This is a genomic window from Roseburia sp. OM03-7AC (genome assembly GCF_003462625.1).
Taxonomy (GTDB): Bacteria; Bacillota; Clostridia; order Lachnospirales; family Lachnospiraceae; genus Roseburia_C; species Roseburia_C amylophila.
This window is the reverse complement of the sequence record NZ_QTZJ01000002.1, coordinates 230,686-279,402: the sequence shown is the minus strand read 5'-3', so window position 1 is coordinate 279,402 and position 48,717 is coordinate 230,686. Positions and strand designations below refer to the sequence as shown.

At 41.9% G+C, this 48,717-nt stretch carries 42 protein-coding genes (1 of these 42 only partly in view); 10 read left to right on the top strand and 32 right to left on the bottom strand.

What is annotated here, in order from left to right:
• The coding region (locus tag DXB39_RS14920) for a hypothetical protein (protein ID WP_199535125.1) at nucleotides 1-1,168 on the bottom strand (1,168 nt) is incomplete at its 3' end.
• A 10-nt stretch (nucleotides 1,169-1,178) separates the two neighbouring features.
• Entirely contained in the window at nucleotides 1,179-2,954 is a 1,776-nt protein-coding gene (locus tag DXB39_RS07615) for a hypothetical protein (RefSeq protein ID WP_117901603.1), read from the bottom strand.
• Nucleotides 2,955-3,383: 429 nt separating this feature from the next.
• Here DXB39_RS07615 and DXB39_RS07610 point away from each other — a divergent pair, with 429 nt between their 5' ends.
• On the top strand, nucleotides 3,384-4,151 hold the full coding sequence (locus tag DXB39_RS07610) for a MerR family transcriptional regulator (protein WP_117841316.1): 768 nt from the start codon (nucleotides 3,384-3,386) through the stop codon (nucleotides 4,149-4,151).
• Here the strand turns inward: DXB39_RS07610 and DXB39_RS07605 are convergent.
• From DXB39_RS07605 to DXB39_RS07565, 9 genes are all read right to left on the bottom strand, one after another.
• The gene (locus DXB39_RS07605) at nucleotides 4,144-5,520 is read right to left on the bottom strand and encodes an MATE family efflux transporter (protein ID WP_242986219.1); all 1,377 of its coding nucleotides are present in this window, start codon (nucleotides 5,518-5,520) and stop codon (nucleotides 4,144-4,146) included. The two genes, DXB39_RS07610 and DXB39_RS07605, sit on opposite strands and share 8 nt — an antisense overlap.
• Before the next feature lie 15 nt (nucleotides 5,521-5,535).
• Nucleotides 5,536-5,943 carry a hypothetical protein gene (locus DXB39_RS07600; RefSeq protein WP_117841317.1) on the bottom strand — a complete coding sequence of 136 codons (408 nt, stop codon included), beginning with the start codon at nucleotides 5,941-5,943 and terminating at the stop codon, nucleotides 5,536-5,538.
• A 62-nt stretch (nucleotides 5,944-6,005) separates the two neighbouring features.
• The gene (locus tag DXB39_RS07595) at nucleotides 6,006-8,411 is read right to left on the bottom strand and encodes an alpha-galactosidase (RefSeq protein WP_117841318.1); all 2,406 of its coding nucleotides are present in this window, start codon (nucleotides 8,409-8,411) and stop codon (nucleotides 6,006-6,008) included.
• A complete protein-coding gene (locus tag DXB39_RS07590; protein WP_117841319.1) occupies nucleotides 8,408-9,790 on the bottom strand; it encodes a glycoside-pentoside-hexuronide (GPH):cation symporter in 1,383 nt (460 codons plus the stop codon). Before DXB39_RS07590 ends, DXB39_RS07595 begins: the two co-directional genes overlap by 4 nt.
• Nucleotides 9,787-11,271, bottom strand: a complete 1,485-nt coding sequence (locus tag DXB39_RS07585) for a DUF6937 domain-containing protein (protein WP_117841320.1) — start codon at nucleotides 11,269-11,271, stop codon at nucleotides 9,787-9,789. The genes DXB39_RS07590 and DXB39_RS07585 overlap by 4 nt, the downstream gene beginning before the upstream one ends.
• Before the next feature lie 27 nt (nucleotides 11,272-11,298).
• A complete protein-coding gene (locus DXB39_RS07580) occupies nucleotides 11,299-13,776 on the bottom strand; it encodes a glycoside hydrolase family 2 protein (RefSeq protein WP_117841321.1) in 2,478 nt (825 codons plus the stop codon).
• 60 nt (nucleotides 13,777-13,836) lie between these two features.
• A complete protein-coding gene (locus tag DXB39_RS07575) occupies nucleotides 13,837-14,400 on the bottom strand; it encodes a TetR/AcrR family transcriptional regulator (RefSeq protein WP_117841322.1) in 564 nt (187 codons plus the stop codon).
• Nucleotides 14,401-14,706: 306 nt separating this feature from the next.
• Nucleotides 14,707-16,065: an NCS2 family permease gene (locus DXB39_RS07570; RefSeq protein WP_117841323.1), complete on the bottom strand. Its 1,359-nt coding sequence runs from the start codon at nucleotides 16,063-16,065 to the stop codon at nucleotides 14,707-14,709.
• A 79-nt stretch (nucleotides 16,066-16,144) separates the two neighbouring features.
• On the bottom strand, nucleotides 16,145-16,669 hold the full coding sequence (locus tag DXB39_RS07565) for an adenine phosphoribosyltransferase (protein WP_117841324.1): 525 nt from the start codon (nucleotides 16,667-16,669) through the stop codon (nucleotides 16,145-16,147).
• 199 nt (nucleotides 16,670-16,868) lie between these two features.
• Here DXB39_RS07565 and DXB39_RS07560 point away from each other — a divergent pair, with 199 nt between their 5' ends.
• Together DXB39_RS07560 and DXB39_RS07555 are read left to right on the top strand one after the other, a co-directional pair.
• On the top strand, nucleotides 16,869-17,984 hold the full coding sequence (locus tag DXB39_RS07560) for an MGDG synthase family glycosyltransferase (RefSeq protein WP_117841325.1): 1,116 nt from the start codon (nucleotides 16,869-16,871) through the stop codon (nucleotides 17,982-17,984).
• A gap of 569 nt (nucleotides 17,985-18,553) precedes the next feature.
• The gene (locus tag DXB39_RS07555) at nucleotides 18,554-19,186 is read left to right on the top strand and encodes a glycerol-3-phosphate acyltransferase (protein WP_117841326.1); all 633 of its coding nucleotides are present in this window, start codon (nucleotides 18,554-18,556) and stop codon (nucleotides 19,184-19,186) included.
• Between the two features lie 16 nt (nucleotides 19,187-19,202).
• Here the strand turns inward: DXB39_RS07555 and DXB39_RS07550 are convergent, their stop codons facing one another.
• The 7 genes from DXB39_RS07550 to DXB39_RS07520 all read right to left on the bottom strand — a co-directional run bounded on the left by DXB39_RS07550 (nucleotide 19,203) and on the right by DXB39_RS07520 (nucleotide 24,996).
• Nucleotides 19,203-20,078 carry a methionyl aminopeptidase gene (locus DXB39_RS07550; RefSeq protein ID WP_022244192.1) on the bottom strand — a complete coding sequence of 292 codons (876 nt, stop codon included), beginning with the start codon at nucleotides 20,076-20,078 and terminating at the stop codon, nucleotides 19,203-19,205.
• A gap of 17 nt (nucleotides 20,079-20,095) precedes the next feature.
• A complete protein-coding gene (locus DXB39_RS07545) occupies nucleotides 20,096-20,761 on the bottom strand; it encodes a hypothetical protein (protein ID WP_117841327.1) in 666 nt (221 codons plus the stop codon).
• An 8-nt stretch (nucleotides 20,762-20,769) separates the two neighbouring features.
• Complete coding sequence (locus DXB39_RS07540; RefSeq protein ID WP_022244194.1) at nucleotides 20,770-21,207, bottom strand: GatB/YqeY domain-containing protein; 438 nt, start codon at nucleotides 21,205-21,207, stop codon at nucleotides 20,770-20,772.
• A 134-nt stretch (nucleotides 21,208-21,341) separates the two neighbouring features.
• Entirely contained in the window at nucleotides 21,342-22,559 is a 1,218-nt protein-coding gene (locus DXB39_RS07535; protein ID WP_117841328.1) for a C40 family peptidase, read from the bottom strand.
• Between the two features lie 49 nt (nucleotides 22,560-22,608).
• Nucleotides 22,609-24,168, bottom strand: a complete 1,560-nt coding sequence (locus DXB39_RS07530) for a DUF3794 and LysM peptidoglycan-binding domain-containing protein (protein ID WP_117841329.1) — start codon at nucleotides 24,166-24,168, stop codon at nucleotides 22,609-22,611.
• A 61-nt stretch (nucleotides 24,169-24,229) separates the two neighbouring features.
• The gene (locus DXB39_RS07525; RefSeq protein ID WP_022244197.1) at nucleotides 24,230-24,472 is read right to left on the bottom strand and encodes a Veg family protein; all 243 of its coding nucleotides are present in this window, start codon (nucleotides 24,470-24,472) and stop codon (nucleotides 24,230-24,232) included.
• Nucleotides 24,473-24,555: 83 nt separating this feature from the next.
• Complete coding sequence (locus tag DXB39_RS07520) at nucleotides 24,556-24,996, bottom strand: protease complex subunit PrcB family protein (RefSeq protein ID WP_243006002.1); 441 nt, start codon at nucleotides 24,994-24,996, stop codon at nucleotides 24,556-24,558.
• Nucleotides 24,997-25,139: 143 nt separating this feature from the next.
• Here DXB39_RS07520 and DXB39_RS07515 point away from each other — a divergent pair, with 143 nt between their 5' ends.
• Nucleotides 25,140-25,874 (top strand): lysophospholipid acyltransferase family protein, encoded by a 735-nt coding sequence (locus DXB39_RS07515; RefSeq protein WP_117841330.1) that lies wholly within the window; start codon nucleotides 25,140-25,142, stop codon nucleotides 25,872-25,874.
• A gap of 128 nt (nucleotides 25,875-26,002) precedes the next feature.
• Here DXB39_RS07515 and DXB39_RS07510 read toward each other — a convergent pair whose 3' ends face one another.
• The 4 genes from DXB39_RS07510 to hpf all read right to left on the bottom strand — a co-directional run bounded on the left by DXB39_RS07510 (nucleotide 26,003) and on the right by hpf (nucleotide 30,179).
• Entirely contained in the window at nucleotides 26,003-27,379 is a 1,377-nt protein-coding gene (locus DXB39_RS07510) for a UDP-N-acetylmuramoyl-tripeptide--D-alanyl-D-alanine ligase (protein ID WP_117841331.1), read from the bottom strand.
• A gap of 21 nt (nucleotides 27,380-27,400) precedes the next feature.
• On the bottom strand, nucleotides 27,401-28,456 hold the full coding sequence (locus tag DXB39_RS07505; RefSeq protein WP_117841332.1) for a D-alanine--D-alanine ligase family protein: 1,056 nt from the start codon (nucleotides 28,454-28,456) through the stop codon (nucleotides 27,401-27,403).
• Nucleotides 28,457-28,556: 100 nt separating this feature from the next.
• Nucleotides 28,557-29,444 (bottom strand): helix-turn-helix domain-containing protein, encoded by an 888-nt coding sequence (locus tag DXB39_RS07500; RefSeq protein ID WP_117841333.1) that lies wholly within the window; start codon nucleotides 29,442-29,444, stop codon nucleotides 28,557-28,559.
• A 207-nt stretch (nucleotides 29,445-29,651) separates the two neighbouring features.
• Entirely contained in the window at nucleotides 29,652-30,179 is a 528-nt protein-coding gene (hpf, locus tag DXB39_RS07495) for a ribosome hibernation-promoting factor, HPF/YfiA family (RefSeq protein ID WP_117698857.1), read from the bottom strand.
• Between the two features lie 275 nt (nucleotides 30,180-30,454).
• On the opposite strand from hpf, the gene ymfI reads away from it, so the two are divergent.
• Nucleotides 30,455-31,183, top strand: coding sequence for an elongation factor P 5-aminopentanone reductase (gene ymfI / locus DXB39_RS07490; protein WP_117841334.1), 729 nt, complete (start codon nucleotides 30,455-30,457; stop codon nucleotides 31,181-31,183).
• A gap of 119 nt (nucleotides 31,184-31,302) precedes the next feature.
• The gene (locus DXB39_RS07485; RefSeq protein WP_022244205.1) at nucleotides 31,303-31,656 is read left to right on the top strand and encodes a helix-turn-helix domain-containing protein; all 354 of its coding nucleotides are present in this window, start codon (nucleotides 31,303-31,305) and stop codon (nucleotides 31,654-31,656) included.
• Here DXB39_RS07485 and DXB39_RS07480 read toward each other — a convergent pair whose 3' ends face one another.
• Together DXB39_RS07480 and DXB39_RS07475 are read right to left on the bottom strand one after the other, a co-directional pair.
• Nucleotides 31,657-32,874 carry a deoxyguanosinetriphosphate triphosphohydrolase family protein gene (locus tag DXB39_RS07480; RefSeq protein WP_117841335.1) on the bottom strand — a complete coding sequence of 406 codons (1,218 nt, stop codon included), beginning with the start codon at nucleotides 32,872-32,874 and terminating at the stop codon, nucleotides 31,657-31,659.
• Nucleotides 32,875-32,905: 31 nt separating this feature from the next.
• Nucleotides 32,906-34,357 (bottom strand): methyl-accepting chemotaxis protein, encoded by a 1,452-nt coding sequence (locus tag DXB39_RS07475; protein ID WP_158565978.1) that lies wholly within the window; start codon nucleotides 34,355-34,357, stop codon nucleotides 32,906-32,908.
• Between the two features lie 266 nt (nucleotides 34,358-34,623).
• Here DXB39_RS07475 and DXB39_RS07470 point away from each other — a divergent pair, with 266 nt between their 5' ends.
• Both DXB39_RS07470 and DXB39_RS07465 read left to right on the top strand, forming a co-directional pair.
• Nucleotides 34,624-35,223 (top strand): ECF transporter S component, encoded by a 600-nt coding sequence (locus tag DXB39_RS07470; protein WP_117841502.1) that lies wholly within the window; start codon nucleotides 34,624-34,626, stop codon nucleotides 35,221-35,223.
• Nucleotides 35,220-36,056, top strand: coding sequence for a pyridoxamine kinase (locus DXB39_RS07465; protein ID WP_158565977.1), 837 nt, complete (start codon nucleotides 35,220-35,222; stop codon nucleotides 36,054-36,056). Before DXB39_RS07470 ends, DXB39_RS07465 begins: the two co-directional genes overlap by 4 nt.
• A gap of 2 nt (nucleotides 36,057-36,058) precedes the next feature.
• On the opposite strand, the gene DXB39_RS07460 is transcribed toward DXB39_RS07465, so the two are convergent.
• The 3 genes from DXB39_RS07460 to DXB39_RS15160 form a co-directional block, all read right to left on the bottom strand.
• Nucleotides 36,059-36,721, bottom strand: coding sequence for a hypothetical protein (locus tag DXB39_RS07460; RefSeq protein ID WP_117841338.1), 663 nt, complete (start codon nucleotides 36,719-36,721; stop codon nucleotides 36,059-36,061).
• Between the two features lie 90 nt (nucleotides 36,722-36,811).
• Nucleotides 36,812-37,645, bottom strand: a complete 834-nt coding sequence (locus DXB39_RS07455) for a deoxyribonuclease IV (RefSeq protein WP_117841339.1) — start codon at nucleotides 37,643-37,645, stop codon at nucleotides 36,812-36,814.
• A gap of 51 nt (nucleotides 37,646-37,696) precedes the next feature.
• The gene (locus tag DXB39_RS15160; protein WP_278336363.1) at nucleotides 37,697-37,825 is read right to left on the bottom strand and encodes a hypothetical protein; all 129 of its coding nucleotides are present in this window, start codon (nucleotides 37,823-37,825) and stop codon (nucleotides 37,697-37,699) included.
• Nucleotides 37,826-38,520: 695 nt separating this feature from the next.
• On the opposite strand from DXB39_RS15160, the gene DXB39_RS07450 reads away from it, so the two are divergent.
• A complete protein-coding gene (locus DXB39_RS07450; protein WP_117841340.1) occupies nucleotides 38,521-38,973 on the top strand; it encodes a metallophosphoesterase family protein in 453 nt (150 codons plus the stop codon).
• Between the two features lie 16 nt (nucleotides 38,974-38,989).
• Here DXB39_RS07450 and DXB39_RS07445 read toward each other — a convergent pair whose 3' ends face one another.
• From DXB39_RS07445 to DXB39_RS07435, 3 genes are all read right to left on the bottom strand, one after another.
• Nucleotides 38,990-39,937 (bottom strand): tRNA dihydrouridine synthase, encoded by a 948-nt coding sequence (locus tag DXB39_RS07445; RefSeq protein WP_117841341.1) that lies wholly within the window; start codon nucleotides 39,935-39,937, stop codon nucleotides 38,990-38,992.
• A gap of 116 nt (nucleotides 39,938-40,053) precedes the next feature.
• Nucleotides 40,054-42,720 carry a hypothetical protein gene (locus DXB39_RS07440; RefSeq protein WP_117841342.1) on the bottom strand — a complete coding sequence of 889 codons (2,667 nt, stop codon included), beginning with the start codon at nucleotides 42,718-42,720 and terminating at the stop codon, nucleotides 40,054-40,056.
• Nucleotides 42,721-42,743: 23 nt separating this feature from the next.
• On the bottom strand, nucleotides 42,744-44,309 hold the full coding sequence (locus DXB39_RS07435; RefSeq protein ID WP_158565976.1) for an RNA polymerase sigma factor: 1,566 nt from the start codon (nucleotides 44,307-44,309) through the stop codon (nucleotides 42,744-42,746).
• 415 nt (nucleotides 44,310-44,724) lie between these two features.
• On the opposite strand from DXB39_RS07435, the gene DXB39_RS07430 reads away from it, so the two are divergent.
• Nucleotides 44,725-46,371: a SulP family inorganic anion transporter gene (locus DXB39_RS07430; protein WP_117841344.1), complete on the top strand. Its 1,647-nt coding sequence runs from the start codon at nucleotides 44,725-44,727 to the stop codon at nucleotides 46,369-46,371.
• Nucleotides 46,372-46,645: 274 nt separating this feature from the next.
• Here the strand turns inward: DXB39_RS07430 and DXB39_RS07425 are convergent, their stop codons facing one another.
• Together DXB39_RS07425 and DXB39_RS07420 are read right to left on the bottom strand one after the other, a co-directional pair.
• Nucleotides 46,646-48,001 carry a sodium-dependent transporter gene (locus DXB39_RS07425; protein WP_117841345.1) on the bottom strand — a complete coding sequence of 452 codons (1,356 nt, stop codon included), beginning with the start codon at nucleotides 47,999-48,001 and terminating at the stop codon, nucleotides 46,646-46,648.
• A 78-nt stretch (nucleotides 48,002-48,079) separates the two neighbouring features.
• Nucleotides 48,080-48,717, bottom strand: partial view of an alanine/glycine:cation symporter family protein gene (locus DXB39_RS07420; RefSeq protein ID WP_117841346.1) — the end only. The gene runs 808 nt beyond the window's last position; the window shows 638 of its 1,446 coding nt (coding positions 809-1,446); its start codon lies beyond the right edge, outside the window; the stop codon is at nucleotides 48,080-48,082.

Below are 48,717 nucleotides of genomic sequence, written 5' to 3'. Positions count from 1 at the left end.
CCGGTGCCGTACAGGTTGCTGCTGTTTTCAGATAAGAATCTGATACTGTTTCCACCCATTCACCATGCTTGCATGTAATTGTAAATTCTTTTGTTGCTTTCGTATCTGTTCCAACCGTAACCTGTGCCTTATAACTGCCCGGTAACTTTGGTGCACCTCCAACGGCTTCTGCTCCGCTGTTGTCACTGTTGGTCTTTGTGTCTGTTCCACTCAGATAATATACGATTTCCGGAACCGGAAGATTAAGTCTCTTCCAGTCTTCGGATGTTGTTATATTGGCAGCTTTTGCTGTTCCATCATAGTCTGTATTCTCAGCTGATAAGGATAACCATAAAGATGCATCTTTCTCATTGCAGTCTCCCAATCCACTACAGGTGGCAAGAATACGGCTTCCATCTTTGCTTTCTGTTTCATCTACGGCATATTTCCATGTGTGACTGTGCTTCCACTCACCAATCAGGAGTGTTTTGGCAGATTTTTGACCTACTTCAATATGACCTCTCCAAACTTGTGGCGTATCTGTCAATTCTGAAATATCTGCCATCATAGCTGTAGAACCTTTCATTGACATAGCATCTCCAACTGTAATGCATGCATCACTTTTTCCATATCCATCTGATGTAAAAATGGCACCCCAGTCAAGTCCATCTGCAGTCGCATAAAGGGAACCATTTGGACTATTCTCAATACTTACACTTCCACATCCAAAAATTGCAAAATCACCATAGGTTCTGGATTCTTCTTTTATGCTGACCAGCTCATTGTTTCCAACCAGTGTAATATGAATGTTATCTACATAGCTTAATACATTATAAGAATAAGATTTTAATTTTAAATTAGAAAATGTCACCTTTGAAAAACTGTCAAGTGGTGGTTCATTATATTCTCCCAGCTCAATAATATCTGATGTGGGCTCCGCATTTTCATCCATTGCAATCGTAATGTCATCCGTCAGAATGATAAGCGAATTTCTATTTCCAAATCCATATTTTCCATAGGTATAATCGACTCCTTCTACAATCGTCCCCGAATCTCTTGACAACGTAAATGATCCTGCCTGTACTGAATTTGTGGCTGCCTTTGTCTCAACTGTCATCCCCTGCATAAGACCTGCCATCATAACCAGTGCAAGTAATATAGCAAATAAACTTTTCTTCTTTCGTTTCATTTGCATCCTCCTATTTTAAATAACCCTTTTTCCCTGTGAATACTACTGCCGCTCCGCATAATGCCAAGAGTGCAAGCAGATATCCAACCGGTGATTCATCACCTGTTTTCAATACTTTTGTTTTCTGTGCTGTGGTCTGCTCAGTATTTGGAGTGCTATTTCCACTTGTTGTATCAGCTTTCTTCGCAACGGTAAATTCGGCGGTTGCTTTCTTTTCTTCTCCACTGATAGAAGATACAATCGCAACCGTATGCTTTCCGGTAGCAAGGCTTTCTAAGTATTCTGCAGCAAAGGTGACAATGGTAGAGCCTTCTGTTACCGTATAGTTTTTCGCATCTACTACGGTGCCATCCACTTCTACACGAAGGAAGCTGCTGATACCAGCGTCACTGCGGAAACGAAGCGTTGCACCACTTTCCTTTGTCCATTCTCCACCGGCACCTTCAATAATGACCGGTGTTGCCGGTTTATAATCCGGGTTCTTCTCATTACAACCTTCCCGTCTGCAGGCTTCTGCATTGTTGCTAAAATCATGTCCTAATGGATTTCCGCTGGTAAATGTCTCTGTTCCCTTTGCCCCACACAGCTTACAGGATTTGTAGTAAACTGCCGGTGCCGTACAGGTTGCTGCTGTTTTCAGATAGGAATCTGATACTGTTTCCACCCATTCACCATGCTTGCATGTAATTGTAAATTCTTTTGTTGCTTTCGTATCTGTTCCAACCGTAACCTGTGCCTTATAACTGCCCGGTAACTTTGGTGCACCTCCAACGGCTTCTGCTCCGCTGTTGTCACTGTTGGTCTTTGTGTCTGTTCCACTCAGATAATATACGATTTCCGGAACCGGAAGATTAAGTCTCTTCCAGTCTTCGGATGTTGTTATATTGGCAGCTTTTGCTGTTCCATCATAGTCTGCATTCTCAGCTGATAAGGATAACCATAAAGATGCATCTTTTTCATCACAATCTCCCAAGCCACTGCAGGCTGCAAGAATACGGCTTCCATCTTTGTTTTCATCTACGGCATAACTCCATGTGTGACTGTGCTTCCACATACCGATCAGGAGTGTTTTGGCAGATTTAACATCCATATAATTTTTGCCTGCTCCAATATAGTCTCTCCAAACCTGTGGTGTATCTGTCAATTCTGATATATCTGCCATCAGAGTGGTAGAACTTTTCATTGACATGGCATCTCCAACTGTAATGCATGCATCACTTTTTCCATATCCTTCTGATACAGAAATAGCTCCCCAGCCAAGTCCTTCTCCGGTTGCATAAAGAGAACCGTTTGGACTATTCTCAATAGTTACACTTCCATGTCCAAAAATTGCATAACCTCCATAGGTTTCCGATTTCTCTTTTATACTGATCAATTCATTGCTTCCAACCAGTGTAATATGAATATGGTCTACATTACTGTATATATTATTATAATAAGATTTCATTTTTAAATTTGAAAATGTTACCTTAGAAAAACTGTCAAGAGGTGGGTTATTAAATTCTCCCAACTCAATAATATCTGATGTAGGTTCTGCGTTTTCATCCATTGCAATCGTAATGTCATCCGTCAGAATGGTAAGCGAATTTCTATTTCCAGATTCATATTTTTCATAGGTGTAATCGACTCCTTCTACAATTGCCCCCGAATCTCGTGACAACGTAAATGGTCCTGCCTGTACTGAATTTGTAGCTGCCTTTGTCTCAACTGTCATCCCCTGCATAAGACCTGCTACCATCATCAACGCAAGGAACAAGGAAAATAAACTTTTCTTCTTTTGTTTCATGTACATCTTTCCTTTCTTAAATTACTGTTTTTCTTTCTTTTTTCACTTTTCACACTTTCAATGCTGTGTTACAATTACATTGTTATTTTACACCGTACATTGATGTACGATGCAATTATTTTACAAATTTTGCCGATATTTGAAAAAAGAAATATGATATGGAAATTTTTGAAGAGTGAAAGAGTGTTGCTTTGTCTTAAAATACCACAGTTCTAAAATACATGTTTTGCTTGTTTGTAAGCTGTCTTTCCGTTGCTTTGACCGGCTGCCCGGTTGTCAAACATTGGAAAGACTGGCTTTCATAGAGAAAAGCAAAACATATATTTTAGAACTACGGTGTTTTGAAGTGATGCAGCCGACTTTATTTCTTCAAAATTTCTAAATCCATTCTTTTCACAATCACCGAATAAATAAAAAGGGGGAAACATTTTGAAAGAACTGTTTTCAATTGGAGATGCCGCAGACTTTGTGGGCATCACAAGAAGAATTATTTTAAATTATGAAGCTCATGGACTGGTTTTTCCGGATGAAAAAGAAGACCCATCCGGCAATCGTTACTATACCATTGATACACTGACGAAGATTCGAACCATCCGCTCGCTGCAGAATCTTGGTCTGTCACTGGATGAAATCCATGGCTACTTCGACAACTCCAACGACCTTTTATCCATGGTTCGAAGGCTGGAAGCTTTGCGGGATGAATTAAATGCCAATATCAAAGCCTTATACGAAAGAATCAATCAGGGATTTGAATCAATGGAAATCATTACAATTCCACCACAGACGGTGTACTGCCGCAAAACAGAAAGTGACAGCATCGCAGAAAAGACGAATCTTTTAAGAGAGGTTGCCTTGGAAGCACTGCAGAACTATGGGCCGGCACATACCGGGCAGATTTATTTTACGGAAGCTCCCATTACGGATGCAAAGGATATGTCCTTTTTTGCTGTTGTCCCGGCAGGAAGTAAGGGCGAACATATCCTAAATCTCCCTGCCCAGAAAGCAGTCTGCCTCTATCATCATGGAGCGTATGAAGAATTTCCATCGGTTCATGATACCCTGCTTTCCTATGCCAGAGAGCAAAAGCTTACACCGGTTGGCATCTTCCGCCACTGCTATTTAGAGGGACCGCCACAGCATAAAGACAAAAGTAAATTTATTACCCAGGTACTGCTTCCGCTAGCATGTTCTAAATGACATGTATCCGGCTCCACCTGCCGCTTAGATACCGGACGCTGAATGCGATAGCACGAAGCGTCCAATCGGCAAACATGCCAATCCACACTGCCATTGGTCCGAAACCACAGCTGCGGATCAGATATACACACAGTGCAACACGGCAGAACCACATAGTAAGACTGGATAAAATCATGGAGAATTTCACATCTCCGGCAGCACGCATGCCATAAGCCGGGATAAATGCCAGCACCCATACAATCGGTTTTACAATCGTAATTGCTATTATCATTTCCATGCAGAGGGAGGCACTTTCTGCTTCCATTCCAGCTAAAAATGTAACCGGCTTTGTCAATAAAAATACCACTGCACAGGAAATCAGAATAACAATTTCTGCATAGCCGCAGAGTTTCACCATATAATAACGCGCCTCTTCCACTTTTCCGGCTCCAATACATTGTCCTACTACTGTCATCAGTCCGATTCCGATTCCAATGGCTCCGATTCCATTTAAATTTTCCAGAATAATGGTCATTGCCTGCGCGGCAATGGCTGCCGTTCCAAGGGTTGATACGCTGGACTGGATTGCCAGCTTTCCGAACTGGAACATTCCGTTTTCAATTCCGGATGGAATTCCGATAGAAAGAATTTTTCCAATCAATGGGAAATTGGGACGGATCTTAAGATAATGATTTACCACAATCACCTGATCCGGTTTCCGCAGATTCCAGAAAATAACTACTGCACAAAAGATTCTGGAAAATAAGGTAGAAAGGGCTGCTCCTTCCACGCCCATTTTTAATCCAAAGATAAGCACTGCATTTCCGGCAATGTTGAGTCCATTGGAAAGCACGGAAATCATCATTGGAAAACGACTGTTTCCTGCTGCCCGGTAAAAAGCTCCACCGGCATCAAAAAGTGCAATGAACGGAAATGAAATTGCAGTCAGCAGGAAGTAAATCATGGAATTATCCATAACAGCCTCTTCTACCTGGCCAAAAATCAGATGCAGCAGTGGTCCACGAAATATAATACAAAATATAGACAATACCGTAGAAATCGTCAGTACGCTTAAAGTTACCTGTCTTGCAGCCTCATTGCTGGACTCCCTGTCTCCCCTTCCAAGATACTGGGAACAGATAATTGCTGCTCCTGCTCCTAATGCCGTAAATACCTGTATGACCAGTACATTGATGGAATCCACCAGTGATACCGCAGAGATTGCCGCACTTCCCACATTGCTTACCATCATGGTATCCGCCATTCCCATAAAGGAATTCAAAAGCTGCTCTACCATAATCGGCAGAAGCAGCGTAATAAGTTGCTTATTGGAAAACATCATATGTTCCCGGTCTAATTTTGTTGCATCATATAATCTTATCTTTCGCATTTTTTATTTCACTTCTTACTCTTTTACTACCGGTGTAAAATCCTCTGTATCACCGCAGAAGAAGCCTCCTGCACCGGCGATGATTTTCTGCATGATTTTTTGCATAAATGCATAGTTTTCTGTGTCAATTGTGACAGCAAAAAGAGCATGAATGTCATGCTCTTTTAAATAAGCATTGGCATATTCATCCTTTAAATCAACTGCAATCTCTTCGATATCCATGGAATGATGCTCCGGAACCTCCACTTCCAACACTCCGGCTTCTTTCCAGATTTCTGTTTCGATGCCATCCATTCCCTCTAATGCAGCTTCAATCTCTGCTACTGTGATGGAATTTGGATTCATATAAAGCCACTCTTTGGTAACGGTGGCTGTGCCTGCTTTCTTTTCTCTTATTTTCTTTAACTTTGATTTATTCTTCATATCCGCTCCTGTTTGTGTTTATGGATATGTTCATCTTAGCACAAACATGGACTTCTGTCTCCCTACTTTTTTACTTCTCCATCCATAAAATATAAGCGGGATGCAAAATCCGGGTAGTGCCTTACCTTATCATTGTATCCGGTTCCGCCAAATGCCGGACTGACATGAACGCCGCCATACATTAAGGTATCTCCATATGCATGGAAGTCTTCCGTCTCGCCATCCATTTTTACCAATTTCGAAAGCACCTGATGGGTCAGGGAATCCTGTCTGATATGAACCGGCGAAACCGTATTTACCAGATCTCCGAATTCTTTGATATTATATTTTAATTTCCGGTTGTAGAAATGGTAACGGACATCCGGCAGCAATCCCTTCGGATAATAGGTCTGCTGCTGCGTATTTGGTACCACTAATTTCTGCATCAGCATACCCACTGCTTTGGTGCCATCTTCCGATACGCAGGTCCACTCCATCTGGTTACCGGCTTCGTCCGCTAAAACGCTGCCGCCCATTCCACTCTGTGTTCCGTCGTAAAAGCTTCTGCCCCGGTAAAAGGTCCCCTGCTGCAACACCTTCCGCCATTTCTTATATAATGCAATCTGCTCCTTCATGGCTTCCTTTTCTTCTTTTTTCATATCGCAGAGGTTGCATTCATAGCCGAAGCTTCCAAAGCATGCCACCTGAAATCTTGTCTCTAATGGCGTACTCCGCAGCGTCTGGTGATTCGGGCAGGCGGACACATGAGCGCTGACCGCCGACAACGGATAACCGTAACTATAATTTTCTTCTATCTCCGCCCGGCACAATGCATCCGTATCATCACTGCCCCAGATCTGCGGAAAATAACATAAAATTCCAAGGTCAAAACGGTTGCCGCCTGCCGCACAGCCTTCAAATAAAATCTCCGGAAACCGTTCCGTCAGTTCCTTCATACACCGGTATAATCCTAACACATAACGGTGTGCCACTTCTCCCTGCCGTTCCGGTGGAAGTGCTGTGGAATAATAATCACTGAAGGTCCGGTTCATGTCCCATTTCACATAGGAAATGTCTGCTGAAGAAAAGACTTTGCTCATGCTCTCAATAATATAATCCTGTACTTCTCTTCTTCCCAAATCTAAAATCCGCTGGTTTCTTCCTTCCGAATGAGGCTGCCCCGGAATCTCAATCGTCCAGTCCGGATGAGCCACATAAAGTTTGCTTTTCACATTGACCATTTCCGGCTCCACCCAGATTCCAAACTGCAGTCCCAGTCCATGAATCTTATCAGATAAGCCCTTAAGACCGCCCGGCAGTTTCTTCGTATTTGCTTCCCAGTCTCCTAAGGAACTGCTGTCATCCATCCGCTCGCCAAACCAGCCGTCATCCATTACAAATAATTCTATGCCAACTTCTTTTGCTTCCTTTGCCAGCTTCAGTAACTTCTTCTCACTGATGTCAAAATAGGAAGCCTCCCAACTGTTAAGCAGTATCGGCCGCTCCTTCTTCTGCCAGGTTCCACGGATAATATGCTCCCGGATAAAATGATGCAGCCTCTGGCTCATCTGGTTAAATCCGTTTTCTGCATATGCCATCACTGCCTCCGGTGCCTGAAAGCTTTCTTCCGGCACCACTTCATAGGAAAATGCCTGTGGATTGATTCCTGTCACCAGACGCATTTTGCCAAAGCTGTTTACTTCTGTTGCTTCATAGTGATTACCGGAATAGATAAGGTGAAAACCAAAGCATTCCCCGGCATCCTCTGTGGTCTTCGGCCGGCTTAGCATCACAAAGGAATTGGCCCGGCTGGAGGTTGTTCCGGTATAGGAAGCATTTACTAATTTTCCTGCTATTACCGGCATATCACTCCGCTTCATTTCTCTTGCCCAGGCTCCATGAAATGTAGTAAATGCATAATCATGCCCATCAAAGTCAAGCTGCAGGCTCATCAGCCGTTTCAACTGCACAGCTTTCTTTCCGTTATTATAGAATTTCGCACTGCGGCTGATAATGTCACAGGATGGATAGACATAATAATACAATTCCAGTGCCAGCTCATTTCCTTCGTCCGCAAGCCGGATACAAAGCTGCTCCACTTCCTCTTCGCTGCCATAGGAACCCGGCAGTTCCGCAAAGTCTTCCTTACCTTTGGTTATCTCTGCTTCCTTGTATACAAAATCTATCGTATTGCTTCCATTGCCATTCACCACTTCCACAAAAGGCTCTCTTATATCTCCTTTTCCATAGGAGGACATTTCAAGGCGCATATCCTCTAAGGAATATGCTTTCTGCTCTTCGTTATACAGATTCACATTACCCGGTGCAAAGACATGCTTTTCCACCAGCGGCTGCATATCTGCTTCGTCCTCGATATGAAGCTTTCTGCCATAATAAAGATGTTCCAGTTGTCCGGTAGGAAGTACCCGGAAGCAATAGGTGGTATGGTCGGTATCCAGAATAAAATAATCCTTTTCCTTACGAATCATCGATAATTTTCCTTCCCTTTAATCTGCTCTGTGATTTCCTGCACTTTTTCTTCTGTCAGGATAAATTTCTTACGGAATACCAGCACTGCAATCATTAAGCCGATAATCGGAATTCCTGCCATCGTCATGCGGAGTCCTAAAAGGGAGCTGCCGGACGCAGCAGCTGCGGCTGCTGTTTCTGCAGTATCATTACTTAAGTGGCAGAGATTTAAGCAGATGGAAGCTGCCAGTGCAGCTACTCCGGATGCCAGTTTTACCACAAAGGTCTGCATGGAAAAGATAACGCTCTCATCTCTCCGGCTATTTTTCAATTCGCCATAGTCCACGGTATTTGCAAGAAATACGGTGGTAAGTACCGTCAGCATTCCAAAGGCTGTAAAGATAAAGAATGCCGGAATAAATAATAACAATAAGTTTGACATATTTGTCAGTGTCAGTATAAATAGTACACCATAACCTGCGATTGCCATAACAAAGCTTACATAAAATACCTTTAAGGCACTTAAAAATTTACGCAGCAGTGGAAAGAAAATCATCATGGAAAGTATCTGGATTCCACCGCCAAAGGTATTGAATAAGGTATAGCTGTTATACCACGCATCTCCGCCAAAATCATATTTGAAGAAATAAATCAAAAGGTTCGAAGTAATATAAAGAGAGCAGTTAATCAGCACAATGGTAACCACAACAGTCATTGCCTGGTCATTCTGTAACAGTGCCTTAAACATCTGTCCTACCGATGGAGAGTCCACATTTACAGTGGATTTTTCTTTGATGCTCATACAGGTAATGGTGATAAAAATCACAAACAACACTGCAATGATTAATGCAAACCATTTAAAACCGGCACGTTCATTGCCCTGCCCTAATAAAACCACACATTTTACCGTGATAATCGTAATCAGTGCAGAGCCCACGCCTGCACAGGATCGGGCAAGGGTAGAAAGTCCCTCTCTTTCTTTGCCGCCTTCGGTAAATGCCGGAATCATGGACCAGAATGGAATATCCATCATGGTATAAGTAACGCCCCACAGCACATAGGTTACTGCTGCATAGGCAACCAGTCCACCGCCATCTAATGCAGGTGGTGCCGCAAACATCAGATATAAAATTACTGCATTGGTTATGGTTCCAATCAGAAGCCACGGACGGAACTTACCCCAGCGGGTTCTCGTCTTGGCTACGATAATTCCCATAACCGGGTCATTGAATGCGTCAAATACTCTTGCTGCCATCAGGATAATTCCCATTGCAATGGCACTGACACCCAAAATATCCTGATAGTAATATAAAATGTAACTTGCAGAAAGCATGTATACCATGTCTTTGCCAACTGCACCAAGGCCATATGCTACTTTTTCTTTTGTTGTTAATCTCATTGTCCTTCTCCTCCTTTTCGTAAGCCCATTGCCAGTTCCACTACCCTGTATGCGCCATCGTAAATCCCCTGTTTCTTATTTTCCATAATTGCTTCACACATATCGGTAAGCAGATGGTCTGAGCTTTGGAATAATTCCAGCATCTGCAAGGTATGTGGAATATCACGGCATTCCAGGGTACCGTCCCCAATCTCTGCGGAATGGATGGCACCCCACTGTTCATGTCCACCCACTCTTTTGATAAAGAGCTTCGGCACCGGATAAAATGCCAGCTCGCTAGGCTTTGTCACCAGTACATCGCAGCTTCGCATCAAAAGATTCGTGCAGTACACTGCTTCAAAAATATTCTTATGGTAGAAGCCATGGACTCCGGTTACTTCCCCATCCAGTGCAGCTCCGGCAAACTGCTTTGTATTCTCCCAGTCATCAAAATGCTCCGTTGCTGCATTTTTAAGTCCCGGAATTTCCTGTAATAATTCTTCCCAGACATTCCGGTAATCTCCCACATTGACATAAAGTGCTGCCCTGCCTTCCCGGATTGCCGGCAGCAGATATCTGATAATAGCTGCAAAAATTTCTCTCTGGGCTCCTGCTCCGCCGATGGTTAATAAGAAACGCATCGGTTTCTTCTCCTGCTTTCTTTTAATTCTCGCTTCGCAGTCTGCTTCAATATTGCTTACCAGCTCATGGTCAATATAATGTCCCGTGTATATAAGATCTTTTTCCGGCATAGGATTTAAGACATCTTTTCCCTGCATGCCATTTAAAATCCGATAGCCCTGATACGCATAATGAGTCTGAACTGTATGAAGGCTTCCTTCGGATAAATGCAATGCCATCGGCCAGTTATCCGGAATCGCATTGACTACATATTTCATGCCGGCATGTATAGCTGCCTGTGCCGGCCACACATGGGTTGCTACCACCGGAATTTCCTTTGGTACATTCCGGTAAACCGGAGCCATAAGCTCTGCATTTTTCTGGTCAGAAGCATTATAGGAAAGCTTCCGGAACCCTTCATAATTCATTGGCTCCCACACCAGTTTATTAAAGAGCTTACTCTTACCAGAAAGTCTAGAACCCAGAGAATACAAATCATTCTGTGCGCCAATGACCTTCGTGCAGGTAGTCCTAGGATAGGAATTTAAGTCCATCCAGTATGGGATATAACCCATGGATTTTGCTGCTGATGCGATTGCCATGGAAATACGGTAATGTCCAAAACCCATACGGATATTTCCTACAATGATTCCCTTCTCTTTGTCAAATTCCAGTTTCGAAGCCTCTTTCTGCTCCGGCAGCAGCACATCCACAACACCAAGGGAATCTCCGATATGCGCATTTTCTTTTAACACCACCGGATAATCCACCTTGCTGTCATCCCCGAATTTCTTTTGAAACTTCTTCTTACTCTTTACCGCTTTCCGGTATACCTTCTGCGGCATTTTGTTTCCGAAGATTTCTCTTGATTTCTCCTTCATAGATACCCTCCTTATCGTTATACTCCCTTATTCTATTTCAAATGTAATTTCTCTGGTTCCTGCCTGGCGGCTGCTTATCATAAGTTTTCCGCTTCCGGTCTTTCCTATGGTCTTTACATAAGTGCCACCCATACCGCCCTGCAGGCTGATGATGTCCGGTCCGATGAGTTCTAATGCTCCCTCACATTTTAGCTGCACTGGCTCCTGAAAATACGGCAACAGATTTCCATTTTCATCCACTGCCTGTATTCTTACCGCAGCCACATCATAGGTATGCGTTTCTTTTAATTTCTGACTGCTGACCGTAATCTGATACTGCACCTTCTGTACCGGTTCTCTTACTAAAGTTTTGACCACCTTACCATCCTTTATGGCTTCTAACTTATATACCATAGATTGTCCGCCCCAGTCCCCGACATACCTGTTATAAAGTGCAACCGCATCCTCCATCTTCATATGATAAAAAAGCATCAGTTTTGCCGCCAGATAATATGCTCTTTTCGGCAGATGATTCATGCCATAGCGTGCCGCCAGATTCAAAACTTCTTTTACCATTGCAGCCTGTTTCGGTGCGAAATCCTCTCCCTCTTCGATGGCATTTCCAATGTAATCATCAATTGGAACCGGACCATATTTCAGATTCTTATATGGAGAATCCGTTTTCTTATATTCCTTGATAAACCGGTCATTTTTGTACATTTTAACACTGTCTGCATTGGTAAAAATATAAGTCTCGCCCCGGTTACAGGCAGGATGTTCTCCGATATCCATCGTTGAACTTAAGGCTAATACCGGTCTTTCTTCCTGCTGGCAGGCATACACATCTGCCGCCATTTTCGGATTACGGAACATGTCTAAGACTCCGTGATAGCAAATTCTGTCTCCACTACCGAAATCTTTATGTGTATTATAATCTGCCATACACCATCCGAAGCTTCCGGCAATGTCCTCTTCTCCTGCTACTGCATCCAGTACACTGGCGTGGCGGAGAGCATGCCACATGCGATGTTCTTCCCAGTCGAAGGATTTGGTGGAATACATATGTCCGTTATATTCCGTGATAAGATACGGTTTTTCTACATCGGATGTCACATCCTTCTTATGCTCACAGCCTTTGTTCAGACCATTGTGTACAAAATCATTATAGGTATATACATCCTCTAAAAGACTGCTCTTTTTATGCGCCCGCACGCCACCAGTCTGTCTGGTATCATCCAACTTATGTGCTATTGCATTGGTGCGGCGGTAAAATTCATCGTCATCCTGCGATTCATTAATCCGCACTCCCCAGAGAATAATGGATGGATGGTTGCGGTACTGCATCACCATGTCTTTTACATTTTCCACAGCCTGCGCTTTCCATGCTTCATCGCCGATATGCTGCCAGCCCGGAATCTCGGTAAATACCATAAGCCCCAGCTCATCGCACCGGTTTATAAATTCCTGGGACTGCGGATAATGGGATGTCCGCACTGCATTCAGCCCTAACTCTTTCTTTAATACTTCCGCATCCATCCTCTGTATGGAAGCCGGCATGGCATAACCCACATAAGGATAACTTTGGTGACGGTTCAGTCCACGGATTTTAAGCTTCTGCCCATTTAAGTAAAAGCCATCTTTTTGGAATACTGCCCGGCGGAAGCCCACCGTTGTTACGGTCTCATCGATTATAATCCGCCCGGTTTCCATGCCTCCGCCTGCTGCTTCTTTGTCCGTTGCTCCTGCTGCGTCCTTATTTGCCGGATTCCCAGTTACAAGCTGGGTCTTTACTTCATATAACGCCGGATTCTCTACCTCCCATAGGGATACAATTCCTGCCGGAAATACAAGTGTTTTCTTTCCCTCCTGTGCAGGAATTTCAGCAAGCGTTTCCTCTCCAATCAGCCGGTATTCCTCTTCACCTTTTTTCCGGATGTACTGCCGCAGCAACAGGTTTTCTTCGTTTCCTGCCAGCGTGATTTCCGATAGCAATGTTCCCTTCTTCGTTTCCAGTTCCACCTGTGGTTTTAAAAATACATCTGCAAGATAGCTTTCCTCATTTATCTCAAGGTACACATCCCGGTAAATTCCACCGTAAGTCATATAATCAATGACAAATCCAAAGGGCGGAACATTCAGATTCTCATTGCTGTCCACCCGCACCGCAATGATATTATCTTCCCCATAATGAAGCAGTGCTGAAATATCAATGGTAAATGCCGTATATCCGCAGTGGTGTGCCCCTGCTTTCTTTCCATTTACATAGACTTCACTGTCATGGGCAGCTCCTTCAAAGGTCAGCCGCACTACTTTCCCTTCCCACTCTTTCTTCGCCAAAAGGTGTCTGCGGTAGCCGCTTACCATCTGATACGCATGCTCATCAAAATAGTGAAAGGGCAGTTCCTTTACCGTATGGGGAATCCGCACGCTCTGCATCGCTGCTTCGTCATATTCTGCGTTGCTTTGTGCTGCTTCCCATTTTTCACTAAAATACCAGTCATTGTCCAAATAGTATTTTTCTCTCATACCTTTTCCTCGCTCTTTCTACCGGTGTATTTCTATTCATACATCTCTATTCGCGCATATCTATTGCCTCGTGATAATTCCATCCACCAGAATATTCACTACTTCCTCTAATGCCTCACCATAGGAAAGCTTGCTCTGAATCAGGATGTCTCTCTGGAAGAACTGCTCTAAGGAGGCTTCCAGCATCATCTTTAAAACCGGTATGTTGATGCGGCGGATTACGCCTTCCTCCATGCCCTGTTCCAATAACGCAATGGTGGTCTCCCAGCCGGTCTCTAACCGAAGTTCCACCTGATGATAAATTTCCGGAAATTTATCTTTTAATAAATACATCTGTCGGAAATCGATTTCCTTATAGCTCTCCGGCATTACCCCTAGGATTTTCCGTATTTTTTCTAAAGTGCCAAGGCTTTCGTCTGCCATAACTTCCCGTTCACTTTCCTTGATGCAGTCAAACAGATAATCCACCATGGCAAGAAATAACGCCTCTTTATCTGCAAATACCTGATAAATTGTTTTCTTGCTGATACCAAGAATGCGGGCGATATCATCCATGGTAAATTTCAATCCCTTCTGGTTAAATGCCTGCATCGTGCCCTGCAATATTTTCTCTCTCAATTCCATTTTCACTACCCCTGTTCTCTGTGGAAACTACTTTTTGTTTTTCGGTTTCCTTAATTGTAACACCTTGGGATTTCCGTTACAAGAAACTGAATTACCAAAATTGGTTTCCTGAATTTGTGGATTTTGACGAGAAGGGGATTTCAACTATGCAAAATACCATTTATATTTTTTCAATTACAACATAACTTACTTCATTTTGCCCCCATCCTGATATCTTAACACTCAAATATTAGTAAAAGAGCCAGATACCTTAAAACAAAGATATCTGGCTCTTCATAATTATTTTATTTAATTTTGAATCTCCTCTTACAGGAAGATATACTTACAAATAAATAATACTGCAAGAATATACATCAGTGGAGTAATCTTCTTAGCTTTACCACAGATTAAGTTGATGATAACGTAAGAGATAACACCGATTGCGATACCTTCTGCAATGCTGTACATAAGAGGCATAGCGATTAAGCAAAGGTATGCAGGAGCTGCTTCTGTAATATCGTTGAAGTCAATCTTAACGATTGCAGATACCATAAGGAATCCAACGAAGATTAATGCAGGAGCGGTAGCAAATCCTGGGATTGCTGTAAAGATTGGTGCAAATAAGATTGCAATCAGGAACATGAATCCGGTTACAACAGATGCAAAACCGGTTCTGGCACCTGCACCTACACCAGCAGAACTCTCTACAAAAGTTGTGGTTGTAGAAGTACCAAGAACAGCACCAGCAGATGTTGCGATAGCGTCAGCTAATAATGCATTTTTAACTCTAGGAAGTTTTCCTTCTTTGTCTAACATGCCTGCCTTATCAGAAACACCGATTAAGGTTCCGATGGTATCAAACATATCTACAAATAAGAAGGATAATAATACTACGATAAAGTTAACAATACCTACACCGGTAAAGTCAGCTTTGAAACACTGTCCAAAGGTTTCTCCGATTTTGGTGAAGTCTGTCATTGCAAATGTAGGATATAAAGAATAGAATCCAGCTTCTGCATCAATCTGATAGATGCCTGCCGCCTGGCAGATCATACCAAGGATCCATGTAGCAAGGATTCCGATAAGGATGGAACCTTTTACATTCTTTACATATAAGATAATGGTAAGAAGTAAACCAATCAGTGCAAGTAAAGCACAGATTCCTTCTGTATGCCAGTTCTCTGTAAATTTAACATAAGATAATAAAGTAGAGCTGTTGTCAACAACAATGTGAGCACCCTGTAAACCAATGAAAGCGATAAACAGACCAATACCGGCACTTACACCTTTTTTCAGTGTAGCAGGAATGGCATTGAAAATTGCCTCACGTACGTTGGTCAGTGAAAGCACGATAAAGATGATACCTTCAATGAACACTGCCATTAATGCGACTCTCCAGTCATAACCCATATTTCCACATACTGTAAATGCGAAATATGCATTCAATCCCATACCAGGAGCTAATGCGAATGGATAATTAGCCATCAAAGCCATTGCAAGTGTTCCGATAAAGGATGCAAGACAGGTTGCAATCAGAACTGCAGTAGGATCCATGCCAGCAGCAGATAACAGGTTCGGGTTAACTGCCAGGATGTAAGCCATTGTCATAAATGTGGTAAGACCTGCAATTACTTCTGTCTTGACGTTAGTGTTGTTCTCTTTGAATTTGAACATTTTCTCTAACATTTTTCTTCCTCCAAATTGTTTTTTATACCTAAAGCCAGCCTCTCTGGCAATAAGTCATGGTAAACTTCTCTTCTGTAAATTATTTTCCTTCATATGTAATTACAGAAGCAACATCATAACCCTTCAAACGTTCTCTTCCCTTTAATCCAGCCAGTTCCATTAAGAAAATGACTTTGACTACTTCACCGCCAAGCTGCTCTACTAATTTGATAGCAGCTTCAATGGTTCCGCCGGTTGCGATTAAGTCATCTACTAAAACAACCTTCTGCCCCGGTTTGATGGAATCCTTGTGCATCTCAATGGTAGCCTGTCCATACTCTAAATCATAAGACTGTGAAATGGTCTCACATGGTAATTTTCCTTTTTTACGAACCGGTACAAACGGTTTATGCATTTCGTAAGCAATTGGTACTCCGAAAATGAATCCTCTGGATTCTGTACCGGCAACTACATCATATTCCACACCATCTAAAAGCTTGATCATGGAATCTATTGCAAGCTGAAGTCCGTCTGCATCCTGCAATACGGAAGTAATATCCCTGAAAATAATTCCCGGCTCTGGAAAATCCGGTATACTTCTTACATATTCTTCTATTTTTTTCATCTTAGTACCCTTCTTTCTATTTACTGCCCTCTGTTTTAAAAAACACCTTTTTATTATAAATTTATACTGCCAGAAATACAAGCAATTTTTTATAAAATGTTAAGTTTTATCGTTACAATTTTTTATGAAAAGTTGCTATTTTATTGCAAATATATTAAGATGTTCTATACGAAAGAAAAGTTCGGAAAGGGGATTTTTTGTGAAAATTCTGATTTTATCCTGCAACACAGGAGAAGGACATAACGCCGCCGGTCATGCCGTGGAAGAAGCAGCTTTAGCAAGGGGACACGAAGTAAATTTCGTTGATGCCATGCATCTTGGCAAAAGACATACTTCACGCCTTATCAGCGGACTTTATATTGGGATTGTAAAGCATCTGCCGTGGTTTTTCGGTTTCATTTATAAACTGGGAATGCTTATCAGTAACCGCCATTTCAAATCTCCGGTTTACTGGGCAAATGCAAAGCTGGCGAAACCGCTTGCATCCCTCATCGAAGAAGGAAATTATGACATTGTGGTGATGCCGCACCTTTACCCGGCAGAGACCATTACTTATATAAAGAAACACAACATGCTGCCGGTAAAAGCAGTCGCTATCGGAACCGATTATACCTGCATCCCTTTCTGGGAGGAAACCAACTGCGACTACTATGTTATTCCCCATGAGGATTTAGTAGACGAATATATAAAACGTGGTGTTCCAAAGGAAAAATTACTGCCTTACGGTATTCCGGTACGCCACGCCTTTGCCAATCATACACCAAAAGACATTGCCCGCCGCAAATGCCACCTAGATGCTGATTCTCCTACCTTTCTCATTATGAGCGGAAGTATGGGATTTGGAAAACTGGCAGTCTTTGCCATGGCACTTTATAAGCAGTGTAAAAATGATGAACATATTGTAATTATCTGCGGAAACAATAAGAAATTACAGTCAGTTCTCACCAAAGAATTCAGACATTGCCCGCGGGTTCATGTCTTAGGCTACACCAGACATGTTTCCCTTTATATGGATGCCTGTGATGTCATCTTTACCAAGCCGGGCGGACTTACTTCCACTGAAACTTTAGTAAAGGGAATCCCAACTATCCATACCGCACCGATTCCAGGCTGCGAAACCGCAAACAGTGCATTTTTCGTAGACCGTGGTATTTCCTATGCCTCTAAATACATGATAGAACAGATTCGCCTTGGAAAGCTGCTGATGCGAAGCCATGATTTGCAGGAGGAAATGCATACCGCACAGCTCCGGGAGCAGAAATCCGATGCAGCAGAACGCATTGTAGACCTGTTAGAATCACTGTCTGAAAAATAACGACCGTAACTTTTGACCGAACAAGCGATTGTGAAAGCGTGAGGAGACGATTTGCCCCATAATATTACGCTGATTCACAGGAGGTTATCTTTCTCTACGAAATACCACAGTTCTAATATGCGTGTTTTTCTTTTTGTGATTAAAACAGTCTTTCCAATGTTTGTCAGAATAGCGGCACGGTTCGCCGAAGTGCAGATGCCTGATAAGGGCTGTTAGGGGCACTGGGAATTTCGTCTGGCAACAGGCAACGCTGGTACATGGATGTACCAGCGAGGCACAATTGAACAAGGATGTGAATTTGTGCCGGTTGCCAGATGAACTTGGCATTATATCGAAATTCCCAGTGCCCCTTGCAGGCATTATGCGGCATCTGCCCTCGACGGACAGTACCGCTATTCAGCCAAAGCAACCGGAAAGACAGTTTACATGCAAGAAAAACACGCATTCTAAGAACTGTTGGCATTTCATAGTGCACAAAGATAACTCCCCTGCGAATCCCGTAATATTTTCCAGCAAAATCTATCTCCTTCCGCAATCACCTGTTTATCGAAAAGAAAAGGAGCCTTTATATGAACCAGTCAATTATCACCTGCATCTTTTTTTCCATCGCCGGCTATCTCAGCGGCAGCATACTCTATGCCTACTGGATTCCGAAGATATTATTCCAGAAAGATATCTGTGCATTAAGTCCGGATGGAAATCCCGGCACTGCCAATGCCTTTGTGTACGGCGGATTCCGGGCTGGTATTCTTGCGCTCCTTTTGGAGCTTTTCAAGGGCTTTTTCCCGGTTGTACTCGCCCTACGGACATTGGATATTGACACTCCATACATGATTCCGATTCTGATAGCACCGGTTCTCGGACATGCGTTCCCATTGCAGTTTCATCCAAAAAACAGTAACAAAAAAGGCGGCAAAGCCATTGCCGTCTCCTTTGGTGTACTGCTTGGAATCTTTCCGGTTGTTCTGCCGGTTCTTTTCCTTGCAGCTGCTTATATTCTTTTTTCTGTGGTCTTAATTATCCGGCCACATCTTTTTCGGTCCATTATTACCTTTGGCGTATTCTGCCTTCTGGTCTTTCTCTTTGTGCCGGTTCTCTCCATTGACTTTGCCTGCCTTGGAATTGCACTGCTTGTTATCTATAAGCATCTTTGTGCTTACCAGAATGAGAAACTTTCCATCCGGTTTTTCTTCCAAAAATAGCTTTTTTAAAAGATACTTACCAGGAAATAACTTCGGTTCCCTCTTCGGTTACCAGAACCTGAATCTCCCACTGGGCACTTGGAAGTCCGTCTTCTGTATACACGGTCCAGTTATTTTCATCATCTATGTAGATAGCTTCTTTTCCCATATTTACCATTGGCTCAATCGTAAACATCATGCCTGGAACTAAGAGCATCTCGGTTCCTCTCTTGCTGTGATAGCCAACCCATGGCTCTTCGTGGAATTCTTTTCCAACACCATGTCCACCGATTTCTCTTACGATAGTATAGCCATTTTCATAAGCATGGTCATGCACTGCCTGCCCCATATCTCCTAAAAAGCCCCATGGTTTTACCGCTTTTAAGCCTTCTTCCACACATTCTTTCGTTACCTGGACAAGACGCTTCTTTTCTTCACTGACATCTCCAATCAGAAACATTCTGGAGGAATCAGAAAAATATCCATCTAATATTGTGGAAACATCCACATTAATGATATCGCCATCCTTTAAAATAATATCCTCCGATGGAATACCATGGCATACTTCTTCATTAATTGACGTACAGACGCTCTTCGGAAATCCTTGATAATTAAGCGGTGCCGGGATTCCACCCATGGCTGTTGTTTTCTCATATACCATACGGTCAATTTCTTCTGTACTCATGCCAGCTTTGATATGCTCAGCCACATAATCCAGTACTGCCACATTAATTTTGGCACTTTCCCTGATACCTTCGATATCCTTCGGTGTCTTAATCAAATCATGGGTTGGCACAATACAGCCTGCCTCACGATACTTTTCAATCTTTTCATCAAATGACTGATGGCATGTCTTATACTTTCTTCCACTGCCACACCAGCAGGGATCATTTCTACCTATTTTTACAGACATTTCTATTTCCTTCCATTCTAATGATTCAATATGATATTCCCAAAATCCACTCTGTCCCAGAGCTTCTCATTCAGTTTATACTTATGTTCTTTTAAAATCTGCTCATATGGCTCTGCCCCGGCACTGTAACCGTCAAAATCACTGTTATTCTCTGTTGCTATCTGATTCTGATATTTCTGTGCCAATGCAGCTTTCTCTAACTGACGATCTATCTCTGCTTTATCAACGCCCAATCTTTCCTGCTGTTCCTCTGTCATATCCGTCCAGAAATCCTCCTGACGGCTACGAAGCTGTTCTTCTTCTTTTTCATCCAGCGTCAGTTTCTCTGCCATTGCCTGCCTGTAAAAGATTTCATCATGTACTGCCATTTCGATGACATGGGTCTTTGCTACTTCTTTTACAAACCTTCCACTGGTATGAAGATTCCAATACTTATTCGTATCATAATAATCATAGGCTGCTGCCTCATCTTCTACCTTCAGTTCCTCATAAGCGATATACATTGCCAGATCCCCAAGCTGCAGTTTTTCTCCATCTACTGTCAGGATATCTTCGGAAAGATACTCCCTGTATACAATCTTCCCCCTTCGTTCGGAAGCAAAGAGACTGATTAATAACAGTACCAGTAGAATCAGTATTGTAATGAACCATATGCGCTTCTTCTGTGATTTATTTTCACTCATACACTATCCTATTTGCAAAGCTCTGCTACAACCTGTCCGATTAATTTTCCATCTGCCTTGCCTTTTAACTCCGGCATAACTGTTTTCATAATCTGACCTTTATTTTTGGTTGCAATGACATCTGCAAATTTTTCTGTCAGAATCTTACGTACTTCTTCCTCAGAAAGCATTGCCGGTGCATATTCGCTCATAATGTCATAACGCTGCTGATATTCCGCAAGTAAATCTGTTCTTTCTGCCGGACAGGAATCAATCTGTTCTTTTACGGTCTTCATTTCTTTTAAAATCACACGGTTTACTAATTCTTCTTTTATGTCATCACGACAGCCTTCATCAATTGCTGTTTTCTTCACTGCAGAAACCAGCGAAGAAATTGCATCTTTTCTTGGTTTATCTTTTGCTTTCATTGCCGCTATCATTTCTTTTTGTAACTGTTCTATCTGCATTTCTTATTCCTCCTAAAATATTTTCTACTTTTTCATTATACGCAACTTGAAAGATTTTACAAGTTCTTAAAACCCCGCAGTAGTTTGCTTACTGCGGGGAATTTTTATCATTTTTCTTCTTTATGGATAACTTTTTACAATACACGCCGGACAGATATAATGCTTCGATAAGTTGCTGAGCCTGTCTTAATGCCGGTAGACGGTGAACTTGCATGGACAATCTGTCCTCCGCCCATATAAATTGCCACATGACCGGCATAGCAGACAATGTCACCTGGCTGGGCATTCTCATAGCTTACTTCACTTCCTGCCCGCTGTAATGCTACCGAACTATGAGGCAGGCTGATTCCAAAGTTTGCATAGACACTTTTAATGAATCCGGAACAATCTGCTCCATCAGTCAGGCTCTCGCCGCCCCATACATACGGGTTTCCAATAAACTGACAGGCATAAGATACTACATCGCTTCCACTTACTGATGTACTAAAAGAAGGATTCAATCCACCTCCCCCTGTACTGCCACCAGTAGTGCTGTCACCTCCGGTATTGCTGCCATTATTATTGTTAGCAGTTGTTGTATTATTACCTTTATTATTATTCTGAGCAGCGGCAGCTGCCTGCTCCTGTCTTATGATTTCATTCTGCTCATCAACAGTAGCTTTATACTGGGCTGCAAGACTCTGGGCTGATGCAAGCTGGGTATCAAAATCAGACATCTGAGACTGTTTCTCTGCAATCATGCTTTCATAAGAAGCCTGCTGTTCCTGATAAGACTGCTGCACTTCCTCTAACTCTGCCTTCTCTGTCTCCACCTGACTCTTAAGGTCAGCTACCTGCTGCACTGTCTCCTGATACTGCGTCAGCAGATTTCTGTCATAATCATAAATCTGCTGGGCATATTCCAGACGATTCAGTAAATCAGAGAAATCTGTTGCACCCACCAGTGCCTCAATATAACTGTCATCCCCATTCTCATACATATATACGATACGCTTTTTCATAGCATCGTACTGGTTCTGTTCATCTTCCTGCGCCTGTGCAAGCTGTGCTGTCACATTATCCAGTTCAGTCTGCTTATCCGAAAGTTCCCCTTCCAGAATATCTAAGTTCATAATAATATTTACCAGATCTGCATCCAGTGCATCAATCTGGGACTGCAGTTCCTGCTGCTGGCTCTGTATATTCTCTATATCCGAATTGGCATTATCCAATGCGGTCTGTGCTTCACTCTTCTTGTTTTTAGCCTTTGAAAGAGCGCTTGCTGACGCACTTTGAAAACATGAAATTCCAAGAATTGCTACCAGTCCTGCTGCAACCAACCGCATTTTCCACATATGTTTTTTTCTGTGCATATTTCTGCTCCTTCCACTTTTGTGTATTTCCTATCATCTTAGTATAACATCATGATACCATCTTTACAATTAACAATTTATCGCCTTTTTGAATTTCTTCACTCTTTAAGTCGTTGGTTTCCATTAACTGGGAAATAGTCGTATGATTTGCCTTGGCAATTTTCCAGAGACTGTCCCCCTCTCTTACAATATATCCGGTAATTCCTGGCTGTCTCTGTAATTCTTCCATATCCCGTTCTGTAATTCTGATTTCATCCATTTTCTGGATATTCTCCTGTGAAAATGCAATCAGATTCAGATTCAGTACTGCCTTTACCTCAATCTGGGTATTGTCTAAAAGAATCGCTGACAACTGCTCGATTCCCGCTTCCAGTTCATAGTTCATATCGTCTGTCATTTCCGGGACTTCAATCAGCTGTTCAAAAGGAAATGTCTCCCGGCAGGTTCCAATCGGCATGGCATCGTCCGTGGTTACATAAAGGATTTCCACATTCAGGCTTCCTTCCACTTTAAGACCGTCTGCCTGTGGCTCCACATGGTCAATAAATGCCATTCCTTCGCAGGAACAAATCTGCAGGATATTCTCCTGATTCTTCTTTAAATTCATGTGGTCTGTCAACCGGCATTTTGCATAATTCTTTGCCAGCAGCCTGCTCATGGTAACTTCTTCATAAGCTGGTGTCATCTCTTCCCGCAGCGAATATACGTCCTCTACCACATCTGCCTCTGTTTCCTTCCAGATACAGATATCTAATTCTAACGTCATATCCAGACTGATTTTCCGGTCTTCTCCATCATAATCCGGTCTGACCTCTACTTCCATACTGGCAGGTGTTACCTGAATCCGATAGATTTTTTCCTCACTGCATCCCTCGCAGGCAAGTTCTCCGTTCAGTGGTATCGTCTCTTCTAACCATTCTAACCGGCGTTCTTCTTTCTGGGCATAATATAGCAAAAACAGTCTTATTTCTCCGGTAAGCTGGATTTTTTCTTCTCGTAACCTCGTTTCCACACCCCGAAGCTGCACACTTTTCCATAAAATCTGTTCTACATCTGGCTTGCTCTGGGGCAGCTCTATTTCCTGTTTCAACCGGTAATTATCTTTCTTACAGGTTTCCAATTCCAGAATATTATGCCTGTTCTGAAGGATTTCCAACGGATGTTCCATGGCTACTCCCGTAATCAGTTCCGTCTCCTTGCGCATCCGCATTTCTGCCTTCAGCATCACCAGTGCACGAACACTTAATTTTCTGGAATTAATAATCCCGATATTAATGTCTTCCAGTTCTGCTGTGACGTCCACCGGATCTAATTCATTCACTCCATCCATACTGATGGTTTCTTCAAATGGAATCTGTCCCCGCAGGCAGTCTAATTTATGCTCCTCCATATCGCTGCGGTAGAGCACATGAAAGATAAGATTCCCCTTCACATAAATACGTCCTTCTTTTACCTGTATCTCATCAAAGCGGATTTCACCTTTTTCTTTCAGTACTTTTACAATATCCGGCCGATAATCCGGTAGATTGTAATCATCATCCAGAGTAATCTGACTCATGGCACTGGCTTTTTCATAATTCATATGTATGTTCTGTTTCTTTATTTCCACTAAAAAAATCCCCTTCCTGAATGTTATTTCATTTTATTCAGGAAAAAGGGACTTTATTCTTCTAACATAATTTCATTCGGATATCTCTTGTGATGATATCTGTATAACTGAAAGATAATAACTGTGGCGGATTGCCTTCTCTTTCATCATCTACAAGAATCGTGAATACACTCGGATAAGCATTCTGTATTACACCACGCTGTACATCTACTTTATTACGACCTCTGTCCAGTTGAATCATTACACTGCTACCGCACTGCTGATGCACGGATGCCCGGACTCTGTTAATATCTGCTCTCTGCATATACCAGTTCCTCCTTTTTTATCCACGCTCTTTAGTATATCACTGTGTTAAAATGCTGTCAAAGGGAAAAAAGTACCATTTTTTCACTCAAACAACACGTTCTTGTCACATTTTGTCACCTCAACCACAATATATGGGAAACTTGGTGCCTTTGCCACCGTCTCATTCTCCCCCGGGCCAATCAGCGTTGTAACAAAACAGAGGGCATTCTGAGTCAGATAAACATCTTTTACGGAAATGCTGTAGCCCCCCGTTTCCTTCTCTCCATAACCCCTTGCAATATAGAGTTTTCCGTTATCTTCATAAGTCAGCTTGAAATCCATTTCCTTTCGTTCTTCAATTTCCTGCTTCAATTCTTCCGGCACTGCTTCCTCTTCTAACACGGTAAATTCCACGTCTTCTATTTTACTGCCATTGGTATCTTCGATACCGCAGCCTGCTGCTACCAGTCCAATCCATGCTACCGCAAGCAGACCGATGACACTCCGGACAGCTTTCCTTGCTTCTATTGTTTTCCGTTTCACTTTCTTCTCCCTGTTTTTATTCTTTTCATTCTATTCCAAAATCCGGATTATCATGTTGTAATTCTTAAGTTTTACCGCTATAATAGGGAAAGAAATCAGTATTTTGTTTTTGAAATTTATATCCAGAAAGGAATTCTATCTCTATGATACGAGCAATTCTTGCACTTTTATTTGCTATTCTTTACCTGATTCTTGGTATTCCAGTTCTCTTTGTAGAATGGATTATCCGTAAATGCAACCGCCATGCCGCCGATATCAGCAGTCTTCGCATGGTGCAGTGGGCATTCCGTGTGATTATGTTTATCTGTGGCGTTAAGCTGACTGTAATCGGGGAAGAAAATGTTCCAAAAGATGTTCCGGTTCTTTATATCGGAAATCATAGAAGTTATTTTGACATTATTATCACTTATTCCAGATGTCCGAGACTCACCGGTTACATTGCCAAAGACACCATGGGAAAAGTTCCTCTTTTAAACATCTGGATGAAGCGGCTCTACTGCCTCTTCTTAGACCGTACCGATATGAAGAAGGGCTTAAAAACCATCCTGACCGGTATCGACCAGATTAAAGCCGGCATTTCCATGTGTATCTTCCCGGAAGGTACCAGAAACAAGACTGAGGACGAAATGCTTCCTTTCAAAGCCGGAAGCCTAAAGCTCTCTGAGAAAACCGGATGTCCGATTGTTCCTATGGCAATCACCAATTCTGCTGATATTCTGGAAAATCATTTTCCAAAGGTAAAACCTACCCATGTTATCCTGCAGTATGGTACTCCGATTTATTTAGATCAGCTTTCTGCTGATGACCGCAAACATCTTGCTACCTATACACAGAATACGGTGCATGAGCTGCTGGCAGATAACCGGAAATATCTTTAAACCGCAAATATTGATAAAAAAAGGAACTGTAGCTTTGATGACTATACTTCAAAGTTACAGTTTCTTTTTTCATTTTTCTATATTATTATCAAACACTTCCTGTATTTACCATTAAAAAAAACATTTTCTTATGCTTCGGTTAATGCTGCCACCACTTTCGGGAATTCCATAAAATGGGATGCCTTGACTAAAACAGCATCTCCTTCTTTTACGGTAGCAAGAAGTTCTTCTGTCATCTCCTCACGGGTTGCATAGTGTTTTACGGTCAGAGCCGGATTCTGTTTCTTCGCTCCTTCTGCCAATTTCCCGGATAATGTTCCAACACAGAATAACAAATCAATTGGCAGTGTTCCGGCATAGGTTCCCACTTCATAATGAAGCTGTTTTTCATCCTCGCCTAATTCACCCATATCTCCAAGAACCGCTATCTTTCGTCCCCCTGCCTTAGACAGGACATCCAAAGATGCCTTCATGGAAACCGGATTCGCATTGTAGCAGTCATCAATAACCGTCATGCCCTTTGTGTGAATCAGATTAGTTCTTCCGCTGATGGTGGAAGCGGCTGCAATTCCACATTTAATTTCATCCATGGAAAGACCTAACTGTTCTGCCACGCAGGTTGCTGCCAGTGCATTATATACATTATGTTCTCCCGGAATTGGAATAAATACTTCCATGTCTCCCTGTGGAGTGTGGAATTCTGCTGTCATTCCTTCTAAGCCATGCTCTGTAACTGCATCTGCACAGACAGAAGTCTCGCAGAGATTCCTTCCCTTGATTCCATAAAATACAGGCTTTCTTCCTGCCACCTGCTCTACAGTTGAAAGTTTATCATCATCTCCATTTAATATCACAACACCATCCGGTTTCAAATGAGCAAAGCTTTCTGTCTTTGCTTTTAAGATTCCATCTCTGGTTTTCAAATTCTCCAGATGACATAAACCGATATTGGTAATAACCATAATATCCGGCTGCGCCATATCTGCCAGTTCATGCATCTCGCCAAATTCAGAAATTCCCATTTCCAGAACTGCAACCTGATGCTCTTTTTCAATCTGAAAAATAGTCAGTGGCAGACCGATTCCATTATTAAAATTCCCCTGTGTCTTATGTACCCGGAATTTTGTGCCCAGTACAGATGCAATCATTTCTTTGGTACTGGTCTTTCCAACACTTCCGGTAATTCCCACTACTTTAATGTCAAGGGTATTCCGATAGAAACGTGCCAGACGCTTCATGGCAGTTACGGTATCTTCCACCAGAATATAAGCTCCATCTACATCAAGACTCTGCTGGGACAGTGCATATGCTCCTTTTTTTAATACATCCGGAATAAATTTGTGACCATCGACCTTTTCTCCCGGAATGGCAACAAATAAATCTCCTGCCTTTACTCTCCGGCTGTCAATCTCGACTCCGGTTACGGTATATTCTTTTGCTTCATTCCCACCTATTAATGTTCCACCGCAGGCTTCTGCAATCTGTGCTAATGTCAGTTCCTTCATATCTGCCTTCTCTGCCCTTTCTTATGCTCCGTATTTCTCCATGGAAATATCAACCAGCTGCTGGCATAACTCTTCGAAGTTTACTCCTTCTACCTTGGCTTCCTGCGGCAGTAAGCTGGTTGCTGTCATACCAGGCAATGTATTTGCCTCTAAGCAGTATACTTCATCTTTTGCATTGACTAAGAAGTCGATTCTGGAATAGGTGTCCAGGCCTAACGCTTCCGCAACTTTTACTGCATGCTTCTGCATCTCTTTTGCCACACTGTCTTTAATATCTGCCGGACAGGTTTCCACTGTGCTTCCAGCCTTATACTTATTTTTATAATCGTAAAATCCTTCTTTTGGTGCAATCTCGATAACCGGCAATGCTCTTCCTTTGATGACACCTACTGAAAATTCTCTTCCCTCTACATACTCTTCAATTAAGATTTCATCTTCCCAGAAAAATGCATCATCCAATGCTTTTGTAAAATTGCTTTCTTCTTTTACAATGGAAACCCCAATACTGGAACCACCGCAACATGGCTTTACCACGCAAGGCAACGTAATTCCTATTTCAACCAGGCTGTTTTTTCTGTCCTTTTTCTTCATATAAATGCCCTTCGGACAAGGGATTCCATTGGCTTCAAAAAACTGCTTTGCCATATTTTTATTCATGGCAATCGCACTGCTTAAATAGCCGCTTCCGGTATAACGGATTCCAAACAAATCAAAGGCTGCCTGAATCTTACCATTCTCTCCATTTTCTCCATGTAATGCCATAAATACAATATCTGCCATACGGCACATTGCGATTACATTCGGTCCAAAGAAGCAGGCAGACTGGTCTTTTCTACTCTTTCTTACCTTATCAAGATCTGGAGCCGTCTCCGGTATATCCGCTACTTTTACACTTGCTTCTTCTGAATGTTCAAAAATTCCAGTAATATCCTGTTCTTCTTCTCCATATCCCATAAACACATCCAGAAGAATAACCTGATGTCCATTCTTCCGCAATGCCTTTGTTACCATATCTCCTGTTTTAAAAGACACATCACGCTCTGTGCTCAAGCCGCCTGCCAAAACTACGATATTCATTCTCTAATGTCCTTCTTTCTTTCAGATTCAAATATGTATATTACATCTCTTTTTTCAATATGTATATTATACCTTTTTTTCTTAGAATGACAAGAGAATCTCACAAAGCAATCAAGATTGGTTCTCCGGGCTTTGCATTATGATTTTCAAACACCTGAAAAAGATGCTCTGCACACTGCTGTACATCCATGGCTTCTTCCGGCTGCTCCATCCATTTTAAAATTCCGGACTTGCAGAGCAAAAGATATGGCAATACCATATATTTATTGCTCCTTGTGCAATAATCGATACCCTTATTGCATAATTCCAGCGCCTCTCTGTAAATTTCCATCTCATGCAAAAGATTAGCTTCATTGTAAAGTATCATCGGATATACCTTTTCTTTTTCTTCATCATCTACTTTTCTTACTTCCAGATAATCAGATAACTGCATCCAGATGCGGAGTGCCTGCTTTCTTTCACCAAGCCGCTGTTTCTGTACCGCCATACTGTTGATAATGTTGATTTCCTCAAAGGTAAACATCCGCTTCTGCACCAGATTTGCCAGCCCTGCCGGATGTGTCAGATGTAATGCTTCTTCCAGCTTTGCATATACAAGTTCCGGACGGACTCCTTCCTTACTGTCCAGCACCGCCTTTATGTATAAAAAGAACTGTCTGGTCAGTTTATCCTCCTGTTTATGTTCCGGTTGTCTCTGCCAGAGTTCCCTGCTGCCTTCCATATCATTATTTGCTACTGCATGCACCAGCTGCCGCATATAGGCATATAATTCCATTTCTTCCGCCGTTGCATGAATATTGCATATACCCATCGTCTTTCCAAGACGCTGCATAATAGCTTCATAATTTTTCCGCTTCGGTACCACAAATCCGTTTTCAATTTTTGATAAAGTTCCAGTTGAACAGATGCCAAAAGCAAGTTCTTCCTGTGTAATGCCAAGCTGTTTGCGGGATTCACATATATAATCCCCAAGATTGTAACAAGCCAATTCCTAACCTCCCTTTTCTCATAACCCATCGTATTGACTGTTCCATAGAAATGTCATATCGATATATTATAACTACTGTAGCATAAAAATAGCGGTACCGCTATTGGCGTTTTGTCAAGACTGTTGTCAAAACGTTAACTGCGATACCGCTGTCTGCTACCAGTTATCCATAAGGAACTGCCAGTGATAGTCTTTTTCGTTATATATCTAGAATTCCGGTTCAATCAGGCCGTAGGTGTTACCTTTTCTCTTATATACAACGTTTACATTGTCATCCTCTGCATTTACGAATACAAAGAAATCATGTCCTAATAATTCCATCTGAACACATGCATCTTCCGGATACATTGGTTTCATATCGAATTTCTTGGTACGGATGATTTTAATTTCATCATCTGCTTCCACTTCTTTTTCAATATATTCCTTACGGAAATTGCTGTTGCTCTGCTGTTTTGTAATAATCTTATTCTTATACTTTTTAAGCTGTCTCTCAATAATCTCTTCTACAAGATCAATCGATACATACATATCATTGCTTACCTGCTCTGAACGGATAATGTGTCCAGGTACAGGAATCGTAACCTCGATTTTCTGTCTCTCCTTTTCTACACTCAAAGTTACAAATACGTCTGTGTCCGGAGTAAAGTACTTCTCCAGTTTTCCAATTTTGTCCTCAACTGCTGCCTTAAGACCGTCTGTCAATTCGATGTTTCTTCCTGAAATAGTAATACGCATGATGTCCAACCCCTTTGCCATTTATTTGATACAGACTGATATCATGGTTTTATTATACTATTTTGTACGAATATTTACAAGTTTTTTGTGCAATATTTACTGTATTTTTAGAGAATTTTTCGAATATCTTTCTGAAATCAGGAAATCTGCAGGATTTTTCAAAAGGGATTGCCTGTATTCTAAAATAAGTCTAAAATATAACTGTATTTTTTAACGCTTTCATCTGTGCTATCATTTTTCTAAGGCAGATAAAAACCAGAAAGGATTTGTTTCTTATGAATACTGTTTTAATTACCGGAGCTTCCCGGGGCATCGGTGCTGCTATTGCAGAAGTATTTGCCCGCCACGGTTATCAGCTCATTTTAAATTGCTGTCATTCCGAAACTGCTCTTAAGGCTTTGTCTGATGAACTTTCGGACAAATATCATGTCACGGTTCTTCCGGTTATCGGAGATGTCAGTGATCCGGATTTTGTTGCCAATATGTTTGCCATGATTCACCAGCAGTCCCTTTCGGTTGATGTTCTGATCAACAATGCCGGAATCTCCCACATCGGTCTGTTGCAGGATATGACTTATGAACAATGGCAGCACGTTATAAACACCAATCTTTCTTCTGTTTTTTCCTGCTGCAAATATGCTCTGCCAGATATGCTGCACAAAAAATCAGGCCGGATTCTTAACATTTCTTCTGTCTGGGGAAATGTAGGTGCCTCCTGTGAGGTTGCTTATTCCGCCAGCAAGGGAGCTGTTAATTCCTTTACAAAGGCACTTGCCAAAGAGGTTGCACCCAGTGGAATCTCTGTCAATGCCATTGCCTGCGGCACCATTGATACTTCCATGAACGCCTGTTTTTCTGCCGAAGAGCGTGCTGACTTAGAATCCGAAATTCCCTGCGGCAGATATGGTACACCTGTGGAAACAGCTGAACTTGCTTATGCTATCGTATCACAAAGTCCATATCTCACCGGTCAGATTATTACCTTAGATGGTGGTTGGTGCTAATTTACATATGTGAATAGTTTGTGCTCCGTTGATATAATTTATCTTTCGTTTATTTTTGTCACTGGTTTTTTAACATGTTTTAAAATAGAGGTATTATTTACGAAAGATGAGGTTTGTATATGAATATCGGTTCTAAGTTACGATACCTGATTGAAGAAGCTAACATTACCCAGCGGCAGCTTGCAGATGCACTACATATCTCTCCCTCTGCTCTGAATGGATATATCAATCAGGGGAAAGAACCTGACTATGCAACCTTAGTAAGAATAGCCGACTATTTTCATACTTCCACCGACTATCTGCTCGGTCACAGTAACATCCGCAATGCCAGTCTGACGCATCTCAACAGCTGTGAGGGTGAACTGCTAAGTATCTATCATACTCTTTCCAGTTATAACCAGCAGCTTTTCTTAGAAGAATTGAAGGCTGTTGACCGGATGGTTTCCCGGGCAACAGCCTCGCCATTAAAATAGTTAATCTTCATCAAAGTAGCCGATGTATTTTACATCATGCTTTCCTTTCGGGAACATTTCATGGTACAAATCTACAAAATAGTCATCCGTCATGCTTGCGATGTAATCCACCACAAGCTGGTTCGGTTCTGTCTCCATGTATTGTTCCTTCGAAAAGGTTCTGCTGAACCGATTGTTTTCTGCCACATATGCAATATGGTGGCGGTAGAGCCAGGATTTTTCATTCTTATCCTTTGCATCTTTCAATAACTGATAGTACATCTCTTCAAACATCGGATTCAGATTTTCCCGGATGACTTTTTCGATTTTCTCATTGTGATAGATATACTCATAATTTTCAGTCTTTGCAAGCTTCAACTGTTGAAAATATGCTTCATCCATGGAAAGATATGGTTTTCCATAGCTGTTTTCAATGATGTTAACTACCATATTATTGATGATTTCCGCATTGCTGCTGCCTATAGTATCTCCGTTAAAACCTCTGTCATCCGGCAGAAGATGCAGGCGTACAGCATCCTGTCTGTCCTTGCCAAGATAGGCTATAATATCACAAATCCGCATTACACAGGCTTCCAGTGTTCCCGGCACAAGATGTTTAATTCCATCTTCCTTCTGATAGCACATTTCTACTTCTGTATCCAGATCTGCAAAGGTCTTCGCCTTTTTCGGCTGATACTCCTGCTGCTCCATTTCTCCATTATGGCATAGGACTCCATCCAGAGTCTGCAGGCTGATATTTCTCTGTCCCAGTACATCCAGTACACGCACACTGTGCACATTATGGTTAAAATATCGTCCCGTCTCTCCCCGCAAAAGTGCACTTAAAATTCTCTCACCAGCATGTCCGAATGGTGCATGTCCGATGTCATGCCCCAGGGAAATTGCTTCTATTAAATCCTGATTGAGATTTAATACATTTCCAATATTCCTTGCAATCCTTGAAACGAGCTGCACATGCTGCGCCCGTCTTGAAATGTCATCATTTCTGTAAAGGGAAAATACCTGCGTCTTGTCTCCATAACGGTTATAATAAGGCAGATGCATGATTTTCTCAATGTCCCGGACAAAGGGAGGCCTCCAGAGATTCGCCCTGTCATGATTCATCTCCCGGCGCAAAACCTGTTCTTCGGAAAAAGCATATGGATTTGCCCTATGCTCTTTTCTGTCTTCTATGATCCTTTGTTGTAATTTTTCTGAAAGATTATGATATGCTCCCATTTTCTGCTCCCTGCTCATATAATAAATATCTTTACTGCTGAAGCTGATGCGTCAGTTCAATTAAATTTTCAGTCTCTGCCATCAGATGTTCTACGCTCTTCTGGTTCTTCTCGCAGGTTGTCAGTGTACTATTTGTATGAGCTGCTACTTCTTCTGAAATAGCGGAAATTGTCTGGATACTATCCATGATACCTGCATTGGCACTTTCTAATTCTTTCACAATACCGGACAATGCATCCGACTGGCTCTGTACACGGTCCGAATTATCCTCTATTGTACGGAAGCTGCCGGCAGTTTCATTGACTGTTACATTCTGATGTTCAACCTGTGAAATCATGCTTTCGATGATGGTCACTACTTTTTCCAGTTCTTCCGATACATTTCTTATCAGTTCTTCAATACTGACCGTTGCTTCCTGTGTCTGGGTTGCCAGACCGGAAATCTCAGATGCTACTACAGCAAAACCTCTTCCTGCTTCACCGGCACGGGCTGCTTCAATTGACGCATTTAATGAAAGCAGGCTGGTTTCTGAAGTAATATTATTGATAATCTCAATGATGGAATACATTTTATCCATATACTCTTTTAAAGAAGTAAGTTCTGCTGCCACCTGACTGTTCGTCTGCTCAGTCACACTCACCTGCGATACCAGCTGTTCAATATTTTTCTTACCCGCGTTCAATGCTTCTGCTGTAACTGTCATGCTCTCAGCAATGCTGTCAGAAGCCTGGGTTACCTGCATTACTTTTTCCTGGATTGCTTCTGTCTGGCTTAACTGATTCTGCACCGCCTCCGCTGTATCTGTTGTTCCACCGGTCAACTCTTCCATTGCATTTCTGGTATCGCTGACACCACTGCCAAGTAATTCTACTTCATCAGACATTCCATTAATTTTCTTTGTCATGGCATCAGATACTTCTAAAATTTTCTGAAGCATGGTATCAGACTGTCCCTTTGCCTGATTCATTTCACCCAGCCGTGATAAAAACGATTTCTGTAAAACAGCAGAACTGCAATAAGAAAATGCTGTTGTCAAAATCAGTATAATAATCTCTGTTCCATAGAAAGTAGGTCCCTCACCTTGGCCTTTCATGGTATGTACTACAATAGAAATAAGATTTACGATAGTTGCTCCAATTCCAAGTTCCAATGCATATTTCGAATCTGAAAATACAGAAATCAAAATAAACATCGGTATTACATATACAAAAACCAACTGATTGCCGGCACCTATCAGTGCCACCGTATAATATACTGCAAATCCAATCCCCAAAAGATGCTTGATTGCTTTTGTCTCCTGGTCTTTCCTATAGCAAATCCATTCTGCCACCACCGGTCCAAGTGCCAGCACAATAAGCACCGCCACATAAACTACATTCTTGGAAGTTCCGAAATTTTCCAAAAAATTAACCAGTGCCAATAAGATTCCCATAATTGTATGCCCTGTCATTGCAGTCTTATTTACTCTTCCTTGTTCTGTCAATTCTTTCATCCTCCCATATATAAACTGTATTTTTTGAACTTTACCAGCAATTTTATTATACCTTTCTCTACATAAATTGAAAAGGCTTTTATTTATACGCCTTACCATATGCCTTTCCCTTGGACTCTTTTATTATTACGTTCATAAAAAACTTGCTCTTCATCTTTAAACTGGCATGGTCATTTTTATCAAAATTGGATGTTTTTATAATGCCATTTCTGTTTTATGATAAACCGCAACAAAGAAAAAGAAAAGAGGACTTTATGATGAAAAACGAAAGAATCTACAAACTTGTACTGACTGCTCTTATGGCAGCACTTTCCTATGTGGTATTCACATTCTTACAGATTAAAATCGCACTTCCTGGCGGAGATGCCACATCTATCCACCTTGGGAACGCGGTATGTGTATTAGGTGCATTATTGTTAGGCGGTGTTTATGGTGGAATTGGCGGTGCCATCGGTATGACAATCGGCGACCTTTTAGACCCGATTTACATTGTATACGCACCAAAGACTTTTATCTTAAAATTCTGCATCGGTCTGATTACCGGTCTGGTTGCACACAAAATCGGTAAAATTTCCACTTCCAAAGATAGCAGGCACGTTTTCAAATGGGTTGTTATCGCAAGTATCTGCGGACTGTTATTCAACGTTGTTTTTGACCCACTGTTCGGCTACTTCTACAAACTGGTTATCTTAGGAAAACCGGCAGCAGAAGTTACACTTTCTATTAACATTGCAGCAACCAGCATTAATGCAGTATTATCCGTTATCGTAGCAACTGCTGTATACATGGCACTGCGTCCGGTACTGGCAAAATCTAATATGCTGCCACGTCTTGGAAAGGAAAGCGCATGCGCATGAAATTAAATACTTTACCACCAAAACTTCTGATTATCAATGATATATCCGGTGTGGGACGCTGCTCCATGAGCGTGTCCCTCCCGGTGGTAAGTGCATGTAAGGTACAGGGAATCCCTGTGCCTACTTCTGTTTTCAGCAATCATACCGGTTTCCCTACCCACTTGAAAATTGATTTAACCGGACAGCTTAAGGATTATTTTGCTGCACTGAATATTCTTTCCATGAACTGGGACGGCATCTACTGCGGCTACCTTGGTGCAAAAGAACAGCTTCATGCCATTTCCGATTACTATGATTCTCTCACCGAAAAACCTCTTTTTATTATAGACCCGGTAATGGGTGACCATGGCAGAGCCTATCAGCATATTACGCCGGAATTCTGCAATCACATGAAAGACTTTGTATCCCGGGGTGATATTATCACACCAAATCTGACGGAAGCCTGCCTTTTAACAGATACGCCTTATCCGGAGCATGACTGCACCGATTCGGAGCTTTCTGCCATTTCCCAAAAGCTTCATGCACTGGGTGTGAAAAAATGTATTATTACCGGCTGTCCAAAAGGCGACACTTTCCTTAACTATATTTCCGATAGCAGCGGAAATGTGGATACTGTTTCCACGAAAAAAGCCGGTCCGGGGTATCCCGGAACCGGCGACATCTTCGTCAGTATTGTATCTGCACTTACCTTACGGGGCTTCTCCTTACAAGAATGTACCACACAGGCAGCTCATTTTATTGCTTCCTGTATTTCCTATTCGCAGTCACTTTCGGATGATACTTTGCAGGGTGTTATTTTTGAACCGCTTCTTTCTGACTTAGTGACACTTTAATCTCAAGAAAGAGAGTCTAAGTAACTGCCTATCAGATTTGCCATCTGGACATATTCTGCGGATGTACCACCTGCTGTATAGTTGGCACAACTGTCCACATACTGGTCAGCCGCAGCATTTGCTCCGATGTAAATGCTTTTATCAGCAACTTTTCCTGCAACGGAATTTTCTCCCTGGAACAGGTCTTTTAATTCCTTCTTATCTGCATTTTTCAGAGTTTCCTCATCTATTACAAGTTTTCCATTACTGTCTACGGTAATACCGACCTTCTGTAACGCTTCACTCTGACCGGAAATAATGCTTTTTAATTCCTTGCTGTAATTTGCAGATTTGTCTGTATCAAGGTCTGACAGGCTTTCTAAGAGACTGTTATAATCTCCGGTAAAACGCTCTATCAGTGAAATCAAATCGGAATAATCTCCGCTTTCTTCTGCCTTGGCAAAAACGGAATCCTCTCCTGTTTCACTTAATACTGCTGCACTTGCTTTGAGTGAGGATGCAGACTTCTTGACACTGTCATATTCTTCACTCTTTTTCCCGGTTGTCTTGCTGCTCTTCTCTGTCTCACTGCTCTTTTTTAACAGGTCCACCACTTTTGTATCATTGTCTGTGTCCGTATTCAGTGAACTCATCAAAAGGCTGTTATTTCCTGTTACACGAATCATGTTTCTCCTCCTAATTTTAAGACAAAATTGCCTCCATGCCGTCTTATACCTGATATATCGTTCTTTTTTCCGAAAAACTTAACCTTTAAACTAATCCTTTCTTGCCGCTTTTAACATGGCAATCTCTCTGGCATAGCCTTCTAAATCATTCGGTGTTTCAAGGTAAAACGGCAGTTTTTTCAATGCCGGATGGTTGATTATCCGCACAATGGCATCCATGGTCAGATTGCCTGCGCCCAGACATTCATGACGGTCTTTATGGCTGCCCAGTACATTTTTCGAATCATTCAAATGAATGGCACACAGTTTATCCAGTCCGATAATGCGGTCAAATTCTTCTAATACTTCCTCTAAATGTCCGCTGATATCATAGCCACCATCAAAAACATGGCAGGTATCCAGACAGACTCCCATTTTCTCCGGATATTTTACCCGGCTTAAAATCTCCTGCAGTTCTTCAAAGTTTCTTCCTACTTCTGTTCCTTTTCCAGCCATGGTCTCAAGCAGCACTGTTGTTTTCTGCTCCTGCCACATGATTTCATTTAAGACTCCTGCAATCTTTTCAATTCCAACTTCCGCTCCCTGCTGCACATGGCTGCCAGGATGAAAATTATATTTGCAGTCCGGTATCTCCTCTAAACGCCGCAAATCATCCGCCATGATTTCTCTGGCAAACTCCTGTACCCGCTCATCTTTGCCGCAGGCATTTATTGTATAGGGTGCATGGGCAAGAATCTGCCCGATGCCATGCTCCGCAGCATACTGCTGATATGCAGCTATATCTTTCACATCTAAATCCTTTGCTTTGCCGCCTCTTGGATTTCTGGTAAAAAACTGAAATGTATTGGCTCCGATTTCCTCTGCCTGCTTTGCCATAGCAAGGAAGCCTTTTGATGATGATAAATGGCAACCGATTCGAAACATATTTTTCTCCTTTTCCTTTTCCTACGTTCACTTAATGTTACGTCATAATAACTATTCTATCTTTTTCATCCGTGTCAGCCCGTCCATTGAAGTCAGATGCGATACAACGTCTGCAAGTGGTACTATGAATTTTGTTCTGCTTATTGGCTTTTCCGGCAACCGGTGCATATTCGCATCCATGCTCAGATGCACCTCGCTGACACATCCCTGTGCCAGCGTTGCCAGACTTTCTCCAAAATTCCAAGTGCCACTAACAGACTTTTGTTATGCATCTTCCTTCAATGGACCGGCTGGCACAGGTTCCAAAAATTATAATCCTTATAATGACTCTAAAAATTCTAATTATCCCGTGGTTCGGTGATTGGGAAATGGGAAAACTGTCTTTCCGTTGCTTTGACCAAAAGCACTGCATCGTCCGTCGGAGACGGATGCCAGATGATGCTTGAAAGGGGCACTAAGAATTTCGGCATGATTATATATATATTGTCCGGCAACCGGTGCATATTCGCATCCATGCTCAAATGCACCTCGCTGGCACGTCCCTGTGCCAGCGTTGCCTATTACCAGACGAAATTCCAAGTGCCCCTAGCAAGCATCATAAGGTATCCGCGTTCCGGCGAACAATACAGTGTTTTTTGTCAAACATTGGAAAGACTGTTCTTATCGTCAAAAGAAAAACTTGTGTCTTAGAACTACGGCATTTTAAAGTAAATCAAATTCTCTTTCTATTCCAATGATTTATCGATGTCTTTTCCCCTCTCCCAATCACCGGACACTTGTTATTTCATTATAACCGTTATAAAATGAAAAAGTAACCCCAAACCAGTAATCCCGCCCTCGCAATTTAATAGGACACATACAAAAAGGTACATTTTATGAAAATTGGAATTTTATCAGATACACATGGTGTATTAAAGGATACATTTTTAGACGAGCTGCAAAGCTGTGATTATCTTCTGCACGCAGGAGATATTGGAAGTCTCAAATGTTATGAGACTTTAAAAGATCTGCATGTTCCGCTTTATATCATCAAGGGGAACTGCGACAAAGGCGAATGGACGAAATATCTGCCGGAGACTCTGGCAGCACCCATTGGTGGGAAGATTTTCTATCTCATCCATAAGAAAAGCGATTTGCCTTATCCACAACCTGAAGCAGATTTTATTATTACCGGGCATACCCACCATTATGAAGTAAGTAAAAGAGGAACCACTACTTTCATCAATCCGGGCAGTGCCGGTCGAAGCCGCAGTGGTTCCTCCTGTACTATCGCTATTCTGACTTTGGATGGAGACGAATTTTCGGTTTTGCCCATTTATGCAGAATAGTATTTGACTCTTCCGGTTACTTTCCAGCACCGGTTGAAAATATTGCTGAAACAGCAGCCTGGTATTCTATCAGGCTGTTTGCTTTCTTTATCTTCTTCAACGTTTTTTCAATTCCGGTAAACTGTGTGCCAAGATAAAACCACAATTCTTTCATTTTAAACAGGACATTTTTCTCCCCGGACATTTCTTTCTGATAGCCGGCAACCAGCTTATTGTGAAATGTATAAAGCCGCTTTAATTCAACAGCCCTATCTATTGTGCTGCCGGAGCGGATTTTCTCTATGAGTGCCGGGTCTCTTATAACACCACGCCCTAACATAATGGCATCTATCGTTGGAAAACGTTCTGTAAACCGCTCATAATCTTCCACTGTAAAAATATCTCCATTGTAAACCAGCGGATTCCTGCTGTACTCCAGTGCATACTCTACCATCGTCCAATCCGGCTTATTTTTATAATAATCTTCTCTGACACGGGGATGTAAAATCAGCTCCTTTATTGGGAAACGATTGTATATTTTTAAAATGCCTTCAAATTCATCCGGATATTCCATGCCAAGTCTTGTCTTAATGGAAATCTCTGCATCCGTCTTTTCAAACATTTCATCCAGGAAATGAAGCAAGGCTCTTTCATCATCTAAAAGCCCGGCACCTCTTCCCTTCGATACTACCGTTCCGGAAGGGCATCCGGCGTTGATATTAATTTCCTGATATCCAAATACTTTCAGTTCTTCTGCGATTGCTGCCACATCTTCTCCGCTCTTTGACAGCACCTGTGGCACGGTATACATTCCGGTATTATGTTCCGGGCTTAAATCATTTCTTTCTCTGGCATTGAAGCTTCGCTTCGTATGTGGAGCTAAAAATGGTGTAAAATATTTGTCGGCATCTTCATAGCATGCATGGTAAGCCTGCCGGTATACATATCCTGTAATTCCCTCTAAGGGAGCTAAATATAGTTTCATTGGTACATCCTGTTTTTTATTTCATTTCTCAATTCTGTTTTCATATTCTGCTTTTTATCTTACTGCAAACTTCTTAAACTCTTTCCACATCTTCATTCTCCTTTGTTCCTGGCACACTATTTAGCAGTTCTTCCTTCTGCTTTTCCATTGGACATATAATGCATATAGTAACTCTTCAAATCATTTCCAAAGGCACTTCTTAAATCAGAATAATTCCGTTTATATACATTTACATCAAATTCTTCGGAAGCCCTTCTGCCTTCTGACATTCCATAATTTACAAAATGTGCCAATACAGCTATATCATCATCCCCAAAAGCTGCCTTTATATCAGAATACTTCTTGGTGTAGTAATTATAGTCATATACTGCACTGTAATCTACTCCGTTGTATACGGTAGTTGCTCCCTGCAACGTCTTACATCCGGTTCCCTGACGACCTTCCTTTTTACCATTTGTTATATAATGCATATAATAGCTCTTTAAGTTATTTCCAAATGCTGCCCGTAAATCTGCATACTGGTTACGATAGGAATTTACATCAAAGATCTCTTTTCCCTGGCGTCCTTCTGCCATTCCATAGTTTACAAAGTGGGAAAGAACAGCTACATCATCATTTCCAAAGGCTTTCTTAATATCAGAATACTTCTTGGTGTAGTAATTATAGTCATATACTGCACTGTAATCTATTCCATTGTATACGGTAGCTGCTCCCTGCAACGTCTTACATCCGGTTCCCTGACGACCTTCCTTTTTACCATTTGTTATATAATGCATATAATAGCTCTTTAAGTTATTTCCAAATGCTGCCCGTAAATCTGCATACTGGTTACGGTAGGAATTTACATCAAAGGTCTCTTTTCCCTGGCGTCCTTCTGTCATTCCATTGTTTACAAAGTGGGAAAGAACGGCTACATCATCATTTCCAAATGCTTTCTTAATATCAGAATACTTCTTGGTGTAGTAATTATAATCATATACTGCACTGTAATCTACTCCATTATATACAGTAGCTGCTCCCTGCAATGTCTTACACCCAGTTCCCTGACGACCTTCTGCCCGTCCACTATTGATATAGTGCATATAATAAGACTTCAAATCATTGCCAAAAGCTGCTCGTAAATCTGCATACTGATTGCGATAGGAATTTACATCAAAGGTTTCTTTTCCCTGACGGCCTTCTGCCATTCCATAGTTACGGAAATGATAAAATGCCATCCATAAATCTGTTCCGACGGCTGCTTTTACATCCGGGTATTTATTTACATAATAGCTGCCATCAAATACCGCAGTATAATCTACACCGCCTATCTCCCAGATGCCATTTTCTGTATTTTCCTCATCCTTTGCCTTTTCTTTGGCTATATAAAATCCGTTTATCAGCAGATTTCCACTTGCATCATATACACTATAAGATATACTATCTGACCCTGAAATCTCTCCAAGAGACTGTACGGTAACCTGATTTTCATCAGATGCAGGAATCTTTAAGTTTCCATTGGAACCTTGTGCCGACCACTCTACTCTTGCAACATCACTGCTTTTTTCTGTTACCTTTAATGTTGTGCTCTTATTTTTGGTCATTAATAATTTCGGGCTGTCCAGAGTAAATTTCGGCAGACTCTGTATCACTACATTTCCGGATGCATCCACTGCCATCTTCGGCTGCACGCCCTGACTGGAATACTGATCCCCCTTTGCATGGACGTATTCTCTTCTTGCCTCTATATATAAGTGTGAAACATCTGCATCCGGTGCATAAACCACTTTGTCCCCTTCTTTTACACCGAGATTTTTGGTAACTTCCACATTAGTTCCGGAAAGATAAATATCATCCATGATAGATACCTGCCAGCTCTTACCTGCCAGTCCCTTTTCAATCCGGACATCACAGTATGGCATTACCATATTTTCGGTATTATAAGTAATTCCATCTGCCTCAAGATTTTTTATTGTAAGATTACCGGTTCCAGGATTTCCATTACTGTCATAAGCAAAACTCTTCGTGGTAAGTGAAAAACGATACGTCCATGAATTTACTTTATCATTGCCATATGCATGGTCAATTGTAATTCTTCCATTTCCGTTGGTACGGAAATCAATATTCGGAGTCTGGCTCGCTACAGTTTGGTTCTGTGTCCAGTTTACAATATGTGAATCAGCCTCTCCCGGGGTCCATAATGTCATTTCATCTTCCTGCGTTACATTTGGCATATGGAATGTTCCCAGCATCTGGCAGTCACTCTTAATATCCACAGTACCTGTTCCATTACTGATAAAATCAAGATAATAAGCATAATTATAGTCATAGTCGAAAATAAAACCCAGTACTGTTTTATAGCCATGTGTTCCATCTACCGTAAATTTATAATTCTGCACATCAATGGTTGCGCAAATCATTCTTTTTTCCTTCGGTTCCGGCAAAATAGTCAGCCAGTCCTTGACGGTAACATTACTGTTTAATGTTGTGGTTCCCTCCGGAAGTATTAACTGTGCATTATTTTGTCCACCATTAATCGTAATGGATTTTACCTTCGGCCAGCTTGTTCTTGCTACTACATGCTGTCCTTTTAAATTCACAGAATATTTTGCAGTTGAATCTGTCATTGCATTAAATGCTTCATCCATTGTGGCATAGGACTGTACTTTGGTTCCATTCTTATAAAGTATTGCACTTGCATCAGCTGCAGATACCGATTTTACATTTCCAAATATCAGAAATGTAAAACATACTGCCAGAAACATGCACAACCGTAATGTTGTTTTTCTAATTGTGTCTTTCATCTTCATTCTCCTCTCGTTTTTCTTTAATAATATTCTGCTGTTTTATCCTTCACAGCATCCCTGTTTTCCAGTGCCTTCTCTACCGTCCGGTAATAAACAATATTTTTTCGGCCGGTATTATTTCTGTCTGTTCCCAAATAAGTATCTTCTGCTACAAGACTCGCTCTTGAGGCATCAAAGGAATAGGATTCCAATGCGGTGTCTCCGCTTCCCAAGATATCTCCCAACAGAAGCTGCCGCTCCGGGATATAAGATAAATAATATCCAAACTCCATATAACCAGATATCAATGCTCCATTGCTGCTATTTTCATTAATGGCATTGTCCACCGGCTGGACGGTCTCTGTCGTTTTGTCATAGTAATAAATCTTGACTTCATACAGATATTCATTGGTACAGCCTGCTCCATCTGTAGAATATGTTATGCTATTGCTTTCTGCCGTAAATACATCCGGCTGTTCAATAAGAAGTGGAATATCATAAGTTGCAACATCTATCACTGCATAGCCATTATCAACAGAATTCTGACTCTCTGCAAATGCAAGATAAGCATCCTGCCAGATTTTGTCCTCATCAGCTTCTGTCTCTGTTTCTGCTTCCGTTTCTGTTTCCGCCTCAGTCTCGGTTTCTATCTCTACGACCGGTTCTTCTATTTTTTCTTCTATGGTATCTGCAGCCACCGGTTTCTCCGGCTGTCTGCTGGCAAGACTTACCACTGCTGTTGTTACACCGGCTGTAACCACAATTCCTGCAATCACTCCGGCAATAATTTTTCCAACTGCAACGGATGAAGTCTTAGCTGCTGCCGATGCTGCAGTACCCATTCCTGCACCACTTCCAACACCGGTTCCACTTCCTGCGCCTGCGCCATTTCCAACTCCAGCTCCGTGAAAGGTAGCTATGCCTGCTGCCTGCAGAATATTCTGCAATGGGATCTGAAATACACCAGCTGAATAGGTATCCCGAAGCAGGAAGTATAAGAAGAATGGGAATGGTGTAATGCCATAAAGTTTGGTTCCTTTTCTTTCTAATTCCAATACCTTTTCTTCGATATTCTTACGTCCGTATTTTAACCGGCTCTTTACGGTATTTTCCGAAACACCGGTTACTTCTGCAATGTTCTTTACCGACATCTGCTCAATATAGAACATCATCACGCACATTCTCTGCTCGTCTGATAAACCGGCTATCATTTCCTGCACCAGACGGCTGGTTTCTTCTCTGTCCATTGCCAGCTCCGGTCTGTTTTCCACCCGTTCATCCACAAGAAGTTCTTCCATGCTGACTTCTTCGGAATCCTCTGTCTGCATCTGCGAAAACAGCACTACCTTCTTTTTCCGCAACTCATCCAATGCCTTACTGGCTACGATTTTTGAAAACCATCCCGGAAATTTATCCGGTTCCTGAAGCTGGTCCAGATTCTGAAATGCCTTGATATATGCATCCTGCAATACATCTGCAGCCTCTTCCTCCTGTTTCATATATTTTAAAGCCACATAATAGCTCTTCTGATAAGTCTGCTGATACAGAAAATTATATCCTTCTTCCCGGTCTTCCATTGCAAGACCTACCGCATCTTTCCATGTCATATAAATTACTCCTCTTTCGTTCATTTTCGTCTTAATCCTTTCATTATATTGTAGAACAGCCTTCTTACCTTTTGCAATGTAAACTTCTGTTTTTTGATATCCTCTTTTGCCATCGTTATAAAAGTTTCCATCTCATGCATTGCTCTTCCTCCTTTCACTTACTAGACGGATGAAAAATGGATGAGGTTTTAAAATTTCCAAAAAATTTTATTTTTTTCAAATTTGTTGACCAAATGGCTGAAAATTGGATTTTGTCATTGAAATAAGACTATAAGAGTGCTAAACTTTTGAATTGCGTGTTTAGTGGGGGAAGGTGAAGTTTTCGCTGTATTCTGGAATATCTGCGCAGATATCCTGACAAAACAGAAATTTCATCTTCCACCATAAACAAAGAAACAAATGAGGAGATTTTATTATGAACGAACTACGTCCAAAGCTCTTTGATGTCATAAAGGGCTACACGAAGGAGCAGCTGATGAAGGATATCATTTCCGGTATCATTGTTGCCATCATCGCTCTGCCACTATCGATTGCCCTTGCGATTGCATCCGGTGTTGGTCCGGAACAGGGGCTTTATACTGCAATTATCGCAGGATTTTTTATTTCATTCTTTGGCGGAAGCCGTGTACAGATTGGCGGTCCGACTGCCGCTTTCGTTGTTATCATCTATGGCATCGTTGCAGAGTATGGAACCAACGGTCTGATTGTTGCTACCATTCTTGCCGGTATTATCTTAGTGATTATGGGAATCTGCCGTTTTGGCTCCCTGATTAAATACATTCCCTATACCATTACCACCGGATTTACCTGTGGAATCGCAGTTACTTTATTTGTAGGACAGTTAAAGGATTTCTTCGGTATGGATATTGCCTCTGTTCCTTCTGAATTCTTAGATAAAGTAATTGTATATGCCAAAAATATCCGATCCATCAACCTGACTGCAACCCTGATTGGCATTGCGGCTGTTGCAATTATGCTGCTCTGGCCGAAGGTTACCGATAAGATTCCGGGGTCTCTGATTGCGATTATCGTAACAACAGCAGTGGTTTATTTTGCCAAGCTTCCGGTCAATACCATCGGAAGTGTTTACGGGGAATTAAATTCTGCATTTCCAGGTTTTCATGTTCCATCCCTTTCCATGAAGCTGGTACAGGAAATGTTGTCCCCGGCATTTACCATTGCAATCTTAGCTGGAATTGAGTCCTTACTGTCTGCTGTTGTTTCCGATGGTATGATTGGCGATACCCATAAATCCAATGCTGAGTTAGTGGGACAGGGGCTTGGAAATATTTTCTCCGGTCTCTTCGGCGGAATTCCTGCCACCGGAGCCATTGCCAGAACTGCTGCCAATGTCCGAAACGGTGGACGTACTCCGATTGCCGGAATCACCCACTGCATCACTTTAACCATTATTCTTCTGGTGCTGATGCCGCTGGCTGCACTGATTCCTATGACAACACTGGCTGCCGTACTTTTAGTAGTTGCCGCTAACATGGCAGACTGGTCCTCTTTCTTCCGCCTTTGTAAGATGGCACCTAAGAGTGACATCATCGTTCTGGTTGCAACCTTTTTCTTAACGGTATTTTTCGATCTTGTGGTTGCCATCGAAATCGGTGTTGTATTAGCAGCTCTGCTCTTTATGAAACGTATGGCAGAAACAGCTGATATCAAAGCATGGAAATACACAGATTCTCCTGACATTACACCGGGTGAAGCGGAAAAACTGCGTGACATCCCGCATTCCATCAGTGTTTTTGAAATCTGCGGTCCGATGTTTTTCGCCGCAGCAGACCAGATTCTTAATATCAACAGTAACCATCATACGAAGGTTGTTGTCATCCGTATGCGTAGCGTTCCTGCCATTGATGCCAGCGCAATGCGTTCTCTCCATGAGCTTGCCAACCGTGCAAAACGCAAAAATATCACGCTGGTATTCTCCCATGTCAATGAGCAGCCAATGCGCGTGATGGAAAAAGATGGTTTTATTGGATTAGTTGGAAAAGAAAATTTCCATCACAATATTGTGGATGCACTGGATTATGCAGAAGCACTGGTAAAATAAAATTTGAGAATAAAGAATGTGCCCTGGCACATTCTCGCGCCTGCGGCGGTCGCTTGCGACATCTACCTTATACGCCGCAGTGTGCATCCTCGCGGAGCATTTATACTTTACAGGAAAGCAATTTCCTGTAAAGTATAAAAGTGTGCACTCTACCAACTGCATTTAACAGATTTTCACTTTTTCTGTTAAAATTCATGGCAAAATGCACACTTTTATTTCTAATCATGCAAGTGCAATCGCATATACTTCCTGTAATTACACTCTTTTTCCGCTTTTATAATAATCCCTGAATCAAAATAAACAGAATCAGTATCGGAAGGATAAACTGGAAATATGGTTTTAATCTTCTTGCAATCTTTATGCCTTTTCCGGCATTTGCTTCCTCTAAGTAATTATCAAATCCCCAGCCCCACTTCGTCACACAGAACAGCAGGTAAACAAGAGAACCGATTGGCAGCAGCAGGTTACTTACGATAAAGTCCTCGCTGTCCAGCACATCCCTTCCGCCAATCAGGTGGAGATTGCTCCACACATTGTATCCTAAAACACATGGCAGACTGGCAAGAAGAATAATAATTCCATTTACCAGTGCCGCTTTGTTGCGGTTCCAGCCAAACATATCCATGCAGAAGGACATGATATTTTCAAATACGGCAATTACCGTAGAAAAGCTTGCAAATGTCATGAACAGGAAGAACAGTGCGCCCCAGATTCTGCCGCCAGCCATATTTACAAAGACATTTGGCAGTGTCACAAAGATAAGGCTTGGTCCTACACCTACTTCCACGCCATAGCTGAAGCATGCCGGAAAAATAATCAATCCTGCCATAATTGCCACAAAGGTATCCAGTGCACAGATACGTACTCCTTCTCCTGCCAGCGTATGGTCTTTGCCCATGTAGCTTCCGAAAATTTCCATTGCTGCCACGCCAAGGCTCAAAGTAAAGAATGCCTGATTCATGGCAGAGGTTATTACATTTTTCAAACCGACTTCCCGGACACTGTCCATATTTGGCACCAGATAGAACTTTAATCCCTCGCCGGCTCCGGAAAGTGTCAGGCTGTGTACTGCAAGGACAATAATCAGTATCAGCAATGCACTCATCATAACTTTACTGATTTTTTCCAATCCGTTCTGCAAGCCGCGGCTGCATACAAAGAATCCAACCACAACAGTCAGTATCATCCAGAATGCCATCTGTTTGGGATCTGCTAAAAGATTGCTGAACACAGCTCCGGTCTGCTCGACATCCATTCTTGGGGTAAATTCACCTTTTACAAACTTATAGAAATAAGTTACCATCCAGCCGGAAACCGTTGTATAATACATCATCAGCATATAACAGCCGAAAATTGCCACCCAGCCATGAATATGCCATTTACTCTTTGGCTTCTCCAATGCCTTATATCCTAAAACTGCACTTTTTCTGCTGGCTCTTCCGACTGCTAATTCCATTGTCAGTACCGGAAGCCCCATGGCAATCAGGAATATAAGATAGAACAGTACAAAGATTCCTCCGCCATTCTGTCCTGCCACATACGGAAATCTCCACACATTTCCAATTCCGATTGCGCATCCTGCGCTTACCAGTATAAATCCCAGACGGGACTTAAATGATTCACGACCCATATCTATAAATTTCTCCTTTTGTAGTTTTCTCCCTAGTATAACATGGAATCACCGGTTTTGATAACTACTTCTTTTTTATTACTTTTCTTTTTCTAAAAAGATAATTCCCGGTGCCGGATTTTGATTACTGTCTTTTTCTGTCTTTTTCTCTTTCTCATACTCCGACAGTGCCTTCAATGCCTGTCCCCCCATAAGATACAGCATTCCGATATTAAATATCGTCATCAGTCCGATTCCCACATCGCCTAAATCCCATACGAAGGTATAGGTTGCAATTCCGCCGATAAAAAGCATAATCAGTGCAACGACTTTATAAAGGGTCTGCCAGATCCATTTATCTCCAAATAAATATGCCACATTGCTTCTGGCATAAAACAATATTCCAAGAAATGTGGAAAAGCTGAACAGAAATAAGGTCAGTGCAATAAAGATAACTCCGAATCTGCCCAGATGATACTGCATGGTGGACTGCAGCAAATCCATACCAGCTTTTCCTGCAATTATCTTTTCCGGTGCAATAAGCATAATCATAGCGGTACAACTGCAAATGATAATCGTATCGATAAATACGCCCAATGCCTGTGTCAGTCCCGCACGTACCGGATTATCGCATTCCGCTGCTGCCGCTGCACAAGGTGCAGAACCGGAACCTGCTTCATTAGAAAACAGTCCTCTCTTAACTCCATTCATAAGCACTGCTCCAAATCCACCGGATA

Excerpts from the sequence above, each read along its gene's own strand:
- DXB39_RS07615 (WP_117901603.1), bottom strand. The coding sequence starts at position 2,954 with ATGAAACAAAAGAAGAAAAGTTTATTTTCCTTGTTCCTTGCGTTGATG.
- DXB39_RS07605 (WP_242986219.1), bottom strand. The coding sequence starts at position 5,520 with ATGCGAAAGATAAGATTATATGATGCAACAAAATTAGACCGGGAACAT.
- DXB39_RS07600 (WP_117841317.1), bottom strand. The coding sequence starts at position 5,943 with ATGAAGAATAAATCAAAGTTAAAGAAAATAAGAGAAAAGAAAGCAGGC.
- DXB39_RS07595 (WP_117841318.1), bottom strand. The coding sequence starts at position 8,411 with ATGATTCGTAAGGAAAAGGATTATTTTATTCTGGATACCGACCATACC.
- DXB39_RS07590 (WP_117841319.1), bottom strand. The coding sequence starts at position 9,790 with ATGAGATTAACAACAAAAGAAAAAGTAGCATATGGCCTTGGTGCAGTT.
- DXB39_RS07585 (WP_117841320.1), bottom strand. The coding sequence starts at position 11,271 with ATGAAGGAGAAATCAAGAGAAATCTTCGGAAACAAAATGCCGCAGAAG.
- DXB39_RS07580 (WP_117841321.1), bottom strand. The coding sequence starts at position 13,776 with ATGAGAGAAAAATACTATTTGGACAATGACTGGTATTTTAGTGAAAAA.
- DXB39_RS07575 (WP_117841322.1), bottom strand. The coding sequence starts at position 14,400 with ATGGAATTGAGAGAGAAAATATTGCAGGGCACGATGCAGGCATTTAAC.
- DXB39_RS07570 (WP_117841323.1), bottom strand. The coding sequence starts at position 16,065 with ATGTTAGAGAAAATGTTCAAATTCAAAGAGAACAACACTAACGTCAAG.
- DXB39_RS07565 (WP_117841324.1), bottom strand. The coding sequence starts at position 16,669 with ATGAAAAAAATAGAAGAATATGTAAGAAGTATACCGGATTTTCCAGAG.
- DXB39_RS07555 (WP_117841326.1), top strand. The coding sequence starts at position 18,554 with ATGAACCAGTCAATTATCACCTGCATCTTTTTTTCCATCGCCGGCTAT.
- DXB39_RS07550 (WP_022244192.1), bottom strand. The coding sequence starts at position 20,078 with ATGTCTGTAAAAATAGGTAGAAATGATCCCTGCTGGTGTGGCAGTGGA.
- DXB39_RS07545 (WP_117841327.1), bottom strand. The coding sequence starts at position 20,761 with ATGAGTGAAAATAAATCACAGAAGAAGCGCATATGGTTCATTACAATA.
- DXB39_RS07540 (WP_022244194.1), bottom strand. The coding sequence starts at position 21,207 with ATGCAGATAGAACAGTTACAAAAAGAAATGATAGCGGCAATGAAAGCA.
- DXB39_RS07535 (WP_117841328.1), bottom strand. The coding sequence starts at position 22,559 with ATGCACAGAAAAAAACATATGTGGAAAATGCGGTTGGTTGCAGCAGGA.
- DXB39_RS07525 (WP_022244197.1), bottom strand. The coding sequence starts at position 24,472 with ATGCAGAGAGCAGATATTAACAGAGTCCGGGCATCCGTGCATCAGCAG.
- DXB39_RS07515 (WP_117841330.1), top strand. The coding sequence starts at position 25,140 with ATGATACGAGCAATTCTTGCACTTTTATTTGCTATTCTTTACCTGATT.
- DXB39_RS07510 (WP_117841331.1), bottom strand. The coding sequence starts at position 27,379 with ATGAAGGAACTGACATTAGCACAGATTGCAGAAGCCTGCGGTGGAACA.
- DXB39_RS07505 (WP_117841332.1), bottom strand. The coding sequence starts at position 28,456 with ATGAATATCGTAGTTTTGGCAGGCGGCTTGAGCACAGAGCGTGATGTG.
- hpf (WP_117698857.1), bottom strand. The coding sequence starts at position 30,179 with ATGCGTATTACTATTTCAGGAAGAAACATCGAATTGACAGACGGTCTT.
- ymfI (WP_117841334.1), top strand. The coding sequence starts at position 30,455 with ATGAATACTGTTTTAATTACCGGAGCTTCCCGGGGCATCGGTGCTGCT.
- DXB39_RS07485 (WP_022244205.1), top strand. The coding sequence starts at position 31,303 with ATGAATATCGGTTCTAAGTTACGATACCTGATTGAAGAAGCTAACATT.
- DXB39_RS07480 (WP_117841335.1), bottom strand. The coding sequence starts at position 32,874 with ATGGGAGCATATCATAATCTTTCAGAAAAATTACAACAAAGGATCATA.
- DXB39_RS07470 (WP_117841502.1), top strand. The coding sequence starts at position 34,624 with ATGAAAAACGAAAGAATCTACAAACTTGTACTGACTGCTCTTATGGCA.
- DXB39_RS07465 (WP_158565977.1), top strand. The coding sequence starts at position 35,220 with ATGAAATTAAATACTTTACCACCAAAACTTCTGATTATCAATGATATA.
- DXB39_RS07460 (WP_117841338.1), bottom strand. The coding sequence starts at position 36,721 with ATGATTCGTGTAACAGGAAATAACAGCCTTTTGATGAGTTCACTGAAT.
- DXB39_RS07455 (WP_117841339.1), bottom strand. The coding sequence starts at position 37,645 with ATGTTTCGAATCGGTTGCCATTTATCATCATCAAAAGGCTTCCTTGCT.
- DXB39_RS15160 (WP_278336363.1), bottom strand. The coding sequence starts at position 37,825 with ATGGATGCGAATATGCACCGGTTGCCGGAAAAGCCAATAAGCAGAACA.
- DXB39_RS07450 (WP_117841340.1), top strand. The coding sequence starts at position 38,521 with ATGAAAATTGGAATTTTATCAGATACACATGGTGTATTAAAGGATACA.
- DXB39_RS07445 (WP_117841341.1), bottom strand. The coding sequence starts at position 39,937 with ATGAAACTATATTTAGCTCCCTTAGAGGGAATTACAGGATATGTATAC.
- DXB39_RS07440 (WP_117841342.1), bottom strand. The coding sequence starts at position 42,720 with ATGAAAGACACAATTAGAAAAACAACATTACGGTTGTGCATGTTTCTG.
- DXB39_RS07435 (WP_158565976.1), bottom strand. The coding sequence starts at position 44,309 with ATGACATGGAAAGATGCGGTAGGTCTTGCAATGGAAGACCGGGAAGAA.
- DXB39_RS07430 (WP_117841344.1), top strand. The coding sequence starts at position 44,725 with ATGAACGAACTACGTCCAAAGCTCTTTGATGTCATAAAGGGCTACACG.
- DXB39_RS07425 (WP_117841345.1), bottom strand. The coding sequence starts at position 48,001 with ATGGGTCGTGAATCATTTAAGTCCCGTCTGGGATTTATACTGGTAAGC.